57 protein-coding genes, 1 tRNA gene and 3 pseudogenes (1 of these 61 cut by a window edge) are annotated in these 54069 nt (G+C 56.1%); 35 read left to right on the top strand and 26 right to left on the bottom strand.

What is annotated here, in order from left to right:
- From dnaE to AC2FLD_RS09175, 3 genes are all read left to right on the top strand, one after another.
- Positions 1-2569, top strand: partial view of a DNA polymerase III subunit alpha gene (dnaE, locus tag AC2FLD_RS09165; protein WP_496668784.1) — the 3' portion only. The gene continues 932 nt to the left of window position 1, outside the view; the window shows 2569 of its 3501 coding nt (coding positions 933-3501); its start codon lies off the left edge, out of view; the stop codon is at positions 2567-2569.
- 85 nt (positions 2570-2654) lie between these two features.
- Positions 2655-2873: a YMGG-like glycine zipper-containing protein gene (locus AC2FLD_RS09170; RefSeq protein WP_496668786.1), complete on the top strand. Its 219-nt coding sequence runs from the start codon at positions 2655-2657 to the stop codon at positions 2871-2873.
- A gap of 16 nt (positions 2874-2889) precedes the next feature.
- A complete protein-coding gene (locus AC2FLD_RS09175; protein WP_050604180.1) occupies positions 2890-3258 on the top strand; it encodes a hypothetical protein in 369 nt (122 codons plus the stop codon).
- A 4-nt stretch (positions 3259-3262) separates the two neighbouring features.
- Here the strand turns inward: AC2FLD_RS09175 and AC2FLD_RS09180 are convergent, their stop codons facing one another.
- Positions 3263-3457, bottom strand: a complete 195-nt coding sequence (locus AC2FLD_RS09180; RefSeq protein WP_496668788.1) for a SlyX family protein — start codon at positions 3455-3457, stop codon at positions 3263-3265.
- Positions 3458-3586: 129 nt separating this feature from the next.
- Here AC2FLD_RS09180 and hisS point away from each other — a divergent pair, with 129 nt between their 5' ends.
- From hisS to hisG, 3 genes are read left to right on the top strand one after another with little or no spacing between them, the layout of a single operon-like run.
- Positions 3587-5074 carry a histidine--tRNA ligase gene (gene hisS, locus AC2FLD_RS09185; protein WP_496668790.1) on the top strand — a complete coding sequence of 496 codons (1488 nt, stop codon included), beginning with the start codon at positions 3587-3589 and terminating at the stop codon, positions 5072-5074.
- A gap of 3 nt (positions 5075-5077) precedes the next feature.
- Positions 5078-6166: an ATP phosphoribosyltransferase regulatory subunit gene (locus AC2FLD_RS09190; protein WP_496668792.1), complete on the top strand. Its 1089-nt coding sequence runs from the start codon at positions 5078-5080 to the stop codon at positions 6164-6166.
- The gene (gene hisG, locus AC2FLD_RS09195; RefSeq protein ID WP_496668794.1) at positions 6163-6852 is read left to right on the top strand and encodes an ATP phosphoribosyltransferase; all 690 of its coding nucleotides are present in this window, start codon (positions 6163-6165) and stop codon (positions 6850-6852) included. The genes AC2FLD_RS09190 and hisG overlap by 4 nt, the downstream gene beginning before the upstream one ends.
- Here hisG and AC2FLD_RS09200 read toward each other — a convergent pair.
- The gene (locus AC2FLD_RS09200) at positions 6849-7280 is read right to left on the bottom strand and encodes a DUF1489 family protein (RefSeq protein WP_496668796.1); all 432 of its coding nucleotides are present in this window, start codon (positions 7278-7280) and stop codon (positions 6849-6851) included. The two genes, hisG and AC2FLD_RS09200, sit on opposite strands and share 4 nt — an antisense overlap.
- Positions 7281-7409: 129 nt before the next feature.
- Here AC2FLD_RS09200 and AC2FLD_RS09205 point away from each other — a divergent pair, with 129 nt between their 5' ends.
- The 5 genes from AC2FLD_RS09205 to AC2FLD_RS09225 all read left to right on the top strand — a co-directional run bounded on the left by AC2FLD_RS09205 (position 7410) and on the right by AC2FLD_RS09225 (position 15392).
- A complete protein-coding gene (locus tag AC2FLD_RS09205; RefSeq protein ID WP_496668798.1) occupies positions 7410-9692 on the top strand; it encodes an adenosylcobalamin-dependent ribonucleoside-diphosphate reductase in 2283 nt (760 codons plus the stop codon).
- Between the two features lie 316 nt (positions 9693-10008).
- The gene (locus AC2FLD_RS09210; protein WP_496668880.1) at positions 10009-10443 is read left to right on the top strand and encodes an alpha/beta fold hydrolase; all 435 of its coding nucleotides are present in this window, start codon (positions 10009-10011) and stop codon (positions 10441-10443) included.
- Between the two features lie 748 nt (positions 10444-11191).
- Positions 11192-11563 carry a hypothetical protein gene (locus tag AC2FLD_RS09215; RefSeq protein ID WP_496668800.1) on the top strand — a complete coding sequence of 124 codons (372 nt, stop codon included), beginning with the start codon at positions 11192-11194 and terminating at the stop codon, positions 11561-11563.
- Positions 11564-11766: 203 nt separating this feature from the next.
- A complete protein-coding gene (locus tag AC2FLD_RS09220) occupies positions 11767-14991 on the top strand; it encodes an autotransporter domain-containing protein (protein WP_496668802.1) in 3225 nt (1074 codons plus the stop codon).
- Between the two features lie 221 nt (positions 14992-15212).
- Entirely contained in the window at positions 15213-15392 is a 180-nt protein-coding gene (locus tag AC2FLD_RS09225) for a hypothetical protein (protein WP_496668804.1), read from the top strand.
- Positions 15393-15449: 57 nt separating this feature from the next.
- On the opposite strand, the gene AC2FLD_RS09230 is transcribed toward AC2FLD_RS09225, so the two are convergent.
- Positions 15450-16352: a LysR family transcriptional regulator gene (locus AC2FLD_RS09230; RefSeq protein ID WP_496668807.1), complete on the bottom strand. Its 903-nt coding sequence runs from the start codon at positions 16350-16352 to the stop codon at positions 15450-15452.
- Positions 16353-16506: 154 nt separating this feature from the next.
- Between AC2FLD_RS09230 and AC2FLD_RS09235 the strand changes: the two genes are divergently transcribed.
- Positions 16507-18081: an arylsulfatase gene (locus AC2FLD_RS09235; protein ID WP_496668809.1), complete on the top strand. Its 1575-nt coding sequence runs from the start codon at positions 16507-16509 to the stop codon at positions 18079-18081.
- A 524-nt stretch (positions 18082-18605) separates the two neighbouring features.
- Here the strand turns inward: AC2FLD_RS09235 and AC2FLD_RS09240 are convergent.
- From AC2FLD_RS09240 to AC2FLD_RS09250, 3 genes are read right to left on the bottom strand one after another with little or no spacing between them, the layout of a single operon-like run.
- The gene (locus AC2FLD_RS09240) at positions 18606-19934 is read right to left on the bottom strand and encodes an ATP-binding protein (protein WP_496668811.1); all 1329 of its coding nucleotides are present in this window, start codon (positions 19932-19934) and stop codon (positions 18606-18608) included.
- On the bottom strand, positions 19934-20593 hold the full coding sequence (locus AC2FLD_RS09245; RefSeq protein WP_050604192.1) for a response regulator transcription factor: 660 nt from the start codon (positions 20591-20593) through the stop codon (positions 19934-19936). The genes AC2FLD_RS09240 and AC2FLD_RS09245 overlap by 1 nt, the downstream gene beginning before the upstream one ends.
- A gap of 38 nt (positions 20594-20631) precedes the next feature.
- Complete coding sequence (locus AC2FLD_RS09250) at positions 20632-21300, bottom strand: PepSY domain-containing protein (RefSeq protein ID WP_496668813.1); 669 nt, start codon at positions 21298-21300, stop codon at positions 20632-20634.
- Positions 21301-21634: 334 nt separating this feature from the next.
- On the opposite strand from AC2FLD_RS09250, the gene AC2FLD_RS09255 reads away from it, so the two are divergent.
- Positions 21635-21820, top strand: coding sequence for a hypothetical protein (locus tag AC2FLD_RS09255; RefSeq protein ID WP_496668815.1), 186 nt, complete (start codon positions 21635-21637; stop codon positions 21818-21820).
- Positions 21821-22068: 248 nt separating this feature from the next.
- Positions 22069-22638, top strand: a complete 570-nt coding sequence (locus AC2FLD_RS09260) for a hypothetical protein (RefSeq protein ID WP_496668817.1) — start codon at positions 22069-22071, stop codon at positions 22636-22638.
- Positions 22639-22882: 244 nt separating this feature from the next.
- Here the strand turns inward: AC2FLD_RS09260 and AC2FLD_RS09265 are convergent, their stop codons facing one another.
- Positions 22883-23068: a hypothetical protein gene (locus tag AC2FLD_RS09265; RefSeq protein WP_496668819.1), complete on the bottom strand. Its 186-nt coding sequence runs from the start codon at positions 23066-23068 to the stop codon at positions 22883-22885.
- Positions 23069-23915: 847 nt separating this feature from the next.
- Here AC2FLD_RS09265 and AC2FLD_RS09270 point away from each other — a divergent pair.
- Both AC2FLD_RS09270 and AC2FLD_RS09275 read left to right on the top strand, forming a co-directional pair.
- On the top strand, positions 23916-24815 hold the full coding sequence (locus AC2FLD_RS09270; RefSeq protein WP_496668881.1) for a cation diffusion facilitator family transporter: 900 nt from the start codon (positions 23916-23918) through the stop codon (positions 24813-24815).
- Between the two features lie 163 nt (positions 24816-24978).
- The gene (locus AC2FLD_RS09275) at positions 24979-25782 is read left to right on the top strand and encodes a hypothetical protein (protein ID WP_496668821.1); all 804 of its coding nucleotides are present in this window, start codon (positions 24979-24981) and stop codon (positions 25780-25782) included.
- 75 nt (positions 25783-25857) lie between these two features.
- Here the strand turns inward: AC2FLD_RS09275 and AC2FLD_RS09280 are convergent, their stop codons facing one another.
- The 3 genes from AC2FLD_RS09280 to AC2FLD_RS09290 all read right to left on the bottom strand — a co-directional run bounded on the left by AC2FLD_RS09280 (position 25858) and on the right by AC2FLD_RS09290 (position 28416).
- Entirely contained in the window at positions 25858-26505 is a 648-nt protein-coding gene (locus AC2FLD_RS09280) for a response regulator (RefSeq protein WP_050604197.1), read from the bottom strand.
- Positions 26502-27905, bottom strand: a complete 1404-nt coding sequence (locus AC2FLD_RS09285; RefSeq protein WP_496668824.1) for a sensor histidine kinase — start codon at positions 27903-27905, stop codon at positions 26502-26504. Before AC2FLD_RS09285 ends, AC2FLD_RS09280 begins: the two co-directional genes overlap by 4 nt.
- A gap of 103 nt (positions 27906-28008) precedes the next feature.
- Entirely contained in the window at positions 28009-28416 is a 408-nt protein-coding gene (locus AC2FLD_RS09290) for a MerR family transcriptional regulator (protein ID WP_496668826.1), read from the bottom strand.
- A gap of 89 nt (positions 28417-28505) precedes the next feature.
- Here AC2FLD_RS09290 and AC2FLD_RS09295 point away from each other — a divergent pair, with 89 nt between their 5' ends.
- From AC2FLD_RS09295 to AC2FLD_RS09325, 7 genes and pseudogenes are all read left to right on the top strand, one after another.
- A complete protein-coding gene (locus AC2FLD_RS09295) occupies positions 28506-28829 on the top strand; it encodes a hypothetical protein (protein ID WP_496668828.1) in 324 nt (107 codons plus the stop codon).
- Positions 28830-28833: 4 nt separating this feature from the next.
- Positions 28834-29052 (top strand): GDCCVxC domain-containing (seleno)protein, encoded by a 219-nt coding sequence (locus tag AC2FLD_RS09300; RefSeq protein WP_496668830.1) that lies wholly within the window; start codon positions 28834-28836, stop codon positions 29050-29052.
- A 224-nt stretch (positions 29053-29276) separates the two neighbouring features.
- Complete coding sequence (locus tag AC2FLD_RS09305; RefSeq protein WP_496668832.1) at positions 29277-29471, top strand: hypothetical protein; 195 nt, start codon at positions 29277-29279, stop codon at positions 29469-29471.
- A gap of 331 nt (positions 29472-29802) precedes the next feature.
- Positions 29803-29982: pseudogene (locus tag AC2FLD_RS09310) on the top strand (sulfopyruvate decarboxylase subunit beta); the annotation flags it as partial.
- Positions 29982-30137: pseudogene (locus AC2FLD_RS09315) on the top strand (alpha-hydroxy-acid oxidizing protein); the annotation flags it as partial. The pseudogenes AC2FLD_RS09310 and AC2FLD_RS09315, both read left to right, overlap by 1 nt.
- 26 nt (positions 30138-30163) lie before the next feature.
- Positions 30164-30463 carry a P-loop NTPase family protein gene (locus AC2FLD_RS09320; protein ID WP_496668886.1) on the top strand — a complete coding sequence of 100 codons (300 nt, stop codon included), beginning with the start codon at positions 30164-30166 and terminating at the stop codon, positions 30461-30463.
- Positions 30412-30870 (top strand): DNA helicase, encoded by a 459-nt coding sequence (locus AC2FLD_RS09325; RefSeq protein ID WP_496668883.1) that lies wholly within the window; start codon positions 30412-30414, stop codon positions 30868-30870. Before AC2FLD_RS09320 ends, AC2FLD_RS09325 begins: the two co-directional genes overlap by 52 nt.
- 319 nt (positions 30871-31189) lie before the next feature.
- On the opposite strand, the pseudogene AC2FLD_RS09330 reads toward AC2FLD_RS09325, so the two are convergent.
- Positions 31190-31315, bottom strand: a pseudogene (locus AC2FLD_RS09330) (integrase core domain-containing protein); the annotation flags it as partial.
- Between the two features lie 216 nt (positions 31316-31531).
- On the opposite strand from AC2FLD_RS09330, the gene AC2FLD_RS09335 reads away from it, so the two are divergent.
- Genes AC2FLD_RS09335 through AC2FLD_RS09350 form a run of 4 tightly spaced genes read left to right on the top strand, consistent with a single transcriptional unit; the run spans position 31532 to position 36601 of the window.
- Positions 31532-32782, top strand: coding sequence for a sarcosine oxidase subunit beta family protein (locus tag AC2FLD_RS09335; RefSeq protein WP_496668834.1), 1251 nt, complete (start codon positions 31532-31534; stop codon positions 32780-32782).
- Between the two features lie 12 nt (positions 32783-32794).
- On the top strand, positions 32795-33091 hold the full coding sequence (locus AC2FLD_RS09340) for a sarcosine oxidase subunit delta (RefSeq protein ID WP_496668835.1): 297 nt from the start codon (positions 32795-32797) through the stop codon (positions 33089-33091).
- Positions 33088-36045, top strand: a complete 2958-nt coding sequence (locus tag AC2FLD_RS09345; protein ID WP_496668836.1) for a sarcosine oxidase subunit alpha family protein — start codon at positions 33088-33090, stop codon at positions 36043-36045. Before AC2FLD_RS09340 ends, AC2FLD_RS09345 begins: the two co-directional genes overlap by 4 nt.
- Positions 36038-36601, top strand: coding sequence for a sarcosine oxidase subunit gamma (locus tag AC2FLD_RS09350; RefSeq protein ID WP_496668837.1), 564 nt, complete (start codon positions 36038-36040; stop codon positions 36599-36601). The genes AC2FLD_RS09345 and AC2FLD_RS09350 overlap by 8 nt, the downstream gene beginning before the upstream one ends.
- A gap of 3 nt (positions 36602-36604) precedes the next feature.
- Here the strand turns inward: AC2FLD_RS09350 and AC2FLD_RS09355 are convergent, their stop codons facing one another.
- From AC2FLD_RS09355 to AC2FLD_RS09370, 4 genes are all read right to left on the bottom strand, one after another.
- Positions 36605-37609 (bottom strand): GlxA family transcriptional regulator, encoded by a 1005-nt coding sequence (locus tag AC2FLD_RS09355; protein ID WP_496668838.1) that lies wholly within the window; start codon positions 37607-37609, stop codon positions 36605-36607.
- A 77-nt stretch (positions 37610-37686) separates the two neighbouring features.
- A complete protein-coding gene (locus AC2FLD_RS09360; protein ID WP_496668839.1) occupies positions 37687-38370 on the bottom strand; it encodes a GntR family transcriptional regulator in 684 nt (227 codons plus the stop codon).
- Positions 38371-38476: 106 nt separating this feature from the next.
- Complete coding sequence (locus AC2FLD_RS09365) at positions 38477-39199, bottom strand: NAD(P)-binding domain-containing protein (RefSeq protein WP_496668840.1); 723 nt, start codon at positions 39197-39199, stop codon at positions 38477-38479.
- A 74-nt stretch (positions 39200-39273) separates the two neighbouring features.
- A complete protein-coding gene (locus tag AC2FLD_RS09370; RefSeq protein ID WP_496668841.1) occupies positions 39274-39528 on the bottom strand; it encodes a hypothetical protein in 255 nt (84 codons plus the stop codon).
- A 207-nt stretch (positions 39529-39735) separates the two neighbouring features.
- On the opposite strand from AC2FLD_RS09370, the gene AC2FLD_RS09375 reads away from it, so the two are divergent.
- Positions 39736-40065, top strand: a complete 330-nt coding sequence (locus tag AC2FLD_RS09375; RefSeq protein WP_496668843.1) for a hypothetical protein — start codon at positions 39736-39738, stop codon at positions 40063-40065.
- A gap of 56 nt (positions 40066-40121) precedes the next feature.
- The gene (locus AC2FLD_RS09380) at positions 40122-40301 is read left to right on the top strand and encodes a hypothetical protein (RefSeq protein WP_496668844.1); all 180 of its coding nucleotides are present in this window, start codon (positions 40122-40124) and stop codon (positions 40299-40301) included.
- Between the two features lie 106 nt (positions 40302-40407).
- Here the strand turns inward: AC2FLD_RS09380 and AC2FLD_RS09385 are convergent.
- Positions 40408-40483: transfer RNA gene (locus AC2FLD_RS09385), tRNA-Val, on the bottom strand.
- Between the two features lie 307 nt (positions 40484-40790).
- Between AC2FLD_RS09385 and modA the strand changes: the two genes are divergently transcribed.
- The 3 genes from modA to modC are packed head-to-tail and all read left to right on the top strand — an operon-like array spanning position 40791 to position 43365.
- Positions 40791-41570 (top strand): molybdate ABC transporter substrate-binding protein, encoded by a 780-nt coding sequence (gene modA, locus AC2FLD_RS09390; protein WP_496668845.1) that lies wholly within the window; start codon positions 40791-40793, stop codon positions 41568-41570.
- A 5-nt stretch (positions 41571-41575) separates the two neighbouring features.
- On the top strand, positions 41576-42268 hold the full coding sequence (gene modB / locus AC2FLD_RS09395; protein ID WP_496668846.1) for a molybdate ABC transporter permease subunit: 693 nt from the start codon (positions 41576-41578) through the stop codon (positions 42266-42268).
- The gene (gene modC, locus AC2FLD_RS09400) at positions 42265-43365 is read left to right on the top strand and encodes a molybdenum ABC transporter ATP-binding protein (RefSeq protein ID WP_496668848.1); all 1101 of its coding nucleotides are present in this window, start codon (positions 42265-42267) and stop codon (positions 43363-43365) included. The genes modB and modC overlap by 4 nt, the downstream gene beginning before the upstream one ends.
- Positions 43366-43367: 2 nt before the next feature.
- Here modC and AC2FLD_RS09405 read toward each other — a convergent pair whose 3' ends face one another.
- Together AC2FLD_RS09405 and AC2FLD_RS09410 are read right to left on the bottom strand one after the other, a co-directional pair.
- Entirely contained in the window at positions 43368-44294 is a 927-nt protein-coding gene (locus AC2FLD_RS09405; protein ID WP_496668850.1) for a Hint domain-containing protein, read from the bottom strand.
- Positions 44295-44807, bottom strand: coding sequence for a toxin-activating lysine-acyltransferase (locus tag AC2FLD_RS09410; protein WP_496668851.1), 513 nt, complete (start codon positions 44805-44807; stop codon positions 44295-44297).
- A 182-nt stretch (positions 44808-44989) separates the two neighbouring features.
- Here AC2FLD_RS09410 and AC2FLD_RS09415 point away from each other — a divergent pair, with 182 nt between their 5' ends.
- Complete coding sequence (locus AC2FLD_RS09415; RefSeq protein ID WP_496668853.1) at positions 44990-45397, top strand: hypothetical protein; 408 nt, start codon at positions 44990-44992, stop codon at positions 45395-45397.
- Between the two features lie 3 nt (positions 45398-45400).
- Here the strand turns inward: AC2FLD_RS09415 and hemF are convergent, their stop codons facing one another.
- The 4 genes from hemF to clpS are packed head-to-tail and all read right to left on the bottom strand — an operon-like array spanning position 45401 to position 48481.
- Complete coding sequence (gene hemF / locus AC2FLD_RS09420; RefSeq protein ID WP_496668854.1) at positions 45401-46285, bottom strand: oxygen-dependent coproporphyrinogen oxidase; 885 nt, start codon at positions 46283-46285, stop codon at positions 45401-45403.
- Positions 46286-46290: 5 nt separating this feature from the next.
- Positions 46291-47091 (bottom strand): SDR family NAD(P)-dependent oxidoreductase, encoded by an 801-nt coding sequence (locus tag AC2FLD_RS09425; RefSeq protein ID WP_050604214.1) that lies wholly within the window; start codon positions 47089-47091, stop codon positions 46291-46293.
- Positions 47092-47127: 36 nt separating this feature from the next.
- Complete coding sequence (locus AC2FLD_RS09430) at positions 47128-48093, bottom strand: class I SAM-dependent methyltransferase (protein ID WP_496668856.1); 966 nt, start codon at positions 48091-48093, stop codon at positions 47128-47130.
- Between the two features lie 46 nt (positions 48094-48139).
- Positions 48140-48481 (bottom strand): ATP-dependent Clp protease adapter ClpS, encoded by a 342-nt coding sequence (clpS, locus tag AC2FLD_RS09435; protein WP_050604216.1) that lies wholly within the window; start codon positions 48479-48481, stop codon positions 48140-48142.
- A gap of 93 nt (positions 48482-48574) precedes the next feature.
- Between clpS and AC2FLD_RS09440 the strand changes: the two genes are divergently transcribed.
- The gene (locus AC2FLD_RS09440; protein WP_496668857.1) at positions 48575-49276 is read left to right on the top strand and encodes an HAD family hydrolase; all 702 of its coding nucleotides are present in this window, start codon (positions 48575-48577) and stop codon (positions 49274-49276) included.
- A gap of 301 nt (positions 49277-49577) precedes the next feature.
- Positions 49578-50948 (top strand): D-alanyl-D-alanine carboxypeptidase family protein, encoded by a 1371-nt coding sequence (locus AC2FLD_RS09445; protein WP_496668885.1) that lies wholly within the window; start codon positions 49578-49580, stop codon positions 50946-50948.
- 87 nt (positions 50949-51035) lie between these two features.
- On the opposite strand, the gene AC2FLD_RS09450 is transcribed toward AC2FLD_RS09445, so the two are convergent.
- The 4 genes from AC2FLD_RS09450 to AC2FLD_RS09465 all read right to left on the bottom strand — a co-directional run.
- A complete protein-coding gene (locus AC2FLD_RS09450) occupies positions 51036-51797 on the bottom strand; it encodes a LamB/YcsF family protein (RefSeq protein ID WP_496668859.1) in 762 nt (253 codons plus the stop codon).
- 12 nt (positions 51798-51809) lie between these two features.
- Positions 51810-52808, bottom strand: coding sequence for a 5-oxoprolinase subunit C family protein (locus tag AC2FLD_RS09455; protein WP_496668861.1), 999 nt, complete (start codon positions 52806-52808; stop codon positions 51810-51812).
- On the bottom strand, positions 52805-53554 hold the full coding sequence (locus AC2FLD_RS09460) for a 5-oxoprolinase subunit B family protein (protein WP_496668863.1): 750 nt from the start codon (positions 53552-53554) through the stop codon (positions 52805-52807). The genes AC2FLD_RS09455 and AC2FLD_RS09460 overlap by 4 nt, the downstream gene beginning before the upstream one ends.
- Positions 53555-53879: 325 nt before the next feature.
- On the bottom strand, positions 53880-54069 hold a 190-nt coding region (locus tag AC2FLD_RS09465; protein WP_496668865.1), incomplete at its 5' end, for a hypothetical protein.

A 54069-nucleotide genomic window follows, 5' to 3' on the forward strand; every position in this document is an offset into this window, starting at 1 on the left:
GGCTGTGATCCCGCACGCGGTGACGCCTGAAGCGTATCAGGAACGTCTGGATTTTGAGCTGGGCATTATCGAAGGAATGGGCTTTCCTGGTTACTTCCTGATCGTTGCCGACTTTATCCAGTGGGCCAAGGATCACGATATTCCGGTAGGACCGGGGCGGGGCTCGGGTGCGGGGTCTCTTGTGGCTTATGCGCTGACGATCACCGACCTTGACCCTCTGCGCTATTCGCTGCTGTTCGAGCGGTTCCTGAACCCCGAGCGGGTCTCGATGCCCGACTTCGACATCGACTTCTGCATGGATCGCCGCGAAGAGGTGATCCGCTATGTTCAGCAAAAATACGGCCGTGACAAGGTGGGACAGATCATCACCTTTGGTGCGCTGCTGTCGAAGGCCGCCGTGCGCGACATCGGGCGGGTGTTGCAGATGCCCTACGGGCAGGTGGACCGCCTGTCCAAGATGATCCCGGTTGAGGGGGTCAAGCCGGTTTCGATTGAGAAAGCGCTGAAAGATGAACCGCGCCTGCGTGAAGAGGCGCGGAACGAAGAGGTGGTGGATCGTCTTCTTACTTATGGCCAGCAGGTCGAGGGATTGCTGCGCAACGCGTCGACCCACGCAGCGGGGGTGGTGATCGGGGACCGACCGTTGGACGCGCTGGTGCCACTGTATCAGGACCCACGCTCGGACATGCCAGCAACCCAGTTCAACATGAAATGGGTGGAACAGGCCGGGCTGGTGAAGTTCGACTTTTTGGGTTTGAAAACCCTGACTGTGATCCAGAACGCGATGGATTTGATTTTCAAATCCGGGCGGCATCTGCATATCGCGGCAGATGGCACTGAGCTTTATGAACCCGCAGAAGGGGCCGAGAACGAGATCAACGCCATCCCGCTGGATGACGAGGCGACGTATAAGCTCTACTCAGCGGCCAAGACCGTGGCTGTGTTCCAGGTGGAATCCAGCGGCATGATGGACGCGCTCAAGCGGATGAAGCCCACCTGTATCGAAGACATCGTGGCCTTGGTGGCGCTGTATCGTCCGGGCCCGATGGAAAACATCCCGACCTATTGTGAGGTCAAGAACGGGCTGCGCAAGATCGAGTCCGTGCATCCTTTGATTGACCACATCCTTGAGGAAACTCAGGGCATCATCGTTTACCAGGAACAGGTGATGCAAATCGCGCAGGTCATGGCGGGATATTCGTTGGGTGGTGCCGACCTGTTGCGCCGCGCGATGGGTAAGAAGATCAAAGAGGCCATGGATGCCGAGCGTCCTAAATTTGAAAAGGGCGCGGGCGAGAACGGCGTGGATGCCAAGAAAGCCTCTGAGGTTTTCGACCTGCTCGAGAAATTCGCCAACTACGGCTTCAACAAGTCCCACGCGGCCGCCTATGCGGTGGTCAGCTATCAAACTGGTTGGCTGAAGGCGAACCACCCGGTCGAGTTTATGGCGGGTGTCATGAACTGCGATATCCATCTGACGGACAAGCTGGCCGTCTACTTTGAAGAAGTCCGCAAAGGGTTGGAACTGCCCTATGTGCCGCCATGTGTGAACCGCTCGCTATCGACGTTCGACGTTGTGAACGGTGAATTGGTCTATGCGCTGGGTGCATTGAAAAACGTAGGCGTCGAGGCGATGAACCTCGTGGTCGAGGGGCGGGCGGAAAAACCGTTCGTCAACCTGTTCGACTTTGCGCGTCGAGTGGATCTGAAGAAAGTCGGCAAACGCCCGTTGGAAATGCTGGCGCGGGCCGGAGCCTTTGACGAGCTCGACAAAAACCGCCGCCGCGTGTTCGAAAGCCTTGACCGGCTGGTCCAGTATTCGGCGGCGATCCATGAACAGAAAAACTCCAACCAAGTGTCTCTGTTTGGTGAGGCCGGTGACGACCTGCCCGAACCACGCCTGTCGCCGACGCCGGATTGGCTGCCTGCCGAGCGCCTCAGTGAAGAATTCAAGGCCATCGGTTTCTATCTGTCCGGTCACCCGCTGGACGACTATATGCCCGCTTTGAAGCGTAAAAAGGTTCTGACGCTGGATGAGGTGATGGACAAAGCCCGCTCTGGCCCGCTGATCGCCAAAATGGCCGGAGTAGTCGCCGGACGGCAGGAACGGAAATCGGCCAAGGGCAATCGCTTTGCTTTTGCGCAGCTCTCGGACCCAACCGGGGCCTACGAAGTCACGCTGTTTTCTGACACGTTGGAGAAATGCCGTGAGTTTCTGGAAACGGGGGCTCAGGTCGTCCTGACCGCCGAGGCGACGATGGAGGCAGATCAGCTCAAACTGCTGGGTCGGTCAGTCGGACCTGCGGATTCGCTGGTGGCCGAGGCCGGGGCAACCGGGTTGCGCATTTTCGTTGATGAGGCGCAGGCATTACCAACCGTTGCCAAAGTGTTGGAAGACGCCGCGACCGCCGCCAAGGGCGCAGCGCGGGGTCCAATCCAACTGCTGTTGTTGGACCCAAGCCTGCCGGGGGATGTTGAAATGGATCTGGGGCGCGAGTTTCCGATCAACCCGCAAATCAAGGGCGCGATCAAATCGCTAGAAGGCGTGATGACTGTGGAAGAGATCTGACACCGCTTTGTTGCCAGACAGTTAACCCCTCGTTAGGCTGACCAGACAGAGATGTCTTTGGGTCATGCCACGGGAGGGCGTTGATATGACGATAGCAGGTCTCAAGTTCAGAAAATTTGTATTTGGAGCCGCCGCGTCGCTGGCTCTGGTTTCGGCCTCAGCCGGACTGGCGGACGACAAGAAAAAAGAAAACACGATCAAAGGCGCTGTAATTGGCGCGGGTGTCGGAGCCCTGATCGGTGATGGCAAGGGTGCTGCAGCAGGGGCTGTGGCTGGTGCGCTGATTGGTGCGAATTCTAAGTGAGTGAAGGAGCAACAAGATGCGTTTTAGTCCGCTGAAAGTGATTGTCGTCGCCGGAATGCTCACAAGCCCTGGCTTGGCGTTTGCCGACGAAGAAGCCGAACAGATGATGCAAGAGGCACTGCCGCTTATGTATCACACCTGCACCACGGTCATCGAAGAGGCCGATGGGAACGAAGAATACATTCTGGACGTTGTCGGGAAGATGACGGCCCTGTCGTTGTACAACCGTCAGGTCGATATCGAGGCGCATGCCACGTCGGATGAGGATAAGGCCGCTCTGCGCGAGACTTTTCTGGCTGCTTTGAAAGACGGCTGTGCTGGTGACGAAAACGCCTTGTTGGGTGGTGTTGTGGACAATGCGGTGAAGACGACGCTGGGGCTGTAAGGCTTTAGTAGTGCGGCGGCTGTTCGTCACCAAAGACTACGCCGCCCGATCCTTCCTGCGCACGTTCTGCTTCACGCTGCAGCAGCAATTCCACCCGGCGGGTCAGCCGGTCGATGTCCGACTGTTGTTTGGTCACGACCGTGTTCAGCTCGTCCACGGTACGGGTCAGATGTGCGATCTTTTCTTCCAGATGCTGCATTGGAAACTCCTGTCTTGCGCCGGTCATAGCGACCCTGTGCCGCCATGGCCAGAGAAAGCGCGCCTTGCCCCGATGCGGGCCATGGGATAGACCGCGCGCGGAACAAGGACACTCCCAAGGACGCCCCACATGGCCAAGCCCAAGAAACAGCCCCGCCCCAAGGCCGTCACGCCGAAAGGGTTCCGTGACTATTTCGGCGAGGAAGTCACGCAGCGCACCGAGATGCTGCGGACGATTGCGGGCGTGTATCATCGTTACGGGTTCGACGCCTTGGAAAGCAGCGCGGTCGAGACGGTCGAGGCACTGGGCAAGTTTCTGCCCGACGTGGATCGCCCGAACGAAGGCGTCTTTGCGTGGCAGGAGTTTGACGAAGGCGGCAACGGCGACTGGATGGCCCTGCGCTATGACCTGACCGCGCCTTTGGCCCGTGTTTATGCGCAGCACCGCAATGACCTGCCGACGCCTTATCGCCGCTATACGATGGGCCCGGTCTGGCGGAACGAAAAGCCGGGGCCGGGGCGGTATCGTCAGTTCTATCAATGCGATGCGGATACGGTGGGTACAGCCTCGATGGCTGCTGATGCCGAGATTTGCGCGATGCTTTCGGACACATTGGAGACCGTGGGTATTCCACGTGGCGACTATCTGGTGCGGGTCAACAACCGCAAGGTTCTAAATGGTGTGCTCGAGGCGATGGGTCTGGGTGAGGACGCCGCCGCCCGCGACAATGTTCTGCGCACCATCGACAAGTTCGACAAGGTGGGTGAGGCCGGTGTACGGGAGTTGCTGACCAAGGGCCGTCTGGATGCTTCTGGTGCATTTATTGACGGCGTGGGCCTCAGCGACGATCAGGCCGAGCCGGTGATTGCCTTCCTGACCTCCAAGGCCGCTGATACTGCCGGAACGCTGGCCAACCTTCGTGCTGCTGTGGGCAATAGCAAGATCGGTGCCGACGGAATTGCCGAGTTGGAACAGATTGGTGCCTTGCTGGATGCGGGTGGCTATGGTTCGGACCGGATCGAGATTGATCCCTCGGTCGTGCGCGGCCTGGGCTATTACACTGGCCCGGTTTACGAGGCTGAACTGACATTTGAGATTTTCGACGAGAAAGGCCGCAAGCGGCAATTCGGTTCTGTCTCTGGCGGCGGGCGCTATGACGATCTGGTCAAGCGCTTTACCGGGCAGGAAGTGCCTGCGACCGGTATCTCGATAGGCGTTGATCGCCTACTGGCCGCGTTGCGCGAAAAGGGCAGGCTGAGTGCGCAAGCCACCGGCCCCGTTGTTGTCACCGTCATGGATCGCGACCGCATGGCCGACTATCAGGCAATGGTGTCGGAACTGCGCAATGCAGGCATCCGCGCCGAGGTTTATCTGGGCAATCCCAAGAACTTCGGCAATCAGCTGAAATATGCGGACAAGCGGAACTCTCCAATCGCAGTGATCGAAGGCGGCGATGAGAAGGCGAATGGCATCGTGCAGATCAAGGATCTGATCCTGGGTGCCAAAATTGCCGAAAGCGCCACGCTTGAGGAATGGAAGGAACGCCCCAGCCAGTTCGAAGTGCCGCGCGATGAACTGGTCGCCAAAGTGCGCGAAATTCTGGACAGTCAGGACTGAGCGATGCCCAACCGTTCACAGATACAGGCTCGCGCCGCAATGATGCGTGTCCGGTTCGAGGCTGCGGGCGCTCAGGTGGTGGACACGCCCCTGTTGCAACCGGCAGAAACGTTGCTGGATCTCTATGGGGAAGACATCCGTGCCCGCGCCTATGTCACGTCCGATGCGTTGCGGGGCGAACAGATGCTGCGTCCGGATTTCACGTTGCCCGTGGTGCAGATGCATATGAGCGACGGGGCTGAACCCGCGCGCTATACCTATTCCGGCGAGGTTTTCCGGCGGCAGGAACACGACCCGGACCGGGCCAATGAATACATCCAGGTTGGCTATGAGGTGTTTGACCGGAACGATCCTGCCGGAGCCGATGCCGAGGTCTTCTCGCTCTTTGCCTTGCAACTGCGCGGCTTGCCGCTGCGCGCAGCCACTGGGGATATTGGTATCCTGACTGCCGCTGTAGCTGGGTTGCGCACGACCGAGCGTCGCAAGGCCGCACTGATGCGCCACCTTTGGCGGCCGCGCCGGTTCCGGGTGTTGCTGGACCGGTATGCGGGTCGGGCGGCAGAGCCCGAGTTGCGGTCCGATCTGCTGAATGCCACTGACCCGATGGCGTTTGACGCGCCGATGATCGGTAAACGTCGGGCCTCGGAAATCGAGGCCCGGATCGAAGCTTTGCGCGAGGATCGCGACACCCCACCGATTTCTGACAGTGAGCTTGTTGGCTTGGAAACGCTGCTGAACGTGCGCGAAACCATGCCCTTTGCTCTGGAGCAACTGCGCGACGTCGCGGTGGATTTGCCACAGATCACCCCGGCGCTGGATCGGCTGGAGGCGCGCGTAGCCGCGTTACAGGCGCGCGGTGTTGATGTCGCGCGTTTGGATTTCGAGGCCGCTTATGGCCGGACCTCGATGGAATATTACGACGGGTTCGTTTTTGGCTTTTATGCTGCGGGCCGACCCGATCTGCCTCCGATCGCGACCGGCGGGCGCTATGACGCGCTGACCCGGCAATTGGGCAATGGGGCCGAAATCCCGGCTGTTGGGGGCGTACTGCGCCCCGATCTGATGCTGGAGATTGAGGAGGGTGCAGAATGAGCCTGAAACTGGGCGTGCCCTCGAAGGGCCGGTTGATGGAAAAAACGTTCTCGTGGTTCGAAAAACGCGGCATTACTTTGTCCCGCAGCGGATCAGACAGGGAATACGCTGGCAGGGTCGAAGGGATCGAAGGGGTCTCACTGGTTCTGCTTTCTGCCGGTGAAATCCCGCGCGAACTGGCCGCGGGGCGAATTCATCTGGGCGTCACCGGGATTGATCTGGTGCACGAGAAACTGCCGCGTTGGGAACAGCAGTTGGAAGAGATCTCGCAGCTTGGGTTCGGCAAGGCTGATCTGATCATCGCAACTCCGGCCTGTTGGGTTGATGTCGATACGCTTGATGATCTGGATGCGGCGGCTGCGGCGTTTCGTAAGACCCATGGCCATCGTCTGCGGATTGCCACTAAGTATCACAGGCTTGTGCGCGAGTTCCTGACTGATTCAGGCGTGGCCGATTACACGCTGGTCGATAGCCAGGGCGCGACCGAAGGCACGGTGATGAACGAGACTGCCGAAGCGATTGCCGATATCACCTCGACCGGAGAAACCCTGCGGGCCAACCACCTGAAGATTCTTTCAGATGGTCTGATCCTGCAATCGCAGGCCACGCTGTGGCGCAGTCGGGTCCCGAAATATGACGCGGCGAAGAAAGCGGTTCTGTCAGAACTCCTTGATCGGCTGCGTTAAAGCACACCGATTTCCGCAAGCGCGCGGTTAAGGTCATCGGGCAAAGCGTCGTCCTGCGCGCGCCCTTCGGGCAGGTCCGCAGGTGTGTCCTCGGGTTTGAGGTAACGCCAGCCCTGGAACGGGCGTTTCAGGGCCGTCTGCGTGCGATGTACTTCGGGGTCCAGCACGATGGCACAGCGGCGGATGCCGTCCTCTCCGATCACCTCATCCAGCCGCAGGATGCGCTGACGACACTGGATCACGCCTTTGATCACCCAATAGATCGATCCGCCGTTCAGAATCTCGGCCTCGCGTTTGGGCCACATGCGGGTCACATGACGCGGGCAGCCATCCTGATACAGCGGAATGCGGCTGTCTTGCCAGGCCATCAGCGTATCAACACTTTCCGATCCGACGGACAGTTTTATGAGGTTTACGTACTTATCCACAGCTTTCCCACAGAGTCGTCCCAAGGCCCATCTTTATATTGTAGCTTGTAGCGCGCAGTCATCAAGGTGTTGTGGTGTTGGGGTGATTTGGGGTACTCTGGATACCTCTTTCAGAACAGGGAATCACCAATGAGCCGCTTTGCCGCCCCCATCGCCGAGCAGATCTGGGACATGAAATACCGTTTCAAACAGGCGGATGGCACGCCCATCGATCAAACGGTGGAAGACAGCTGGCGACGCATCGCCCGCGACCTTGCGCGGGTCGAAAAAGACCCTGCGCATTGGGAAGAAGAATTCTATCAGGCGCTTGAGGATTTCAAATACCTGCCTGCAGGGCGGATCACGGCAGGTGCAGGAACCGCGCGTCAGGTGACACTGTTCAACTGCTTTGTCATGGGCACTGTCCCCGACAGCATGGGCGGCATCTTCGATATGCTGAAAGAGGCCGCGTTGACCATGCAGCAGGGTGGCGGGATCGGGTACGATTTCTCGACCATCCGACCGCGTGGCGCCGATGTGAAGGGCGTTGCAGCGGATGCCTCTGGCCCACTGAGCTTCATGGACGTGTGGGACGCCATGTGCCGCACGATCATGTCCGCAGGCTCGCGCCGTGGGGCGATGATGGCGACCATGCGCTGTGACCATCCCGATATCGAACAGTTTATCACTGCCAAATCCGATCCGGCCCGTCTGCGCATGTTCAACATGTCGGTGCTGGTGACTGATCCGTTCATGGAAGCCGTCAAAGCCGATGGACCGTGGGAGCTGGTGTTTGGCGACAAGGTTTACCACACCGTTCAGGCACGTGATCTGTGGAACAAGATCATGCAGGCCACCTTTGATTTTGCCGAGCCGGGCGTGATCTTCATCGACCGCATCAATCAGGCCAACAACCTGAGCTACGTTGAAACCATAGCCGCCACCAACCCGTGCGGTGAGCAGCCTCTGCCGCCTTATGGCGCGTGCCTATTGGGCTCGATCAACCTGGCGCGTTTGGTTGCAGACCCGTTTGAGGATGCAGCCCATCTGGACGAGGAGGCATTGCAGAAGCTTGTCGCCAAGGCTGTTCGGATGATGGACAACGTGGTGGATGCCTCGAAATTCCCGCTGGCGGAGCAGGAGGCCGAGGCCCAGGACAAGCGCCGTATCGGTCTTGGCGTAACCGGTCTGGCAGATGCGTTGCTGATGCTGGGTCTGCGCTATGGTTCGGACGAGGCGGCGCGTCAAACCGAACGCTGGTTGCACGCCATCGCCCGCGCCGCGTATCTGGCGTCGGTCGACTTGGCGAAGGAAAAAGGGGCGTTCCCCTTGTTCGACGCCGAGAAATACCTGGCCAGCGGTACGATGCTACAGATGGATGAGGATGTGCGCGACGCAATCCGAGACCATGGCATCCGCAATGCGCTTCTGACTTCGATTGCACCGACCGGGACGATCTCTTTGTACGCGGGCAATGTGTCGTCAGGGATCGAACCGGTTTTTGCCTATGCCTATACGCGCAAGGTTTTGCAGAAAGACGGATCGCGGACCGAAGAAGAGGTCGTGGATTACGCGGTGCAGATGTGGCGTGACAAGTTCGGTGATAAAGCGTTGCCGGACTACTTCGTCAACGCGCAAACTCTGTCTCCGTCCGATCATGTCAAGATGCAGGCCGCGGCGCAGAAATGGATCGACAGCTCGATTTCCAAGACGATCAACTGCCCCGAAGATATCAGCTTTGATGCGTTCAAGGACGTCTACATGCAGGCTTGGGATCAGGGCTGCAAAGGTTGCACGACCTACCGTCCGAATGATGTCACCGGTTCGGTCCTGACCGTTTCGGAAAGCGATGACAAGGTGCCAGGAGAAAGCGCGGATGCACCCCATGAGGTCGATGGCGGAGACGTGATTTACATGTCCGAGCCGCTGGACCGTCCGCAGGCATTGGAAGGGTCCACTTACAAATTGAAATGGCCCGATAGCGAACACGCGATTTACCTGACCATCAACGACATCGTCATCGGAGGCCGTCGTCGCCCCTTCGAGGTGTTCATCAATTCGAAGAATATGGAGCACTATGCCTGGACGCTGGCACTGACCCGGATGATCTCGGCCGTGTTCCGGCGTGGTGGGGATGTGTCCTTTGTGGTCGAAGAGCTGAAGGCCGTGTTCGACCCGCGCGGCGGCGCTTGGGTGCAAGGGAAATACATCCCGTCGATTCTGGCCGCGATTGGCGGTGTGATCGAGCAACACATGATCAATATCGGTTTTCTTGAAGGCGAGGGGATGGGGCTGAAATCTGATCCTCAGGCGCAGGTCGTCAATATGGACGCCCCACGCGGCAAGGCTTGCCCATCCTGCGGTCAGTACGACATGGAGATGATCGAGGGTTGCATGACCTGCCGCAGTTGCGGGCATTCCAAGTGTGGTTAATCCAGCTACTGTATTTGTTGCGCTTCATGAAATGACCCATAGATCTCCCATTTCGTTCTTACTCGTGTACATTCCCTTCACATTGCACGTGCATTATGCCAGGTGTTAGGGCATCCGTAGAATGAAGTCTGGGAGCAGTTGTAGGTCGTCTCCGAGCGCCACCTTTCCTTGATTTTGATGTGCCCTCAAACGAGGGCGCATCGAGCGTTGGATTAAGGTTCTCGGCCCACTGATGCCGTAAAACTAAGCGGACCGGTGTTCGCCGTGTTCAGCGCTCTGTGACCAAATTATTGTGCTTGGGTTTCCACTCATAGTGGTGCATGGCTCGTCGCAATCCGCTCAAATGTTCTCTGCCCAGTTCGAAGCCTTCTGTAAAATTCGTACAGTTATCGCACTGGATTGGCGTGGGAACGTTGAATCACAAAAGACCGAATATGGTTACCGAATATGTCGATTTGCTAAAGATCTATATGATCTTGTCAAAGAATATGGGCTTACTGAGTTTGATATTTTAGGTCACTCTTTGGGAACATCGGCTCTCTGGTCTTATATGTCGATGTTTGGCCATGATCGCCCACCTCGGAAACTTATCTTTGTTGATGAACCCGCTTCACTCCTTGCCAGACCAAATTGGAGTGCCAGGACTCGCATAGATGCTGGAGCCATTATCAGTTCGCTGGAAGCGCTTGCGCAGTTTACTGACAGTGTCATCCATGCAGATTCCGGCACCACGCATGCGGATATTCTGTGACCTATGTTCACGTCAGAATTTCCCGAAGATAAACTCCTTTCGGTAGCTGCTGAAAATCTTAAATTCCCGCGGATGTATGCTGCTAGCCTTCTCGAGGACAACTGTCTTCATGACTGGCGCAGCGTAGTCAGGCAAATACAAAATCCGGTCCTTGTTGTTGCTGCGGAAGGTAGTCCCCATCCACTGGAATCTCAACAATGGATAGTCTCACAAACCTCGGGTGCGAAATTGATCGTCATCCCGAAAGATGAGGGTGGAAGCCACTTCATGTTTGTGGAAAATCCGCATCGATTTAAGGGTTCTGTCTCTGAGTTTTTCGAGACCTCCTAGCCCACCTTCGGGCCGCGCCTTGGGTGCTAAGTTTTAGCAAGTGGCAAGGCGAGCTCCAAAGCCCTTGAAGCGCAGGAGGCAACGAAGTCTCAAGATCTGACAAACTAAAGTGTATGCGGCCTAAACCTAGTGTTTAGAAGGGCTGATTGGTCACATTCTCGCCGTCAATACCCCTTCCAACGGAAAGCCGAGCGTGCAAGCGAATGCGCATTGAGTGGGTGACGCTGGGTAATTCAACCCTCGCGCGCGCATCAAAGAGCTTTAGCCAGATGGGGCAGAACACATGCAGGTCGAGCAACGGGTACGCGCTTTTGCGCATGGGGGACGTCTATCCAAGTGGAAGGGGAAAGTGGCGAGCATCGCGCCCTCGCTATTCCTCTGCTCTGCCTCAGTTTTGACGGTTTCAGCGGGGGCTTCATTGGGGGAGGTCGTCAATGGGGCACGAACCACGCCGCTGATCAGCAGTGTGGATGAAGATCACACCATCACGAGTACCGGGTCGATCAGCAACAACCGCTTGCCGGGGGCAGCCTTGGTTCAAGTGAACGTGGCGGATTATTCCAGCACTGTGACGAATGCCGGACAACTGACAGCCCCCGAGGCGAACGTCAGGACCCGCGCAGCGGTCGACATCAATGGCGATTTGTCTGGCACCGTCCTGAACTCCGGCACGATATCGATGGGTGCCGCGCTTGGCAACTCAGCTATCATTCCGGGATTGATGTGTCGGGCATCACCACAGGTTCGGTGCAAAACAGCGGTTTCATCGATATTGGGAACTTTGCCCTGACTAACGGAAACTCATTTGGAATTCTGACCAATCAAGTCGATGGCACGCTTTCAAACAGCGGGACGATTAACCTTAAGGGCAGCAACAGCAGCAGAGCCATTGCAATTGGGCTAACTGCCGACGTTGTGAACGGAGCTGCAAGTAACAGCGGCAGCATTGGTATTGATGTCTCAAGCTCTAGCGGGTCGGCTCTCGGATTTGGCATGTCCTTCCTAACAATCAACGGGACGGTCGATAGCTCTGGCCCCATTAATGTATCTGCATCCGGAACAAATATTGGCCGCGCAGTCGGTGCTGAAATTGAGGGCCTGATCGGGGAATTGAACAGTACCGGCGCCATCAATGTGTTGGCAACTGGTGGAAACCAGGCAACCGGGGGCGCAGTTGTGGTAAACAACCTCTCTGGGCGTCTGCAAAACAGTGGCGCACTTACTGTCGAGATGAAAGCGGGCAGCACCGGAAGAGCAGACTATGACGTCGTCAAAGTCTCCGGCCTGAGTGGAACACTGACCAACTCGGGGATGGTTTCCGGGCGGGGTTTCGGCGGAAACGCTGTGGCAGACGGGTTCGATTTCGGGGGCGTGGGCGACGGTGCGAATTTCGACAATTCAGGCGCTGTCAATATTCAGGCTCTTGCTACATCTTCGACTGCAAATGCCGGCGGGTTGGATTTCGGCAATGTTTCCGGCAGTGTCTCGAACAGCGGACCCGTCGATGTCGCCGCCGCGGGGGTCACCTCGGCCACTGCCCCGGGGATACAGGCTCGCGACATCTCGGGTACCGTGCTCAACAGCGGTGGGATTTTTGCTGATGCAAGAGCCAGCAACGGTTCGGCCACAGCATATGGGTTTCAAGTTGATGAGGTGCATAACCAGCTAACCAATGATGGTCCCTTGGTGATCGCGGCGAACGGTACGCGCAACGGAGCAGCAACCGGGATATTGACAGATCTCGTGCAGGGAGCTCTGACTAACAACGGCGGCATCACGGTTGCCGGTCAGGGGTCCAGCGGCTCGGCCGCAGGCATCCGCGCTAGTTCCATTGCGGCAAATGGAACTTTGACCAACACGGGTACGATCAAAGCTGTCGCCGAAGGGCAAGGGGCTAGCGCAAGCGTCGAAGGGATCAGGGTTCTGGGCCGTGTGGCAGGTGCGCTGGAAAACAGTGGCCAAATCACGGTCCAGGCGATCGACACTGTCTCGGCCGACTCGACTGGTATCCTGACAATTGCCGTGGACGGTTCGCTGACCAACAGTGGGACCATAACGGTAGCCGCTGGCGGAGGATCCTTTGCGTTTGTGGAAGGGATCGAAGTGCGAGGAAATGTCGACGGTTCCTTTGATAACAGTGGCGCAGTAACGGTTCAGGCCGTCGGTACAAGCTCGGCGTATGTAGACGGGATCAACACAACTAATATTGGCGGCACATTCAGCAACTCTGGCGTCATCTCGGCATTTGCGCAGGCTGATTTTTCTGGTGCAGACGGGATTGCCCTAGACGATGTTCTGGGTTCGGGGGACATCTCGGCGAGAGCGTCGGGAGATACCACTGCGCGCGCCAGCGGTATAGCCCTCGGTTTCGTCAACGGCAGATTTTCAAATTCCGGCAGTATCGTCGCGAGCGCTACGGTGCCCGATTCGAGCGCTCCTGTTCCCTTCCAACGCGCTGTTGCCAACGGGATTAATGTAGACAACATCAACGAAGATCCAACGGGTGGTTTCGGGGTGTTCGAGAACTCGGGCGCGATTGCGGCCTCGGCCTCAGGTTTGAACGCCTCCGCCCTGGGGATGCGATTTTCTCACGTTGGTGGCAAACTGTCCAACAGCGGTAACATCTCTGTCGAAGCTGTCGCGGACCAGGGTTCTACAGCCTTTGCAGCTGGCATTCAGGGCGCAAACGTTCGCGATAGCGGGGACGTATTAAACTCCGGCACCCTGCAGGTTTCAGCAGCGGGCCAAAACGTTGCAACCGTTGCAGCCGTCGGGATGTCTTTTGATCAGATCGACACGGGTGTAACGAATAGCGGAACGGTTACGGTTTCGGCGCAAGGTGACGCTTTTGTCCGGGCGTATGGCATTACCACTGCTGCATTGCCTTCAGGCGGCGTTCTGAGCCATGGCGGCGCGATATCTGTTGCTGCCTACGGGGGTACGGATACGGAAGCTTATGGCATCTTCGTGGGTTGTGCTGAAGGTACGGTCAATGTGACAGGTAACGTCTCTGCCACTTCAACCGGCAAGAGCTACGCGGTGTTTCTGGGCGACGGCGGCGGTACGCTAAATGCCGAAACTACCGCAGATATCAATGGGACCATTCGGGTCAGCGATCACGACGTAAATTTGAACAATGTCGGCGGGCGGGTTGTATACCATTTCCAGGACGATGAAACGACCAACGGTGTGTTCACCACGTCGGTTTCCTCAGCCTCTCAAGGTTGGTTTGTTGATGATGAAGGGGGCTCGGCACCTGTCTATGCCTCGTTCGACGCCGCTGAACTGCAACCGAACACAAACCAGTCGTTCGAAATAGCAGGGCTTTCTTACAATCTTGCGCGTCAGCTGGACAACGGCGATCTCGACAATGTCAGCCGTGACCGGGTGGTGCTCAGCACTCGCGGAAGCGGCCCAATCGAAGGTTTTCGGCCGTACTTCCTGGTCAGTGGCAGCAAAAGTGACGGAACCGCAAGCGGCAGTTCTTCTGCGCTTTCTTCAAACATGTGGAGCGTCAATGCAGGTGTAACCCGTGATCTTGGAACAGGATTGCGATACGGGTTTGGGGCCAGCTACTTCAAGAATGACGGAACCTTTGGCTCTTCGTCCTTCGACACCTCGGGTGTGTTTATCAGCGGGATCGTGGCCCAAAATTTCGGGTTTGCTGATTTGAGCTTTGGTCTTGGTTACGGTGACCTGGACAATCACGAGTCTGGCACCAACGGGAATATTGCGACGGAAGCTGACTATTCCAGCGACATGATAACTGCCTTCGTTGCTGCAGAGCGTGAGTTTGCCTTGAAAAACGGCGCGATCCTGACCCCAAGGGCAAGCTTTATGTACGGCAAAGAAAACCTGGAAGAATTTACTGAGACGGGTAGTTCCGCCAATGCAACAATTGGCGACAGGACTATCACATTCAATGAAACCCGGATTGGCGGTGAATACGCAACCTCTATGCTTGGTGGGCGTCTGTCAGCTTCATTGGCGGCAGTGCATCGGGACGCAGATGCGCCGTCAATTGTGGATGTGTCCATATTCGGGAATACGCTTGCTTTGGCCTCAGGCGGAGGGGGTGCCGACACTTTCGGCGAAGCGGGGCTGAACTTCGAGAAACCCTTCGAACATGGGGGAATCCTGCGCCTTGAAGCAAGATCAACCCTCGGCGCTGACGTATCAACTCAGGCCCTCTGGGCATCCTATGAGTGGAAGTTCTAGGCGAAAAGTGTCCGTCCGGTAAGCGCAACCTAACGCGTTCGATAGAGGGCGTCTAAGTGCCCATCATCGATAGTAGACATCATGGGGCACTCCATGAGCAAGCGAAAGAAGCGGTTTTGGTCAGATGAAGAGAAGCAGATTGCGACAGCGGCGGCGACACAAGCCAGTTCTATCGCTCTGCCGAGGACAGCAAACCTTCCCGGCAACACAGCCGCAAACCGTTGCCCCAACATCTGGATCGGCAGGATCAGGTCCTGTCACCGGGTGAGGAATGCACTCGCTGGGGCGGAACACTGAAGACGCTGGGTGAAGGTGTGACCGAGGAACTGGAATACGTTCCGGGTCGGTTCATCGCGAACCGTATTGTGCTACGATTGGAGTTGAGGCAACAGGCAGGTTAATGAGATGCGTAGCGCAATCTTCTTACCCATGGCAGCATTTTTCCTAGGCGCCACCGATCACGCCCGATATTTGGCAAGCTCGCTCCAGCACAATTCAAGTGCATCCGACGTGTTTTGGGACTTGCGCGCTGCGCAAATGTTCCACGTAAGGCTCTGTTTCATCGGCACTGGTTTGACTTTCTTTGCTCTGATCAACTCCTCGAACGTGTCCGGCATCCCTCCTACGATGTACTCCGGCTCTACCAACAACCCGGTCAGGAAGTTGTAGTCGTCGCACTCAATTCGCGGCTGTGCATTGACCTTTTCGACTGCCTCGGCATCGCCACCAAGTGACTTTGTCAAAGTCGCCTTCCAGTGTTTGTGAAGATGCGGCGAGGCAAAGGGAAAATCAAAGATGCCTGCCATCGTCTGAGGACCGCGTTGGTGAATTTCATGATCTCGATGGGCCACAAATTGAATTTCTTTCTTTTCCATCACCATGATCTCGACATCGTCGGCTTCGGGTGTGTAGGTCAGATCACCGAGGAAAACGTCGAACTCTCCCGCCTGCAATAAGTCGAGCGGGCGCGCATAGGCGCTCACCAGAACTCGAAAGCGCAGGTCGGGCATCACTCGCCGCACTGATCGCAAGACGGGCAGGATCAGAGTTCTCGTAGTCAGAGGTCCACAGCCAATGAGCAAAGTTCCCGGCCCGGTTTCACGCAAACTGGTCACGCGAGTCGTAAAGCGATCCAGGTCTTCGCGCAAAGCCTTAGCAATCGGCAAAAACTCCTGTCCAGCGCGTGTCAGTGTGCTGCTGTTGCGACTTCGGTCAAAGAGCGCCACCCCCGCATGGTTCTCCACTTGCCCGACGTAGCGGGAAAAAGACGCGTTGGAGACACCCATCGCGCGGGCCGCATTTTGGAAACTGCCAGTCTCGGCCAATGAAAGAAAGGCAGTCAGGGCATTTTCATTAATCATGCGTTCAGTTTCTTTCCAGAATTCGGGTTTTAAATTCCACAATGCGAAATCTTAGTAAAGCCTTGTTGCAGCATTAAAGTTTCGACCGCTATCCCGAACGGACCTTTCGATAGTCCCACCACCGATATCGTCTTCTACGTCCACAGAGGTAATAATGTTCATTCTTCGATCTGTTGCGGTTTCCGCCACGCTGGCCACGGCTTCGGTCTGTGCCCTGCCAGTCTTGGCCGAAACCGACCAACCTAATATCCTTGTCATCATGGCTGATGATGTCGGCTGGGCCAGTCTGGGCAGCTACCATCAGGGTGTGAAAAGCATCAAAACCCCCAACCTTGACCAGCTTGCTGCGGATGGCATGCGCCTTACGGATTACTATGCGCAGCCAAGCTGTACCGCCGGGCGGTCTGCCTTTATCACCGGACAATTTCCGGTTCGAACGGGGATGCACACGGTTGGCCTGCCCGGAGACCCGGAAAAAGGTCTGAGCGAAAATGACCCAACTCTGGCCAACATGCTGAAATCTCTGGGCTACACAACTGGTCAATTTGGCAAGAACCATCTGGGCGATATGAACAAGTTCCTGCCGACAGTGAAAGGTTTTGACGAATACTGGGGCTGGCTCTATCACCTGAACGCGATGGAATACACATCCGATCCGGACTGGCCGAAAGATCAGAAATTCAACGACACTTTTGGCCCTCGGAACATCATCCATGCCTACGCAACTGATACCGTAGATGAAACTGTTGATCCGCGCTGGGGTTTGGTCGGAAAACAACGCATTATCGACGATGGTCCCGCTCCGCCCCAGCGGCAGAAGACGCTCGACGATGAAGTAACGGCGCACACGCTGGACTTCATCAACCGAGCGGTTGACAGCGAAACGCCTTTCTTTGTTTGGATGGCCCCGGCGCGCGCGCATGTCTGGACACATCTGAGCCCCGATTACGAAGCCATGTTGGGTGACGGACGCGGTTTGCAAGATGTGGTCATGAAAGAGCTTGACGACAACGTGGGCAAAGTCATGGCTCGGTTGGACGAGCTCGGCGTTTCAGAAAACACAATTGTCGTCTTCACCTCGGATAATGGCCCTGAAACCATGACTTGGCCCGACGGGGGAACAACACCGTTCCATGGCGAAAAAGGCACAACCTGGGAAGGCGGCTTCCGCGTCCCTGCCATCATTCGCTGGCCCGGAAAAGTCCCAGCCGGAACCGTGAGCAATGGTATTTTTGCCGGTCTAGACTGGATGCCCACCCTTGTTGCCGCCGCTGGCGGCCCGGACGATCTGCCTGGATCATTGCTCCAAGGCTACGAGGGCTATCAGGTGCATCTGGATGGGTTCAACCAACTGTCGTTTTTGACTGGTGACAGCGACAGCAACCGGGATGAGATCATCTACTACGAAGGCCCGGACCTGCAAGCGGTGCGGCATGGTGACTGGAAAGCGCACTTCACGATACAAACCGAAGGTTGGGCGGGACCCAAAGAAGAACTGAACGCACCCCTGCTGTTCAACCTGCGCCGCGATCCCTACGAAAAAGCGGCCGAGGAATCGGGGATGTATACACGGTGGATGGGCAACAAAATGTGGGCGTTTGGTCCTGCTGCCAAAATCGTCCAAAACCACCTGTCTACATTCAAGGAATATCCTCCTCGGGGATCGGACATAACCAACCAGGGCCATGTCGAAGAACAAATTTCGACCGAAGGCGGGATGTCGCAGTAGAAGTTAATACTCGGGAGGCATCAATCGCTGCCTCCCGGTCCATGCAAGAATTTGCACGAAAACACCTGCTGATGAGGGTCCGCTTTAACACCTAAACTTGTCATTAGGAATCCGCGCACCATCACTATATTTGGGCTCGCTGCCGACGTTCTCTGCGACGTGCCCCAACTGGTGCGGAGAGCCATAACCTGCCGTTGCCATGCCATCTGGATGCTTCGGATGCAGTCGGTCGGCCGCAGCCCTTTGGCGTCATTGCCGGCCCAGGTGCCCGTCAATTGTGAGGGTGAAATGATCGGATGTCCGCCCCGAGCCCAAATTGCTCATTTGTCAGAATAAAGCGCATGGTAGCTTTGGGGTGCATGCGCTTTGCCGTAGTGGATTTTTCAGCGATGAAGAATATTAACTGATTTCTGCGCACCCTCAGTCAGCGGAAAAATTTCTTGGTTGCGTGAAGCGATGTATCGAGCCTATTTCGCCGACAGCTGAGATTTGCGGCTTCGTCGATCAAACATTTTTGGGTCAAATCAAGTCGAAATCACAATTCTACATTCCAGCCCGCCGAGCAACGCAGATGTTCCCAGATTTAGATGGAAGTTATAAGCGTTCAATAAATCGACCGCTATAGCCAGCCCCAATCCACTGCCGGTGACCGACGTGTCCAGCCGACCTCCTGATCGCAGAGCCTCTCGGTGGGCTTGTTGGGTAATCCCGGGGCCGTCGTCTTCGATACTGATTTCGATGCATCCAGGCTTGCGTGCGGCAGTCATACGCACGCTTTGCCGACACCACTTGACTGCATTGTCCAGCAAGTTTCCCAGTACTTCTTCGATGTCCTGTGCATCCATGCGTACCCAGAGTCCGGGATCACGTGCGATCTGTAGAGATTTTCCCTCGCGATCCACCATTGTCGAAAACAACCGTGCTAACCGGTCGATGGAGTTTGTCAGATCTGTCCGCGAATGGGTTAGATCCGCGGTGTGTAATGCCCGCAATCTGGCCAAAGATCGGTTTAACTGGGCATCTATCCGATCAAGTGCCTCTTGCGCAGTATCCGTTGTGGCACCCGTGCCGGAAAGCGAATTCAATTCGTTCCGCAAAATGGCGGCCGGAGTTTTCAAAGCATGCGCTAAATCCGCGGCCTGACGGCGTGATCCCGACAGAATCTCGCGGTTCCGGCTCAGGAGTTTGTTCAGGTCCTCGACAAGGGGTGAGACTTCTTCGGGGTAATCGGTCGGTCTGAGGTCTTCATCTCGGTCCCAGCGACTCGCGACATCAGTACGCAATCTTCGCAGCGGCCCGAGTATGAAGGTCATCAGCAGCAACGATCCGACCACACCTATCAGACCGACAAGTGCGAACACGGGCAATAGGCTTTGCTGCGCAGCACGGCGCTCGGCGACAAGCTGTGCCCGGCTTTCTGCAACGCTGACGCCCCAAACTGAGCCGTCTTCGAAGGTGATTTTTTGAAAGGCACTACGCAGAACTTCATCTTCCGGGCCGTTTGTGTTCCAGAGCGTTGGAGCATCTGGATTGCCAGCCGGCTCTGCAATAACTTGGTCAAACAGTGAGGCAGACGTAAAAATCTCTCCGTCGTCGCTGCTGACTTGCCAGTACCGCCCAGAGTAAGGCGAACTATAGGCCGGGTCGAACATCAGATCACGAAGTGCATCCGGGCTTTGGGTGGAGACACTCAAACCTACAACAAGCTGTGTATGGCGATCCAATAGGGCTGTGTCGAAGCGGTCTGATACGCGGTCATTGATGTAAGAGAAGACGGCAAGTGTGCCCAGTCCTACAGACACAGCTCCGGATGCAACGCCACCCAACAATGCCCGTTGACGCAGTGATAACATCAGTTTGAGTCAATCATGTATCCGCGCCCTCGTACTGTAGTGATCAAATCGGGGCCTAGTTTCTTACGCAAGCGGGTTACGAAGACTGCAATGGTGTTTGAATCCCGGTCACCATCGTATTCATAGATATGTTCTGAAAGCTCAGTTCTTGAGATCATGCGCCCGGCATTATGGGCCAGATAGGTCAGCACAGCGATTTCCTGAGCGGTCAGGTCAATCGGAACACCATCGACTGTCACCCGCCCATTGCGGGTGTCCAGCATGACATTCCCCATCTCGATCACAGGGTTCAACTGACTACTTTGCCGTCGTAGTATGGCGCGAACACGTGCCGCCAGTTCGGGCATATGGAAGGGCTTGGTCATATAATCATCTGCACCGGCATCCAGACCATCGACCCGCTCACTCCAGCCATCACGGGCGGTCAGGATCAGAACCGGGGTTTTGACACCCGAACTACGCCACTCTCGCAAGACCGAAATACCGTCCCGTTCCGGCAGGCCGATGTCCAGAATGATCATGTCGTACGGTTCGTTCGCGCCCAGATGTAACGCGTCGAGACCGTTTTTTACCACATCCACTACTCGACCTTCAGCATTCAGTAGCTTTTTGATCTGTTCGCAGAGGTGTGGTTCATCTTCTGCAAGCAAAACTCTCATACACCAGCACTATATGCACGTGCCTGAAAGTTTAAACATCATCTTTTTCCTCCGCTATTGCCGCCGCTATTACCGCCACCGTTTCCACCGGAGTTTCCGCCACTGTTTCCACCGGAGTTTCCGCCACCATTGCCATTACCACCACCATTGCCATTGCCGCCGCCATTGCCGCCGCCATTGCCATTGCCATTGCCATTGCCATTGCCATTGCCGTTACCGCCGCCATTGCCGTTGCCGCCACCATTGCCGTTACCGCCGCCATTGCCGTTGCCGCCACCATTACCGCCGCCATTACCGTTACCGCCGCGGTTTCCATTGATGCTATTGTTCGCCGACGTCTGTCGCGACGTACCAACAGCGGAATTGCCTGGCGCTGTCTTAGCAGCGTCAGTCACCTGCCGCCCAACATTTGACCGATTGGGTACAACAACACCGGTTTTTGCGTTGACAATAACGCTAATTATCTTGCCATCAGGTTTTTTGACCAGAATGCGATAGTACACCTGATCCGTCTGGAACGCGCGCGCGTCTACTGGCGTGCCACCAAAGACGCGCTCCACACCCTTGATAACCTTATTGAGCCGAATGGCTTTTCCCGAACTTGTCGCCTTGCGTAATTCAGATTGTTTCAACTCGCGGGCGGCCGCATTGCTGTGTCCAGGTTGGAGAACAGCGAGAAGGCAGGCAATGATCAAGAGCTTTTTCATCTTTGGTACTTTTTACGGCACATACGCCCGTTCATTCTAGCGAAAGCTACATGAACCGGTGATGAACAACCAGTTTCCCATGGGTTCAACGACGATGGGTTTAGATGACAAAAGCCCGGGCACGAATCCAGCAAGCATACTGCGCCGGTACGAACCGGAATCTTGAGATTGCGGACCGCAGAAATCCAAACTCGAAGAAAGAGAATCGCCATGAAGAACACAATGTCTGGATTGTTAAAAACCTCAGCAATTGCAGTCGCTTTGATGGGTTCTGCCGCGATCGTCGGATCGATCGCCTTTCCCGACTTTGCCTACGCGAAAGGGGGCAACGGAAATGGCGGCGGAAACGGCGGCGGCAATGGTGGTGGAAACGGCGGTGGCAATGGTGGTGGAAATGGCGGCGGCAATGGTGGCGGAAACGGCGGCGGCAACGGCGGCGGAAACGGTAACGGCAACGGTGGTGGGAATGGAAATGGCCACGGCGGTGGAAATGACGGAGCTGGAAACGGTAAAGGCTTAGGAAAGGGCGGGTCCAAAAGTGAAGGAAAGTCTGCGGCTGGAAGGTCAGACAAAAAAACAACCGGTGTCACTGGAGCACAGCACCAATCTTCGAAAGGGAAAAAAATCTCTCTAAAGGACATATTTGGTGGCAAAAAATCCAAGGCCAAGAAAACCAAATCCAAGACTACGAAAGTAACGCGAACAACGAAAATTTCGCCTCAGGTCACCAAGTCCGTTCGCCCGAAAAAGCGCCCGACAGGGAATAAAATGGCCACGTTGCTTGGGGTGCACCCATCTGAACTGGGGGCGTTGAATGCAGCAAATGCAAGCGAGACGGCTTTGCTGAATGCAGCACCAAATTCGCGAGTGGGCCGAATTGCTACTTATCGTGATACTGTATTGGCCGGGGATGATCTGCGGGCGGCGCTGGAGGAACAGCAGGATCTTCTGGAGGGGATGACGCCGCCGGATCGACCTGTCTCTGAAATCGAACAGGATCTTGAAGCAGCGCAGACAGACGTTGAAGAAAAGCAAGATCTTGTGAACGACCTTGAAGAGGCGCTGGCTGACGCCGGTGGCACCGATCCCGACATTGAAGCAGCGCTTGAGGAAGCAAACACCGATCTCCAGGACGCTATCGATACGGCTGAGAGTCTGGAATCCGAGAAGAAGGATGCCGTCGATTACGAGCAAGCGGTTGCCGAGGTCGATGAGTTGACAGAAGCCGTTGAAGATCAGGAACTGACTGAACGTGAAGCGCTGGAAAACGCGGCAAACAAGCCTGTCACTGATGAGGTCGAGGATGCGGTGAAATCACTTCTTGGACTAGATAGCTGACAGTATTGGCCTGCTATTTTGCAAGCCGATGGTGGCCGGGTCAGCCATGTCTTTACCACGAGCATGGTTGACCCGACATCATGTTGGCAGCGCTCTGTTTGGATAGTCTGGATCACACTCTCCTGACTTTGAATGCATCAAAGTCACTCAAACAAATAAGCCCGCTCCGATTGCGGAGCGGGCTTTGTCGTTACCTGATTTGGTCGCCGTAGCCCGGAAGCGTGTTTTGCTTCCAATTGTCAGATCAGACGTCCCTGTTTGCCTCATCAAGTCGCTTGTTGCTGATGATATCAGTCAGTGCATTTTCGATAGGAGGGAAGCGATTGTTGCTCGAATTATCGGTATTTGAAAGTTCACCGCGAACGGCAGCACTTGTGGATCGCATCGATGCAGGAACGCAAAGCTCGACCTCAACGGCAGTCTTGATCATTCTTTTCCCCTTCCACTAAGCCGGACACTTTTTTAGCCCTGTGGGGATCAGTATGAGTGATACAGGTTGAACACTCAGAGAATACATTGTTCACGTTCTGTTAATGTTGTCTCTTGTGAGCAAACAAAAGCTCAGGGGATTTTTGCCGCGTAGAAAAAACCTGCCTTCCAAGGTCTTCCTCAAACAACAGCACTAATTGGGCAGAGAAGTTGTAAGTTTTCGATTTGGCGCAGGCGGCAATGACTTTATAGCAGGAGCCAACGTTGGTTTCGACTGGCTCCCTTGGGGAGAAAAATTCGCTGTTCTTTGGATAGAGTTTCTTCATCAAGGATTACATCGATACGCTATGTACAGGAGCGTTTGAATACATGTTGATCGGCACGGGCAGGTTCGCGGCGTCAAGTTACGGTTCTGATCTGAAGGTGCTACCTTTCTACTCACGTAGATCAATCGGTGGGAGCTTACCAAAGACTTTGTGATCTACTGCGGATCCAACGGCTCAGGCAATGCGATCTGATCTCGGCGTCGACGCTTACACTCAACGTCCGTTGTGTCCGCATAGCCGCTGTCCACGGCTCCAAAACACAGAATTTTTGATCTAAAGTCCGCGTCCTCTGCATCGCTGCTGTCGCAGAGGTCCAGTGTTGCTAACGCGGCGAAGGCCCTGTGCCGCAGAGTGAGCTCCCATCAGTGTAACAGGCGTTTGAGGTCGCGATGCAGATATCAAGGACGTTTCCCCCTGTTCGCATGCAGAAAGCCCAGCGGCTCTATTTCTTTTTTGCCAAACACCTGTTTTAGATCTTGTGCACGTAAACTCACCTATCGCCCGGGTTTTCTTTGACGTTTGATTGGGGGTCGCGGCCAAGTGACACAAAAATTCGCCCTTTGGTCCATCCCAATTTCCATTGCCGTACTGGCCCTAAAGCTGCTGGCTTGGTGGTTGACTGGTTCAGTGGCCCTGCTGTCAGACGCGATGGAATCCACGGTGAACGTAGTGGCGGCGCTGCTTGCGTATTTTGCCGTGCGGGTTGCCAGCATACCGCCGGACGAAAACCACCCTTTTGGGCACAAGAAAGCAGAGTACCTTTCCGCGGTCGTGGAGGGCATACTGATTGTGCTCGCTGCCTTTTTGATCATCCGAGAGGCGGTGCTGGCGCTGCCCGACCCACATCTTGACGATGCGCCGCTGCTTGGAATCGCGATCAATATCATTGCGACTGGCGTGAATGGTGCATGGGCTTACTTGTTGCTCAAGATCGGCAGGCGCGAGGGGTCGCCTGCATTGGAGGCGAGCTCCCGGCACATCTTCACTGATGTTATGACATCAGTCGGTGTTGTCGTGGGACTAATACTTGCGCTTGTCACCGGTTGGCTGATCCTCGACCCGATCCTGGCAATTCTTGTCGCGCTCAACATCCTGTGGGAAGGATGGAAAGTTATTCGGGCCTCCGTGGATGGCCTGATGGATGTGAGCCTTTCGGATCATGACTTGCAGACTGTCTCTAAAGCAATCGAAGCAAACCTCGGTACAGCTTTAGAGTACCACGATCTCAAAGGGCGCAGATCCGCAAACATCATCTTCGTCGAGTTTCACCTTGTTGTGGACGGAGCAATGTCTGTCAGCGCCGCACACGACATCTGCAATGAAATCGAACACGCATTGGAACGTATTTACCCGGGTTCTGTCTTTTTCATCCACCTCGAACCCGATGACGAATTGAAAGGTGGCGGAGCAAAAGCACACTAAGTCTGTTCAACCCCTCTGCAGTATGAATTTTGATCGTTTTCGCAATTCTGACTAAGACGTTTGGCCTGCAATTCATCAGACCAAAGCCCGATGTCGGGGAGCAAAGCTTAGCGTAGCCTGCCTCCAACATCGCGAAATGCGTCTGACAGAATTGGAGGCAAAAATGAAAATTCAAAGAAAGTTTGGCCAACTTCTAGGCACAGCTGCACTGGCTTCGTTGATTGCGGCAACGCCTTACGTACCAAAGTTTGACGCAGACGGTCGCCTGCAACTTGAACCAGCCTATGCGTTTGCGAAGAGTGGCAAAGGAAAAGATGGGGATGGTCGCGATGACGACCGGGATGATGATCGTGACGATGATCGGGACGACAACTCGGGGTCAGGCAATAGCGGTCGTGGTGGTGATCGCGACGATGATCGTGACGACGACCGGGACGATGATCGTGACGACAATTCAGGATCAGGTAAAGGCGGTCGCGACGATGATGACGATGACTCGAAGCGTTCAAATCAAGGCAGCGGCAAAAAGGATCAGTCCCGAGCGGAGGACGGGCCATCAAGCTCAGCCGGTATCACAAAGGTTGAGACCAACGCTAACGGCATCGAAGTGCGTTACGCCGATGGAACCAAGGAAGAAATCGAAAACGGTCGGTACGAGAGAAAGAATGCTCAGAATCGAACCGTAGAAGAACGGCCAGCTACGGGTGCTGACGTCTCAAGGCTTCGATCTTTGGCGGATGATATCTCCATCGACAACGTGCGCTCATCCGGGCAAGGGGGCGCCGCTGGAAGTCGCCCAACGAAAATAGAACGCCAGGGCAACAACATCGAAGTAAACTATGCCAACGGTTGGAAAGAAGAGATCGAGTTTGGCCGCTACGAACTGAAGGACCCATTCAACCGGACTGTTGTTGAGAGAAACGCAACTGCCTCTGATCGTCGGAGATTGCAGTCGGTTGCCAACTAGGCATTAACTCGGGTCGATGTTTAATAGGCGGTTTCTCATTGTGAGAGACCGCCTAACCCATAATAGACATTGCAATTAGTCTGCTTTGTTCCAAACGTCGTGCGCTATTAGAGCGGCTTCTACCCGATTTCGAGCGTGAAGCTTGGATAGGATTGCCGTCATGTAGTGCTTCACAGTTTTTTCCTGCAGGTTTAATTGTTCTGCTATTTCCCGATTGCTCATTCCTTTCGCCACACGTCGAAGTATGTCTTCCTCGCGGTGCGTGAGATCATTGAGCACGTCTCTGTCTTTGGAAATCCCCGCCTCGCTGTTGATCTGAAGCAGCACGCGCGAGGCCAGTCCTGGCGATACGAAACCTTCACCTGCGGCGATGCTGTGCAGCGAATCTGTCAATTGGCTGGCTGTCACACCTTTGACAATGTACCCGATAGCTCCTGCTTCCAAAGCATCCGCGACGTCACTGTTGTTCTCAGAGACCGTTAATATTGCGACGAAAGGCGGGTTCGCCATAGCGGCAATTTTGCGTGTCGCGCTTATGCCGCCGCCAGGCATCGAAAGGTCGAGGATGGCTATGTCTGGCTGATGAATGCTGACAAGCGAAACCGCCTCTTCAGCGTTTGAACCAGCGGCGAGAACTTCGAACCCGTCGGCTTCGTCCAATGTACGGTGCAAACCGTCCCTGAAAATCGGATGATCATCCGCAATAATGACAGATGTTGTCATGATGTACTCATTTTTCTGGGAAATAGTGTCATCGCAATTGAAGCGCCTTTGCCGGGGCTTGACGCGACTTCAAACCTGCCACCGATACTCTCGACCCGATCTCGCAAACCCATTAGTCCTTGGCCTCCATCGTCACGCAATACTGTGTCGTCTGAGGGATCAAATCCGGGCCCGTCGTCGCGGACATGTATGACGACACGGTCGCTTTGAGCCTCACAAGTAACAGTGCATTGAGAACCCGGAGCATATCTCGCAGCGTTAGAAAGCGTTTCTTGGAGGAACCGAAAAACACACAATTTGTCGGACAAGGACAACTCGGTTGCCTGGCTTCCTTGAAGCGAAATATCGGGTCGCAATGAACTATGTTCAGAGTGATCTTCTATTGCTCTCTTCACGACATCCATGAGCGCCAGATTGTCGATGTCCGGAGCAGACAGCCCCCGCGACAAAGCACGAATTTCAGCCAAGGACTTCTGCAGTGACTGTTGGATTTCTTCGGCCTCTTTGGGCTTTTCGGAGCCGTCGGAAAATGCGGCGTCTAATCTAAGGGCAGCGAGGGACAGATATTGAGCGGGACCATCATGAAGCTCGGAACCAAGTTTTTTAAGAAACCGATCTGTTTGCGTGGCATATCGTTCTGACGCTTCGACCACGCGCGACCGCAGCTTGGCATTCTGCTCGGCCATTTGTTCACTTTCTGCCAGACGCCTCTCTAGAAGGCGCCCCTGACGTCGAATTGTGTTGTCACCAATTGCCACGATGGAAAACAGAACGATTGTACTTGCCACAAATGCTGATCCGACGACCAACCAACTTGTTCGACGGGCTCTGGCCATATCAATTTCCAGCTGTTCAGCTTTTTCATAAAACTCTGCAACAGCAATGATTTCGCCCGACCAAAGCTCGCGGATGGGACTATATACTTCGAGAAGTGGTATCCCAAGTGCCGCTTCAGCGGCGCTTTCGGCATGATCAAGCTCTTCGAAAGAGCCGGAGATCTCACCGCCCCATGCTCGCTTTAGATCGTCAGTTGGATCGAAACGGCTTCCAATGATGGCTGAATCCGATGCATGTGCAATCACTCCCCCTTGCTTCCAAAACTTGAAGGAGACAATGCGGTCACGCATTGGCTGGGTCATGAAAATCTCGTCCAGTGCTCGACTCGCTTGATCCGAAAGACGGTCGCCGTGTGCAAGTTCCTGGCTAAGAGGGGATACAATGCTCTCCATATACAACGCCGCAGAGTTGGCAGAATTTTGAACAACCGCGTTCTCGATCCGATTTGACACCCAAACACCAACAATTGCAGTGGCTGTTCCCATCACAACAATGCAGGCCGCAAGAAAAACTCGCGACAATGACCAATTGCCAATTGTCAGGTCAGAAATCTCCGGTCTCATTTCGCTTTCGACTATGAACGACAATCCCTTCGCGCACCACCGACCTTGGTCCGAAGCAATCTGAATTTTATCTCGGAAATTGGGTTGTAGCCCAGCCCGAGATTTAGATGTCCTCCACCATCCGCAATCGTGCGAGCATTGGGCAGCTAACATTCCCGGTTTCACAATTGGCAGAAAGTTCGCTCAAAGCTCCTTCCAAACGCTTCAATTCATCGATTTTGCATCGAACGTTGGCCATGTGGGCTTCAGCCATTTCTTTTACGGATCGGCAGTCTTCGTCGCCTCCTTCAGACAGGTCCAACAGCGCCTTCGCATCGGAGAGTGGAAACCCCAGATCACGGCACTTCTTGAGCAAACGAAGTCTGCCGACATCGCTTGCTGAATAGAGGCGGCGATTGTTCAGTGCTCGTGCTGGCTTCGGCACGATACCTTCGCGTTCGTAGTAGCGGATGGTTTCGATTCCGACACCGCTTTGCCGGGAAGCCGCTCCTATCGCAATCACGTGAAACATCTCCTCTTGATCCTGTAGTAACTACAGAAGCTATATATCCAAGGTGTCAACGACTCAACTCAGCGAATTGAGCGCCACCGGAGCGAAAGATGAAGAAATACCTAACCCTCACTTACTTGGGGTCGTTTTCTGCACTTGGCGTCGCGACGTGCTGCGTACTTCCGATGGCCATGATGTTGCTGGGTTTAGGCGGCAGCTGGTTGGCAATATTCGGAAAAATAGCAGCCGCTAGCTACTACGTGCTGGCCATCTCATCCTTATTCGTCGCGACAGCGTGGTTCGTATCCCATCGAAACGGATCGTTGGCGCACCTGAAGTGGTGGCTTGCTGGAAGCGCCGCGGTCACTGCGTTGGCATGGGTTATCGTGTTCAACGAAGCTCAAATCAACGACTACCTAATCATGCAGATGTGAGAAAATGACAAATACATCCGTGGTGCTCGAAAGCACATTGACCTGCCCTGAGTGTGGGCACTTCGAAACTGAAAAAATGCCAACGGACTGTTGCCAGTGGTTTTATGAATGCAAGTCATGCAAGTCAGTATTGAAACCGCAGGAAGGCGATTGCTGTGTTTTCTGCTCCTACGCTACCGTACCATGTCCGCCAATTCAGATTGGGGGCAATTGTTGTGGATAGATTTTTCAAGAACCGCTGACTGTGATGAATGACCAGTCAGAATGATTGCAGCATGTGCAAAATAGGGCTCTCAGTCAGATTTCGCAGCGCGGTTCCTCAACGCCGGCTGTTGATGTGGGAATGTCGGCGCATCTAAGTCGAAAGATTGTGTTGATGGGCATTGTGATGGCCACCTGGCCAGAAATATGCAAGAAAGCCACGTTGGTCACGCTTCGGGGGAACCAATGGATAGCGCTCCGGATGGATCGAACGGAATGGAGCCTGATGAACGCAATCCATTCCTGTGTAATGCTCTCGCGCTGACGTTGCCAGATTCCGAAGTATCATTTGACCAGTCTGAGGCAGCGTTGGCATGGCAGGTAACAAGCTTCTCGACGCTCAATGAACCGGAAGAACCGGACAGACCATCTAACGCTTGAAACAGATATCCGACGCTGTTTACGGCAGTGAACACGTTCCAGTGTGCTGAAAGAAATTTGCGGCTCCACTCTGTTTCACAGGGTAAGACCAGTACATGAACCGAGAATTTCTCCTGATCGGCGCTTGCGCCGTGGCAGCCGCCGCTGCCTACGTCATTCTACGCCCCATCCCGTCAACATGGCACGCACGCCGCACCCGGCTATAAAGGTCCACTGAATACATCTCCCCACCCTCAGCTCGTTCGCCTCAGGTGTCAGACCTCGGAATTTTGTTCCGCGATGGACAGATCAACCAACCGCTCCACCGGCCATTTTGCCTCCGGGATTCACATGCGAGCGTGTGACCGAATGTCAGGCCGAAGATACAGGCCGCGTGCTGCAAGAGGCGCTGGATGCCAGGCAGATGACCATCATTGTCAGCAAATGCGAAAGCGGCAATGCCAAGATGCCGGTCATCACCATGGACCCTGTGGTGATCTGCGACCGCTTTATGAAATCCGTGCAGGCCTGATGGGTGCAGAGGCCATTCACAGTGCAGCAGATGCGCGCCGGTTGGCCCGGCGACGTCTGCCGTGGATGGTGTTTGACTACACAGACGGGGCCGCCGGGGAAGAAACCGGCACCGCCCGCAACCGCGCGGTGCTGGACGCAATGACGTTGCGCCCGAGCGGCTCGAAAGAGGAGGAACGCACATGCATTTATCCGCCCCAATCTATCGGTCGAAACGACAAGCCAGACTCGCGGCACGCAAGGAACGTATCCCTTTGCACGAGGCGCTGGACCAAAAGGCCGTCGAAGAAGGGTTCCAGAACTGGAGCCATCTTGCATCGTCTTCAACAACAAAAGGGCCAGTTGCAACCATCCTGTCGCAGCTTGTACCCGGAGACCTGATCCTTGTTGGCGCAATACCCGATCACGGCAAAACTCTCCTTGGGCTCGAATTGGCGTCAAGGGCGACAGAGCTTGGCCGGAAGGGTTTTTCTTCACGCTAGACTATCATGAGCGAGACGTCGAAGATCGTTTCTCGGCTCTTGGGATTGGTCCAGAGTCCGAACGAAATGCGATGATTGTTGATACGTCGGACGAGGTGTCTGCGGACTACGTTATCAGCCGTCTTGAACACTTTGGTGAACCGGTTGTTGTCGTGATCGGTTACCTCCAACCTCTGGATCAAAAGCGCACCAACCCAAGCCTTGACGATCAGATCTCTACGCAGTACGTGAAGGTTACAGGCGCAATTTGTGTCATGATCTCGCAAATTGATCGCTCGTTCGATCTCAGCGACAAGACTATGCCCGATCTGTCGGATGTTAGGCTACCCAACCCGCTTGATCTGTCTGCTTTCGACAAGGCCTGTTTCTTGCACAACGGTGAAATTCAGATGGACCAAGCTGCATAGTTTGGCGGCACAATTCAATGCCGCGCGCTGACACCGTTTGTATGTCGAGCGATCAGAGCCGGAACCATCATCTCAATAGCACGGCTGCAAATACTGAAACTGTTGACGGGTTTCTGGGGGGCAGAGGGCGGTTTCTCGGTATATCTGGCGACAGCTATGAAAGCCTGGAAGCCGCTGCAATTCAGATGTTGAAGCGGCAACAAAAAACGAGCCGCAAAAACACAGGGTGCGCAACTGGCGCACTTCTATCATCAAACAACTAAGATTGACTATTTCGATAAGAAAGTAACCAGCTAATAAGACACTCCCCGGCCAATGCTTATCCCAAAGCATTATGCGGGCATTTGGTGTTGTAGTGTATCCTCCATCCTTCAATCAAAATCTGCGCCTCTCGAAGGCAGTGGAAGACTTCTCCATCCTGGAACTCAGCCCTGAACCAAGCCTTGGAGTTTTCACCGCAACCTTTCCACCGTCAGGGATTTTGGGACAGGCGGCAGCCTGATTTTTCCGCGTGTATTGCGGTCCTGGGCGGGCGTCTATTGGTCCATTTTCGCCGTGTAACCTGTTTCTGTCGGTTCTGAGATGAATTCTGTCCGAAACAGCATCTGGAAAATATTCCGTAGTGTGCACAAGTCCTAGGTTGCAACGAACAGGAGCTTTCATGCGTTATTCAGCTCTGAGGATCTTCAAAGAAGCCTTGACCGGGCATAAGGGGTGGACCCAGCAATGGCGCGATGCGGCGCCAGCAGAGTCCTATGATTATGTCATCATTGGTGGCGGCGGGCACGGGTTGTCGACAGCCTACTACCTTGCCAAGGAATTCGGCGGCGCGCGTATTGCGGTTCTGGAAAAGGGCTGGATCGGTGGTGGCAATGTCGGGCGGAATACGACGATCATCCGGTCGAACTATCTACTGGACGGAAACGAGCCGTTTTATGAGTTTTCGCTGAAACTGTGGGAGAACCTGGAACAGGATTTCAACTATAATGCGATGGTCAGCCAACGCGGGATCCTGAACCTTATCCACAACGACGCTCAGCGCGATGCGGCGCGGCGCCGGGGCAATGCGATGATCCTGAACGGATCGGATGCCGAGTTGTTGGATGCCGAAGGTGTCCGGGCCATGTATCCGTTCCTGAACTTCAACGACCAGCGGTTCCCGATTCAGGGTGGCCTGTTGCATCGACGCGGCGGTACAGTTCGCCACGATGCGGTCGCCTGGGGGTATGCGCGTGGCGCCGATATGCGCGGTGTGGACATCATTCAGAATTGCGAAGTCACCGGCTTCCGTATCGAAAACGGCAAGGTACTGGGGGTCGATACCACGCGCGGCTACATCGGTGCCAAGAAGGTCGGCGTGACAGTTGCGGGCAGTTCCAGCCGGGTCATGGCAAAAGCAGGCATGCGTCTGCCCATCGAAAGCCACGTGTTGCAGGCCTTTGTTTCCGAAGGGCTGAAGCCGTTCATCCCCGGTGTGATCACCTATGGGGCAGGGCATTTCTATTGCAGCCAGTCCGATAAGGGCGGGCTGGTGTTTGGTGGTGATATCGACATGTACAATACCTATGCGCAACGCGGCAATTTGCCAGTGGTCGAGGACGTGATCGAAAGTGGAATGTCGCTGATCCCGGCGCTTGGTCGTGCGCGTCTGCTGCGCAGCTGGGGCGGGGTCATGGATATGTCCATGGACGGCTCGCCCTTCATCGACAAGACCCATATCGACGGCCTCTATTTCAACGGCGGCTGGTGCTACGGCGGGTTCAAGGCAACACCTGCTTCGGGCTACTGCTTTGCCCATCTGCTGAAAACCGATCGCCCGCACGAGGTTGCCACGGCCTATCGGCTGGACCGTTTCATGTCCGGCAACATGATCGACGAAAAAGGGCAGGGCGCCCAACCGAACCTGCACTGAGAGGCGAACCAGATGATTATCAACCATCCTTTGCTTGGCCCGCGTGACGCGCAGGAATTTACCTATCTGGGGGATGCCGCGCTCATCAACCGGCCTGATTGGCAGTCGGAGAACGCGCTAAACGCATTTCATGACTATCTGTATCTGCGCGACAACCCGGCAGGCGAACATCGCGAGCTTTGGTATCACGAACAGGGCGACCGTTCCTGGCTGGTGGTCACGCGGAACACGATGACCCACGAAATTCTGAATGTCGAATTGGCCCACGACGTTGCAAAAGCGGCTGCGGCAGAAAGGTCTGCACAATGACGAACGGCAATCGTTTGAATGGCGGTCTGATCGACCGCAGCACCAGCCTGAACTTCCAGTTCGACGGCAAAAGCTTCAGCGGATTTCTGGGCGACACGTTGGCCTCGGCCTTGCTGGCCAATGGCGTGCGGCTGATGGGGCGGTCGTTCAAGTATCACCGCCCGCGGGGCGTGTTGACCGCAGGCAGCGAAGAACCCAACGCACTGGTCGAGCTGCGCTCGGGTGGGCGGCAGGAACCTAATACCCGCGCCACGGTTGCTGAACTGTATGACGGTCTGAGCGCGAATTCGCAGAACCGCTGGCCGTCGCTGGAACGCGATTTTATGGCGATCAATGATCGGTTCTCGAATTTTCTGACGGCCGGGTTCTATTACAAGACCTTCATGTGGCCCAAAGCGTTCTGGGAAAAACTGTACGAACCTGTCATCCGCAAGGCCGCAGGGCTTGGTAGCCTGACTGGGGAAGATGACCCGGATGCATACGAAAAGGGTTTCCTGCATTGCGATCTTCTGATTGTCGGCGCAGGCCCTGCCGGTCTGGCCGCAGCGCTAACCGCCGGACGCGCGGGCGCACAGGTCATTCTGGCCGAGGAAGATTTTCATCTGGGCGGACGTCTGATCGCTGAAACCGGTGCCTTGGCTGATGTGTCGGGTGCGGACTGGGTTGCGCAAACTCAGGCCGAACTGGCAGGCATGGGCAATGTGCGCCTGATGCCCCGGACCACCGTGTTCGGAGCTTATGATCACGGGATCTATGGCGCAGTTGAACGCAACGCCGATCATCTGGCGATGCCGGCCGAGGGCAAACCGCGTCAGACCTTGTGGCGCATCTACTCGAAACGCGCGCTGATCGCGACGGGTGCGATTGAACGGCCCATTGCGTTTGAAAACAACGACCGTCCCGGCATCATGCTAGCCGGTGCCGTGCGCGCCTATGTCAATCGCTGGGCCACGACACCTGCGCAATCCGTTGTGGTTTTCGCCAATAATGACGATGCGCATCAGACCGCACGCGACCTGATTGCGCAGGGCGTCAAGGTGCCCGCCATCGTTGATACGCGCCCCGATGCGCCGGATGTCGAAGGTACTGAGGTTCTGAAAGGTGCCGAGATCATCAACACATCCGGTCGCCTTGGCCTGACCTCGGTTCAGGTGCTCACGGACAAGGGTTTTACCCGCGATCTGCATTGCGAGGCTCTGGCGATGTCGGGCGGCTGGAATCCGAACCTCGGCCTGACCTGCCATCAGCGGGGCCGTCCGGTCTGGAACGCGGATATCCATGCGTTTGTTCCGGGTGAAGAGGGCCTGCCAGTCGGTCAGATCGTGGCGGGTGCCGCAAAGGGTGACCTGACCACCGATGCTGCCCTCCAAGGCGGGGCAAATGCCGCCGTTACCGCGCTTTCCGATCTTGGGATCACTGCGACCCCGGCAGACCTGCCCGCGGCTCAGGACGCACCCGTATCTCTGTCGCCGTTCTGGCATGTCAAAGGTGCGAAACGTGCGTGGCTGGATTATCAGAACGACGTGACCGTCAAGGACGTCAAGCTGGCGCACCAGGAAAACTTTACCTCGGTCGAGCATCTCAAGCGCTATACCACGCTGGGCATGGCGACGGATCAGGGCAAGACCTCGAATGTGGGCGCGCTGGCGGTGATGGCCGAGCTGACGGGCAAGTCGATCCCCGAGACAGGCACAACCATCTTCCGCCCGCCCTATACGCCCGTTGCGATGGGTGCGTTGGCGGGCCGCGCGGTCGGCAAGGAATTCCATCCGACCCGCCTGACCCCCAGCCACAAATGGGCCGAGGAACAGGGCGCGGTATTCCTGGAAGTTGGTAACTGGCTGCGGGCGCAATGGTTCCCGCGCAAGGGTGAAACCCATTGGCGTCAGTCGGTGAGCCGTGAGGTCCTGCAGACCCGCAACTCGGTCGGTGTCTGCGACGTGACCACACTGGGCAAGATCGACGTGCAGGGCGCGGATGCTGCCGCTTTCCTGAACATGATCTATGCAAACGGCTTTGCAAAACTGCCGGTTGGCAAGGTTCGCTATGGTCTGATGCTGCGCGAAGATGGCGTGGCCTATGACGACGGTACCGCCGCGCGTCTGGCCGAGGATCATTTTGTGGTAACCACCACAACCGCCAACGCGGTTCTGGTTTATCGCAACATGGAATTCGTCCGTCAGTGCCTGTGCCCCAATATGGACGTACAGCTGATCTCGACCACCGAAGCCTGGGCGCAATATGCGGTCGCCGGTCCAAACAGCCGCAAGTTGCTGCAAAAGATCGTCGATCCCGAATTCGACATCTCGAACGAGGCATTCCCCTTCATGGCCTGCGGTGAGATCACCGTGTGTGGTGGCTTGCGTGCGCGCCTGTTCCGTATCTCGTTTTCGGGCGAACTGGCTTACGAAATCGCCGTGCCCACGCGCTATGGCGACGGCCTGATGCGGGCGCTGATGGAAGCGGGTGAAGAGTTCGACGTGGTTCCCTACGGCACCGAGGCGCTGGGCGTCATGCGGATCGAAAAGGGCCACGCGACGGGCAACGAGCTGAACGGGACGACAACGGCCCTGAACCTTGGCCTTGGCCGCATGGTCAGCACCAAGAAGGACTGTATCGGCAACGTACTCAGCCGTCGTGAGGGCATGAACACCCCGGATGCGCTTGCTCTGGTCGGGCTGAAACCGGTGGATGCCAAGGACACCCTTCCGGCAGGCGGGCACCTGATGAACATAACCGGGCCGGTCGATGCAGCCCATGATCAGGGATATGTCACCTCGACGGCTTTTTCGCCGATCCTGAACAGCTCGATCGCCCTAGGCTATGTCAAAGGTGGTTTCGATCGCAAGGGCGAGCAATTGCGTCTGGTCAACCCGCTGGAAGGTCAGGAAGTTCTGGTCGAAATCGTCAGCGCTCATTTCGTGGACCCGGAAGGGGAGAAGCTTCGTGCATAAATTGAAACCAATCACCCCGCTGGGCAGCGACACACCGCGTCAGGACGTGATCGGCACGATCACCATCACCGAGGTTGTGGATCAGGCGCTGGCCTCGGTCGCGGCACGCACAGATCAGGGCGCAACTGTCAGGGATGCCGTGTCCGACAAGACCGGACTGGCGCTGCCGGATGTCGGCAAAAGTGCCGAGGCTGGACCTTATAGCGCGTTCTGGATGGGCCCTGACCAATGGATGATAACCGCTGCGCATGACAGCCACGAGCTGCTGGCGGCAGAGCTGAAAAGCAGCTTGGGGGACAAAGCTTCGGTCGTCGAACAAACCGACGGCTGGTGCAGGTTTGACGTGGCAGGCGCAGCATTGTGTGATCTGTTTGAGCGTCTGTGCAACGTCCCGGTGCGCACCATGAAACCGGGCGCAGCAATACGCACGACGGCTGAGCATCTGGGCGTGTTCCTGCAGCGATTGGCAGACGACCGGATGGCCGTATATGGTCCCCGCTCTTCGGCGGGATCCTTGCATCACGGGCTGGTGGCCGCAGCGCGATCAGTCGCTTAACTGTCAGCTTGATGGCAGTACATCATCGCTGCCGACACGTAGTGAATTTTTGGCACGCCGGTCACTGATCGGCGTCACGCCAAAAGTCTCGCGATAATGCCGCATGAATGCGCCGGGCGTGGCGTACCCGACCATATAGGCAATCTCGGCAACCGGGTCGTTTGTGTACAGAACCAGTTGCCGTGCCTGTTTCATCCGCATCTTTCGATAGTAGCTAAGAGGGCTTTGGCCGGTCGCCTTCTTAAAACCGCGCTCCAGCGAGCGCGCGGATAGGCCAACGGCCTCAGCCACCTCGCTGATCTGTATCGGGTTTTCGATATGTTCGGCAAAATGCTGAATGGCGCGCGCAACCTGTTTCGGCATCAGGTCCTGACTTTTGGCTGTCGAAATCGCCGGAATTTTCTGCGTCACCGCCGCGCTACGAATGAAAGGGTGCTGAAACCAACAGGCGACTTCAGCCATTGTTTCACCATCCAGACGCTGTTCGATCAGTGTCAGCATATAGTCAAACACGGCTGACGCACCGGAGATGGTTGTAAATGCCCCTTCGGTGCAGATTACGGTGTCTTGTATCGGAATCTCTGGAAACTCTGCCTGAAATGCGGCCTCATAGCACCAATGAACCGAGAGGGGGTTTTCTCCGGTTAACCGGCTTCTGGCCAATGGAAACACACCGCCGCTGATCGCTCCAAGCCGTGTCTTACCTCGAAAGAGCCTTTGCAGAACCGCATTTGCCTTTGATGGGTTTTCAAACACGCTGTTTGGGCTTGCAGCAAACAGCAAATGATCCAGAGATTTGACTTCAGCCAGCGCACAATCGGGAGAGAAGTTCACCCCTGCAGAGGATTGCACGGCTTCGTCTTTTTCAGCAACCACCGCCCAGCGAAATGCATCTTGACCTGAAATCTCGTTGGCAGCGCGCAGAGGTTCGATACATGAGGTCAGGCAAGCCATGGGAAAGCCCGGAAAGATCAGGATGCCAATAGACGTCGTTTGTTGTTCTTCCATTTTTTCACATCATGCTTTCACTGGGCTGGGTCCGTTTGACCGGACCGCCAGATTGATTGAACCCATACGCTTTGGCGTTATTTTGGGTGGGTCAACAGGAGTTCCTCAATCGACTGGAATCCATAACCGATATGGGTTCTCTGCAAATACCCAACCGCCGCGATGTCTTTGCGCTCCACCGCCATCAACAAATCAAATGCCTCTCTGACCAGTGCATCATAGGCCTCTGACCCAATCAGTTGTTCCATGCGGTGCCAGACACTGGTCGCTTGGAAATATGCCTGATTCCAGAAGTCCCGCAGAGACATGTTGCCGATCAAGGAAGTAATCAAAGCTTGCAGCCGCTGGTTCAGTTTCACGTAGTCCTGAGAATCCATGCTTTCCCTCAGTGTCGGAGCGCTTTGATGGACCGAGCAGATTTCTTCCTGATGATGTGTTTCTATTGCGGCAGGTGACAGCTCTCCGATCAGTCTGGCCAGCTCCATCCGCATTTCATAGAGGTGCCGTATGCGTTCATCGGAAGGCTCGATGACGATCGTCCCGACACCGTTGCGCGTTTCAACCAACCCCAGATGTCCAATACGCTGGATCGCATCCTGAAGCGGCGTTCTGCTAACGTCGAATTCGTTGGCCAACGCGGTTTCTTTCAACTGATACGCGGGTCGATAATACGCAAAGCAGATACGTTCCAGGATTTGCTCCTGAATGTGATCTACCGTGCCTTTGGTTGGAGCATCGATTTGTTGTTCAACGATGGTCAACTCATCAAGCCTTCCTTGTTTGCTGATTTTGATTTTGACCGCTGATCAGATTTCTTTCAACAACATCCATGACGGAATACTGGGACGACGCACTGAACCTTCCGGGTCAGAGATCTGACAAGCCATCATTCAGTTGCTCAAGGATGCCCTGGGATTCCATATGTTTGCGAAGCCGCTGATTGTAGCCACCAGGCGTATCCAGAGATTGAAGAAGGTGCCGGCAATCCGGTGCTGATGTCAGGCTGGATCCGACCAAGGCGCGTAGGAAGGCTTCGCCTCGCTCTGCGTCCTGCACCTGCTGTCCAAGCCAGTCGCCGGCACCCCGAACCATCAGCACCGTTGGTGACAATACAGCCTGAGCAGCCAGATAGGCAGACAGTTCAGCCGCAGAATTCAGATGGAAAACAGGGTTCCGCGCGCCAAAAAGGTCGGTCACGATGGACGCATCTCCCAGAACCAGTATCGGAGATCCACCGACTGCAATTCCCGGAAATGGTATCATATTCGCTACTGCGCTGGCAGGGGCGACCATATCCTCCAGCTCACTCAGGGACGGGCCTGACATGAGCGAGACGACCTTCTGGTCTTGGCGGAACTTTAGCTTTTCAAGGGCAGAAGCTGCTTGTTCCGCTATCAAGCCCAAAAACACAACGTCGCTTGCGTCAACAACCTCCTGATTGTCCGCGACGGTTACGTTTGAAAACTTGCGGGCCAGCGCCGCTGATTTTGTATCGCTCCGGCGCGACACGGTGATTGGGTGGCCGTCCACTGCCATGCCTTCGACAACGGCTGCCGCAATGGTTCCCGTACCGATTATTCCAATTCGCATCGTACTATCACCTTCATTGCGGGCTCTTTGATTTTTTGGCCCGGCGCCCCGATGGTTTCTGTTCTTCCGTGGTTTCAAACAGATGTCTGCGGATCATACGGTACCTGTGTGGTTTCCCGGATCCAATCTCGCACACCGAGAAGTGTCGCTTGCATCTCTTCAATAGGCGCTGGGCGTGACAGAGCCGTCGGTAGGCGTCCTGCCGCGTTAGCGGCGGTCTCTTGTGCGTTGGCTGATGCGATGGTTTCGGCGCGCAGGCGTTCCGCTTCCCGCGCCGTCCGGTTCAGTTCGCTGGCTAGGTCGGAATATCCGGCGCGGGCTTCGCGCACATCCAGCCCGGATGTCGCGTTAGTCAGGCCCGTTCGCAGGCGCTTAAACCTGTTTACCGGTGGAGCTCAGTGGTAACCAGAACACCATAGGCGCACAATACTCGGCTCACCTAAAGGGCGATCTTTAAATCAAAATGTTGCCCCATTGGTTGCGCATTCGCGCCACACACGCCTTGCAATTCCTGACTTGAAGAAGAGGTATCATTTATGAAGAAACTAATTTTGATCTTAGTGTTAGCCACGTCAATCGCTGTCCCTGCAAACGCATTTATCAACCCAAGAACCACGGCGTACGTTGTGCCGGATGCACAAAATCCGGGGTACGGAATTTTGCGCATCACGGTACATGGAAACGCTTGGATTTGTGTTGGTCGTGTAAAGATGCCGGATGGGAAAATGGTCGCTCAGAACTTCAATATGCAGTGCAAAGGCTGGGTGAAGTCGGCAGTGGGGACAGTGGTTCCGGATGGAGAATTCTTCACAAGGGTGAACTACAGGCTCAGCAACGGAATTAAGGGACACGTCGAATTGTCCTGAGAATCGGTCCGCTAACGCGGGCTATCGTCCACCCTCCATCCCTGCACGAGTATACCATGGCAAATACCAACTATGACGAAGAGCTGTACGACATTCTACAAGAGGCGATTGACGGCAACCTTTTGGACGAAGAAGAAGACCGTGCCGCTAGCCACTTTCAACCGAATCCCAACGCTAATGAAATACGGCGCGAATCTCTCGGTAACAACGGTTTCACATCGAGCTTTAGCAGGTAACGTCCTTAATGGTTGCCAATCAGCGCTACCATACATTTTGAGCGAAGTTACCATACAGAAGGGCAGTGCTTCTGGCGTAAATCATTGATTTTATTGATTTTGGAAATGGTGGGTGATGAGAGACTCGAACTCCCGACATCTTCGGTGTAAACGAAGCGCTCTACCAACTGAGCTAATCACCCGTGACGCTGCATTTAGCCAAGCCTGCGATCGGGCGCAAGAGGGTCTGAGAGATTTTCTTGAATTCCATTGTGTGGCCAATCCGCGTTGCACCGATTGGCGCGCAACCTGAATGCAGCACAGTCCATTGGTGGTCCAAATTAGGGCACGTCATCTTTGACGCGGTGTGATTCTGATCACCGCAGTGATCCTTTTGGTCTTTCTGCAACGCAGCGGCATCGATCCCGGTAAATTCTCAAAGGCGCTTGCGTGAGGGCTGTGCCCTCCGATATTCCCGAAGGGACTGCAACGTTCCGGTCGGGAGTGTACATGACCCAAACCTTCACCCGCCGTTTCTGGATGGTGGCACTGGTCCTAGGTGCATTTGCGTTGGCACCGGTCCGGGCCGGGGCCGAGGGTGTTTTGGTTTTTGCAGCGGCGAGCCTGAAAACAGCTTTGGATGAGATTGCTGAAGGCTATGAGAAGGAAACAGGGCACAGCGTTACGGTTTCTTATGCGGCATCGTCGGTTCTGGCACGACAAATTCAGCAGGGCGCGCCTGCGGACGTGTTCATCTCGGCAAACCCCGATTGGATGGATGTTTTGGAACAGGAAGGTCTGATCCGGGCGAATTCGCGGGTGGATTTGCTGGGCAACGCTCTGGTTCTTATTGGTGCTCTTGGCCGAACGAGTTGGGGTGAGATCCAACCGGATCATGATCTCGAGGCCGAATTGGATGGCGGCTTTCTGGCCATGGCTCTGGTTGATGCGGTGCCCGCAGGTATATATGGAAAAGCCGCGCTGCAAAGCCTGAACCAGTGGAATGAATTGCAAGATCACGTTGCACAGACTGATAATGTACGCGCAGCTCTGGCATTGGTGGCGGCAGGGGCTGCGCCATTGGGTATCGTGTATCGTTCGGATGCTGAGGTTGAAAAGCGGGTCAGTGTTGTGGCGACAATTCCCGCCGACCTGCATCCTGCGATCATTTATCCTGCTGCCATCACGACACATGCAAAGGATAGCGCGCAAGCATTTCTGGACCATTTGCGTGGCGATGCGGCCTTATCCGTTTTTCAGGGGCAGGGGTTTTCTCTGCCGGGCGGGTGATGCTCGTGGACTGGTTGGGCCCTGCCGAAATTGAAGCATTAAAGTTGTCTCTGCGTGTGTCGTTCTGGGCGACGCTGGCGACATTGCCGTTTGGGATATTCGTAGCCTATGCGCTGGCACGCTGGCGGTTTCCCGGGCGGCAAGTGTTGAATGGTCTGGTGCATTTGCCCCTGATCCTTCCGCCTGTTGTGACGGGTTATTTGTTGTTGCTGACGTTTGGAATTCACGGGCCGTTGGGACGCGTTCTTGCCGAGTTCGGGGTTGTCGTCGCATTTCGCTGGACGGGGGCTGCCCTGGCCGCCGGGATCATGGCGTTTCCCTTGATGGTGCGGGCCATTCGTTTGTCGATCGAGGCTGTGGATCCAAAACTTGAACAGGCCGGGGCCACGCTGGGGGCGTCGCACCCGATGGTGTTTCTGACCGTGACCTTGCCGATGATCCTGCCGGGCGTCATTGCCGGTGCCATTCTGGCATTTGCCAAAGCTATGGGCGAGTTCGGAGCAACCATCACATTTGTGTCCAACATTCCGGGCCAGACCCAAACGCTTCCGTCCGCGGTCTACGCATTCCTGCAGGTACCGGGCGGTGAGGCGGCTGCAACGCGGCTGGTACTCATCTCAATCGTTATCGCGATGAGCGCGCTTCTTTTGTCGGAACACGTAGGGCGGCGCGCCGCCGCGCGGGTGGCCGGGTCATGAGCCTTTCTGTTCGGGTGCAACATCATCTGTCGGATCTGGATCTGGATGTCAGCTTTGAGGCGCCGCCTGGTGTGACTGTTCTATTCGGGCGGTCCGGGTCGGGCAAGACGACTATTGTCAACGCGGTGGCCGGGCTGCTGCGGCCCGAGGCGGGTCGCGTGGCGGTCGAGGATTGGGTCCTGTTCGATACAGATCGTGGGCAATGGCTTCCGCCACACCGGCGGCGGTTGGGGTATGTCTTTCAGGAAGGACGGTTATTTCCTCATCTGACCGTGCGCCAAAATCTTGCTTATGGTCGCTGGTTCGCCCCGAAAGGGGGGCGGCGGGAAGAACCAGAAAAGGTCATTGATATGCTGGGCATTGGCCGACTTCTGGATCGCCGTCCAGCTGGGCTGTCAGGGGGCGAGAAACAACGCGTGGCCATCGGGCGGGCGTTGCTGGCAAGTCCGCGTCTGATCCTTGCGGATGAACCTCTGGCGGCGCTGGACGAAGCGCGAAAAGCAGAAATCCTGCCGTATTTTGAACGTCTAAGGGACGAAGTGTCGGTCCCTATTCTCTATGTGACCCATTCGGCGGCCGAGGTTGCGCGTCTGGCAACCTCGGTGGTTGCCCTGCAGGACGGCAAAGCCGTGCGTCATGGGCCTGCGTCTGAGGTTCTGGCCGATCCCGCGGTGGCGCCTGCCGGCGTTCGCGCGGTTGGGGCCGTTTTGGAAGTTCAGGTGGCACAGCACCATGCAGACGGATTGACCGAGCTGGATGCAAATGGCGCGCGACTGTTCTTACCGCGCATCGCGCATGAAGTCGGGGCGCGCTTGCGTATCCGCATCCCGGCGCAAGAGGTGATCCTGTCCAACCAAAAACCCGAGGGTTTGTCTGCATTGAACGTGCTCAGTGGTACGGTGGATTCGATCCGGTCGGGCGATGGGCCCGGTGCGATCGTGTCCGTTAAGACCCCGGCGGGTAATGTTCTTGCGCGCGTCACACGCCGGTCGGTTGCGGCGCTGAACTTGCAGGCGGGCAGCCCATGTCACGCGGTGATCAAGACGGTTGCCTTGGCCCCGCAGGATGTCGGGGGGCGCATCGCGACCGGATTGTAATCTCAGGCAAGGGCTCGAGCTTCGTGTTCGCGCAAAATCAAACGTGCCGCGCGCCCGAACCCGGTGTGAGCAGAGGTTGGCCGATCTGGAAAGATCGCCGCCAGTTCGCTCAGGGCGTCGGAGGACAGTGTATAAAGCGCCTCTTCCCCAAGAAATAGGCTTTCGGCCTGCGCCCCGTCAGCATTCAGAATCTCATGCTGATCCAAAAGGATGTGCAGATATTCGACCGTCTCTATCGAGGTGTCGATGTGTATCCCCGGCCAACTGCACAGATGCTTGGCTGCCACCAGCGCCTCGGCGGCACCGAACAGCAGTTCCACTTTCGGGCCCTTCACCAGAATGCGGTGCTGTTGCGAAACCAGAAGATCCCGGCAGGGTGTGTTCGGTCCCAGACTTCCTGCTGAGATGCAGACCGGCTGCAACGCGGGCTCATCACGCAATCGCTCGGGCGGAATTACACTGCTTTCGATCCAGCGAATAGGTTGCAGCCCGTGATCCGCGGTTGCCACTTTGTGACTTACGTCCAGCGTTTCTATGACCCTCGGGCCGTCGTCGGTCTCGATCAATGTCCCGGCTGCAAAACAGACGCCTTCGATCCTGATAGTGACTGCAACCGGGTCCGGGTTGTTGGAAAACGGCAGGGTAAACGGCCCCACCTGCGTTGTGCCCGTGACGCTGATAAAGAAGGTATCGAAAACGATCTCGCCGTTGTCCAGGCTGTCAAAAAAGGTCGGGTCGACCGTATAGGTCCACTCGCCGGTGTTTGGATCAATCGAGGCGGTGCCGTTGGCGGGGGGCGTTGCGATCGTCCATGTCTGGGTCATTGGTGTGAACGTGCCATTGTCCAGCGTCGGCTGACCCATCGCCACATTGGGCGGGGACCCGGTCACGTCTCCGGTCAATTCGCCTGTGATTGTAACCGAAACCACTTATCCTTCGCCCTGTTGCAGCACCTGTTCAAACTCTCTTTTTCGATACAGGCGCATATGGACTTCACCCGCCTGATCCCGCGTCCATTCCACGATCCGATTGCGTGTCATGTCGCTGTCCATTCGGTTGGTACGAACACGCGGATGCGGTATTTCCTTTTTGAGGATATCAACAATCTGGTTCGTTTGTCCAAATGGGGCCACAAGATCGACGATCCAGAAGGAAGGCCCACTGGTGAAATCCTTTTCCTTCAGTGGCTTTTCCTGCACCGCATAGCGGTATTCGACCTCATGGCTGAGCCCGGCAAAGGTGACAAAGCCACGGGGAAACCCGTCTTGCCGAAAGATATGGTACTGGCCGAGACGGAACGGCGTCTCGAACGCGTAAAGAACCTGTGCCAGGTTGCGTTTCTGATGGGTCTTCGTCAACCCGGCCAGGTAGAACATCGCGCCCAGATCGGCATATTTCTCGGGCGGAAAATCGAACCAGTCTTTGGGGAAGCTCTTGCTCAAAGGATCGCCAATATCTGATGTGAACCAAAACCTTAGAATTAGTGTACCCTTTTCCTGCCATATGGGTAGAAGAAATTCCCAGCGCCGTCAGAGCGTCAGCGTTACCGGTCTGTTCCACTTTACTCAGGGGCTGTCCCGGCTATGCTTAAATCTGCGACCCCTCAATTCGGAAAGATTGGATCATGCGTTTTATTAGGGCTTTTGCCGCCGCGGCACTGGTACTGATGCCTTCTCTGACCGAAGCGGTTGGGTTTGGCCTGAACATTCGGCCGCAATTTCGCACAGAGATTACGTCGCTGCCGGATGGGGTTTATGAGGTCAAGGCCATAGGCTCGTCAGCGCCCGTGAACTACTGGTGCGGTATCGGGGATTATGCGATCCGAACTTTGGGCGTGCCGAACAATCAGCGGATATATATTTTTCGTGCTTACGAACCCGGCGTCCGAACAGTTCAGTTTTCTCTGACACCGCCACCCGGCGCAGATACCAAACCGGGGTATTCAATCACCGTTCGGAAGGTCGGTGCCAACATGTCCGCGTCGTCGGCACAGAACTACTGCTACGACAACTTCATCATGGACACATTCTGAACGTCAGACCCATTTCGCCATTGGCGGCAGGCTCATCAGAACCGCATCCGGGTCGTGCCCGGTTTCCAGTCCGAATTTAGTACCCCGGTCGTAGACCAGGTTGTATTCAGCATACAAACCACGGTGCACGAGTTGGGTGTTTTTGTCCGCATCTAAAAAGCCCTGCACGCGCCGCTTTTCGACCAATGGCAGGAAAGCAGGCAGGAAAGCCCGACCAATATCCTGCGTCAGGACGAAATCAGCCTGCCAGTCGCCGGTGCAGTAGTCATCCATGAAAATTCCCCCCACACCCCGCGCACGCTTACGGTGAGGAATATAGAAATACTCGTCTGCCCAGTCTTTTAAGCGCGGGTAATGCGCAACGCCATGTGGGTCCAGATGGGCTTTTTGAGTGGCGTGAAAATGGCGTGTGTCTTCGTCATACTCGATGCAAGGGTTCAGGTCCGATCCGCCACCAAACCACCAGGCGTGTGAGGTCCAGAACATGCGCGTGTTCATGTGCACCGCAGGGACATGAGGGTTCTGCATATGCGCCACCAGACTGATCCCCGAGGCCCAGAACCGGGGATCCTCGGTCATGCCGGGGATACCTTTGCGTGCCGCCATCGCTTGCTGTGCACGTTCGCCCAACGTGCCATAGACGGTCGAGACGTTGACGCCAACTTTCTCGAACACACGCCCGCCACGCATCACGGACATCAGCCCGCCACCTGCGTCCGATCCATCCTCGGATTGGCGTTTGGTCTCTTTGACTTCGAACCGACCGGGTTTTGCGTCAGAAAATGGGCCAGTGTCGTGGCTGTCTTCGAGGGCTTCAAACGCAGAAACAATGTCGTCGCGCAATTGGCGAAACCAGGCGGAAGCAGTGGATTTTTCTGTATCGAACATGTGTCTTAGTGGGCCGGGGCAGCGACGGGGTCAAGTAGGGTGCGACCGCCATCGATTGTCAGGATCTGGCCGGTTATGAAGCCGGCCGCATCGGACGCCAGAAACTGCGCGGTTTCGGTCAGCTCCGTAGCGGAAGCGATACGGGCCAGCGGCGTGTGCTTTTCGATGTCGTCCCGGAAATCCCGGTTTTCCTTGAGGGTCGATTGCAGGGACGCGCTCATCACTGAACCAAGTGCGATGGAGTTGACCCGAATACGGTTCGGCGCAAGCGCAACCGCAAGAGACCGTGTCATCTGATCCAACGCCGCAGTTGAGACCGAATAGGCCATCAGGTCGGGATGTGTTCGGCGAGCCGCAATAGAAGACAGGTTGATAATCGACCCCGCAGGGTTTTCCTCGTCCCCATCGGCCTGCTTGATCATGCGTTTTGCAACCAGCTGGCTTAACCGCAGGGCGGGCATCAGATTCTGGTTCAGCAGAGTGCGGACCGAGTCATCTTCGGGATCCAGCGGATCAGATGGGATCACCTGCCGCGCGCCATTGATCAGGATGTCCACCTGATCAAACGCATCCAGTGTCGCCGATAGTAGGTTCGCTATGGTCAGCTTTTCCCGCAGATCGCCAGCAAAATAGCGGATATTTCCGTCTTCGGCCTGTTCGCCCAATTCATCGACCAGGCGCTTTTCGTCCATGTCGGCGAACATTACATTTGCACCTGCATCAGCGAATTGGCGTCCGATAGCCAGCCCGATGCCATTGGCTCCGCCCGTTACAATTGCTGTCTTGCCAGCGATGGAAAAGGACATCCGAATCCTCCTGAATTGGGGGCAGGTTAACGAGCCTTAGCGCCGAGGGCGAGAGGCCTGAAAAACCTTGAACCGGTTGTCTCCGGCAATTTCAGTGACCTGAGCGAAGTGTTCGTTCAGCGTTGTTTCATAGGGAAGATGGCGATTGGCCACCATCCACAGAGTTCCGTTGCGGGTCAGATTGCGCGCTGCTGCGATGATAAATCCTTGACCAAGCGCCGGGTCCGCGCTGCGCGAGGTGTGAAACGGGGGATTCATCACCACCGTGTCGATAGGTTCCGGCGCGGCCCAGGTGACGGCATCCGACCAGTAAAACTTTGCTTTCGGGTCCTCGGCGTTCATGCGCGCGCAGGTCAGAGCGGCGTGATCTGCCTCGACCAGATGCAGTGCTTTAACGTCATCGCGCTTCAGGATGTCTGCCGACAAATATCCCCAACCCGCACCAAGATCCGCTATCCGAGCTCCCGGTTTGGCGGGCAATGCTTTTAACAACATGGCCGAGGCCGGATCGACTCCATCTGCCGAAAACACCCCCGGCGCCGTATAATAACCACCGACTTTCTGTGCGGTGGGCGCGGCCCAATCTGCAAAAACAGAGGCGTCGGCCTGAAACCAGAATATTTTGCCGTGCGCTTTGGACAGGGGACCTTCGACGTCAGCCCGCTTGCGCACATCTTTCAATATGCTGTCCACCCCATTGGTCTTTGCGCCATCAATCACGACAACCCCCGCGGCCCGCGAACAAGCCCGCTGGATCATTGCGCGCGCCAGCGCCTTGGCACGTGGCAAAAACACGATCGCGTCCTGACACGGGTCTTCCGCTTCGGGCACCGAGTTAAAGCCTTGCGCGGCAAAATGGTCGTGAAAGGGTTTGAACGGTTGTACCACCTGCGCGTCAGTGTGAAGCGCCGAAAGATCATGCTCTGGCACCGGGCAGATCACCGTCACAGGCTGCGACAGCGACAGGCCGTTTTGCAGTGCAAGTTCCAAGCGAGGGGACATGGGCAGTTCCGTCAGAGAAAAGAGAGGGTGCGTCAGGCGAGATGCCTTATTCTTCACGTTCCATAGTGCATTGCAGCGGGTGCTGGTGCCTGCGGGCAAAATCCATCACTTGGCCAACTTTGGTCTCGGCAATCTCGTGGCTGAAGACGCCGACAACGGCCACGCCTTTTTTGTGAACCGTCAGCATGATTTCGAACGCCTGCGCGTGGGTCATTCCGAAGAATCGCTCCAGCACATGCACGACAAACTCCATCGGCGTGTAATCGTCGTTCAGCAACAGCACCTTATACAAGGGCGGACGTTTGGTTTTTGGGCGCGTCTGCAGCAGGATAGACGCGTCACTGTCGTCGTCCGGGGTGTCAGACATCATCCAGGTCTTGTCCAGCATCGTGTGCAACTGTCCGATTCAGGCTTGGGGTTTATCTTGGCGCTTATATAACGTGGGCATGGCCGGTGAAAAGAGCAAGCGGACTTAAATTGGATGACGGAAGAACTGACAACAATCGGGTTTGATGCGGATGACACCCTTTGGCACAATGAACGGTTTTTTCAGCTGACACAGGCCCATTTCGCCGAATTGCTGGCCGATCACGCCAACCGCGATCATCTGATGGAGCGTCTTTTGGCCGCCGAAAAACGCAACATCAGGCATTATGGCTATGGGATAAAAGGGTTCGTTCTGTCGATGATCGAAACCGCCATCGAGGTCACGGAAGACCGTGTTCCGGCCTCGGTCATTCGGCAATTGATCGAAGCCGGGCAAGAGATGCTGGCACATCCGATTGAATTGTTGCCCCATGCGCGCGATGCGATTGAGAATGTGACCGGTATGTACCGAGTCATTCTCATTACCAAGGGTGACTTGATCGATCAAGAGCGTAAACTGGCACAGTCCGGGCTGGGCGATTTGTTCGACGGGGTCGAGATTGTCTCGGAAAAGACTTCGGATACATATCGGGCGATCTTTGAATCCCATGGGGATGGTCCGGCTGCTGCAATGATGGTTGGCAATTCCATGCGCTCGGATGTGGTGGCCCCGATTCAGGCCGGATGCTGGGGCGTTTACGTGCCCCACGGTCTGGTGTGGGAAGTCGAGCACGCAGAAGCCCCGGTTGAAAGCCCCCGATTCCGCGAGCTGCGCGATTTGGGGGATCTGGCCGATCTGGTACACAGTCTGAAGTGATGTTGCTTTATGGTCGCAGTTTCAAAAAAACCCTGTTGCGCAACTGCAAAGCGCTGCCACAATCGCGCATCTGGTGGGTCAGGGCCGGAGTTTTATCAACATGTAGCCCAATGTGGCGCACATGACGAAATCGCAAAAAGCGCAGCTTTCAGTTTATTTCACCCCCCCCCTGTGTTAGCCTTGGTGGTAATAAAATAAAACTTGCCGACCGGGAAAACCCGGCGGCGCGAGGCAGACAGAGGCAAAGATCGTGCAGATTCGGCGGACAGTTCCGGCCCGAACGGGCTTATTCCTTATAGCGATGCTATGTGTGCTGGCGTTTGCGCCGCTCAAATCCATAGCGGCACCTTACGCGGCAATGGTGATTGACGCCCGTACCGGAGAGGTTCTGCATTCGCGCAATGCAGACACGCGGTTGCATCCAGCGTCGCTGACCAAGATGATGACGCTTTATATCGCGTTCGAGGCGGTGCGAAACGGTGAGATTACGCTTGATACGCCTGTACGGATTACTAAGAAAGCTTCGGCCGAGCCGCCGTCCAAGCTGGGTCTGCGGACGGGACAGACGATTGCCTTCCGTTACCTGATCCGCGCGGCTGCTGTAAAATCAGCCAATGACGCAGCGACCGCCATCGGTATCGCCATCAGCGGGTCCGAAGCGGCCTTTGCCCGCCGCATGACTCGCACCGCCAAAGCGATGGGGATGAGCCGTACCACCTTTAAGAACGCGCATGGCCTGACCGAATCAGGGCATTTGTCCACGGCGCGCGATATGACCACGCTGGGACGGCATCTGCTGTATGACTATCCGCAGTATTATAACCTGTTCTCGCGTCAATCGACACATGCCGGGATCAAGACCGTGCCGAACACCAACCGTCGCCTTCTGGCTGCGTACAAAGGGGCGGACGGCATCAAAACCGGATACACCCGTGCAGCGGGCTTCAATCTGGTGGCGTCGGCCAAGCGTAAGAATGAACGGATCATCGCAACCGTCTTTGGCGGAAAATCTGGCGCGTCGCGCAATGCCAAAGTGGCCGAGCTTTTGGATCTGGGTTTCCGTCGCGCCCCATCGCGTGCACCTATTCGCAAACCGGCACGCCCGGCTTATGCGGGCAATGTTGGGCTGGGCACGCAGGTCGCGCGCCTGAGCGGGCCTCCAAAGACCAGCCTGCGTCCCGTCGTGCGCCCAAGCGCATCGACACAGGTTGCACGTGCAGTGGCGGCTACTGCGGATCAGAACAGCGCCCGGATCACCAATGGCATCGCGGCGGCCATCGCCCAGGCAGACGTCGCGCCGACCGCCTCGTCCAAGCAGGAACCGGGCACCCGTCCAGCACAACGCCCCGCTGATCTGGTTCTGGCGTCGACCGAAACGGTAAAGCAGCAACCCGAGCCCGAGCAGGAGGTTGTCACCCGACTGTCTTCGTCCGGCGGGCATCTGTGGGGCGTCAATGTGGGGCGCTACACCACGCGGTATGAGGCCGAGAAGGTTCTGCTGAAAACCGCGTTGTCGGAAATGACTACGCTGGAGGGCACGCTGCGCAAGGTGAACCAAAGCTCGCGCGGGTTTGACGCAACTTTTCAGGGGATGACCCGGGAACAGGCCGATTTGGCGTGTCGCCGGTTGCAGGCCCGCAATGTGACCTGTTTCATGATCGGACCATCATAAGGTTCGGCAAATACTCTCCCGTTGGATCTGGGCTGTGGTTCTCCGCAGCCCTTTTTTCATGACAGGGCGCGGCCACCATGGACGAGACTACCGGGTGAACTTCGTCACATCGACCCCACCACCGATCAGGCTTTCCCGAACCGAGCGGGCGATCTGAACCGCCGTGGGCCCGTCCCCATGCAGGCAAATCGTGTCGATAGATGTCTCCAATCTCTTGCCGCTTTCAGTGATGATTGCGCCTTCGCGAACCATGTTCAGAATGCGCGGTCCCGCCACATCAGCGTCGTGAATCACGGCATCAGGCAGGCTGCGGTCCACCAAGGTGCCGTCGTCATTATAAGCGCGGTCGGCAAAAATCTCGCCCACCCATTTGCATCCGAGCTCGCGTACGGCATCTTCCTGCTTTGTCACCGCAAGGACCATGACAATAATGTCTGGGTCGACATCCAAAGCGCCCTGATAGCAGGCCCGCGCCATATCAATATCGACTGAGCACATATTGGCCAGCGCCCCGTGCAGCTTGAGGTGTCGCACTTTGGTGCCAATCGCCTTGGCCATGCCCTGTGCGGCACCCAGTTGATACCGGACCAGATTGCGCAGAGCATCATGGGGCAATTTCATGTTCCGGCGGCCAAAGCCCTGCAGATCGGGAAGACCGGGATGCGCGCCAATACCAACATTGTTCTCGGCAGCCAGTTGCATCGTCGCTGCCATCACATCCGGGTCGCCTGCATGAAAACCACAGGCTATGTTAGCAGAGGTGATGATCTTCAGCAGACTTTCGTCATCGCCCATCTTCCAGGGGCCAAAGCTTTCCCCCATATCGGCATTCAGATCGACGCTGGGCATCGGCATATCTCCTTAGTCGGTGGCAGAGATCACTCCGCCAATCAATTGGTAGGACAACAGGTCCGGAATGTCGTGCGGGTCGCGGACCAGAGGTTCGACCCTTGAGGGCAGGCGCGCAAGATCTGACAGGAAACCTGTGTGCAACGCACTGGCTTCATCCATGCTGACAAATTTGAAGCGGATGGAACCGCCCGCAGGTGTCTGAGCTGCGCGCGGCATATCGCAGGGCAAAACGGTTGCGATACGAGGATAGCCCCCTGTGGTCTGGCACTCCGGCAGCAGGATGAAGGGGTCTCCTGTGCCAGTCATCTGAATATCGCCGGGGGTGATCACTTCGGACAATATGTTCAATTGGCCCGACGCAGCAAACCCGCCGCCGTCACTGTCCACCTGCATCCCCATCCGGTTGGCGCGCGTGCCGCGTCTGAAGGCGGTCGCGGCAAACCGATCCAGCGTCGCCTGATCGAACAACGTGGTCTGAAAGCTGGCCACCACGCGCAACTCTCCGCCCGCAAACCGATCAGCCGGCATCAGTTTCAGCCCAGTCTTACCTGTATGAAGTCCGCAGGTCAGCGTGTCGCCTTGTTGTACTGCACGACCGATCCGTGCCGTCAGATGTGCCGAGCGCGATCCCAGAAAAACCTTGGCCTCAATGCCGCCCCCCAGATGAAGATAGCCGTAGTTGCCTTGCACGGCTGCTCCGATGACCAGCCTTTGCCCGGCGGCCAGTTGGTGCGAAGCATTCCACGACACTGGGCCACCATCGATGCTGGCCTGCATCCGCGCACCGGTTAAGGCGATGTGCATGTTTTGCGTGGCTTCGAATTCGCCCCCCATTCCGGCCATTTCCAGCGCCGCGAGGTCCGGGCTTTGCCCCAGTAATGCAGCCCCTTCATGCAAGGCCAATATGTCGGCAGCGCCGGAGCGGGACAAACCCTGATCCAGATACCCAACGCGGCCCTGATCCTGGATTGTGCATGAGGGGCCGATCCGATGGACGATCAGGCTCATGGCGCAATCTCCTCACAGGTGGCACCGCCGGTATTGTCTGTATTGTTGGCGCGGATATGCTGCAACTCTTCCCGAGATACAGGTGTGAACACCAATTCGTCTCCGGGCCGAAGCGGGAACGTGTCGGCCCTCTCCGGGCGAAAGCATCGAAATGCGGTTTGCCCGACATGCCGCCATCCGGTTGGTGTCGGCCCGGAAAACAGGACGAATTGCGAGATGGCCAAAACCAACGCACCCTCTGGCACCATCGGGGTCAGACTTGGCAGTCGGGGAATGTTGAACTCGGGGCCCAATGGCCCAAGGTAGGGCTGTCCGGGCGCAAACCCGATAGTCAGAACCCGCACCCGCGACTGGCCAAGGCGTCGTATTGCCTCTTCCGGCGTCAATCCGGCGGCGGCCGCTGCATCGTCCAGTTGTGGCGCCAGATCGGTTCCGTATACCGTTGGTACACGCCACAGCTTGCGGCCTGAGGGAAGAGGTGTGTTGTACCAGTCCTTTTGGCCTATGAGATGCTGAAGCTTTTCCAGCATCTGCTGATGAGAGACGCGCTGCGTGTCGAACCGCACCAAGGTGGACCCCAAAGACGCCGATGACTCGGTGACCTCATCCCATTGCAGATGATCCAGTTCGGATCGAAATGCCAGAGCCGCACGGTTTGCGTTCTCGGACATGCGATCCGCAAATGTTACGAGCGCTCCGTCAAAACCAACGGTTCTGACCAAAGGAAACTGAAGGTCACGGGCCATACCTATCCTGCGTGTGTGCCGACAACAAAGTACTGGAACCAGACCTTATCCGAATAGGATGTGCAAGACGGGTCTTGGAGGGGTGACGGCGAACGAATGAGATTTACGTGAGGCGTAAGGATCCGAGTTGGCCTGGCTGATTTTCGACTCTCATGGGTTGATAGAGTCCAGATTTGTCTAAAATCGCGAGTCGTTTCACAGGTTTGAGTCGCGCCCACTTGTGCCCGAACTCTGCTTGCGCTCAATATGTTGTGGTAGGCTCATTTGTGCGAGCCAGTCCAAGTAGGGTGCAGTGAAAGGAAAGTGCTCACCAGCTCGGTTTTTGCTATGTATGATGTTCTGTAACGCATTGAATTTCTTCATGTTTAGCGAAGGCATCAAAAAACTTTTGATTTTTTGTTTTTTCTGCTTGCGGGTTTTGTGGGTAAACCTTAGAACCCCCTTCACCGGCGCTGCTGAGGCGGTGCTGACGGGTCGGAGAGACGGCCTGACGGACTGGAAAGACGGTTAGACGC

The sequence above is a fragment of the Ruegeria sp. CDSA021 genome (genome assembly GCF_059612325.1).

Coding starts and splice junctions, on each gene's coding strand:
- AC2FLD_RS09170 (WP_496668786.1), top strand. CDS start 2,655: ATGACGATAGCAGGTCTCAAGTTCAGAAAATTTGTATTTGGAGCCGCC.
- AC2FLD_RS09175 (WP_050604180.1), top strand. CDS start 2,890: ATGCGTTTTAGTCCGCTGAAAGTGATTGTCGTCGCCGGAATGCTCACA.
- AC2FLD_RS09180 (WP_496668788.1), bottom strand. CDS start 3,457: ATGCAGCATCTGGAAGAAAAGATCGCACATCTGACCCGTACCGTGGAC.
- hisS (WP_496668790.1), top strand. CDS start 3,587: ATGGCCAAGCCCAAGAAACAGCCCCGCCCCAAGGCCGTCACGCCGAAA.
- AC2FLD_RS09190 (WP_496668792.1), top strand. CDS start 5,078: ATGCCCAACCGTTCACAGATACAGGCTCGCGCCGCAATGATGCGTGTC.
- hisG (WP_496668794.1), top strand. CDS start 6,163: ATGAGCCTGAAACTGGGCGTGCCCTCGAAGGGCCGGTTGATGGAAAAA.
- AC2FLD_RS09205 (WP_496668798.1), top strand. CDS start 7,410: ATGAGCCGCTTTGCCGCCCCCATCGCCGAGCAGATCTGGGACATGAAA.
- AC2FLD_RS09220 (WP_496668802.1), top strand. CDS start 11,767: ATGTCCTTCCTAACAATCAACGGGACGGTCGATAGCTCTGGCCCCATT.
- AC2FLD_RS09230 (WP_496668807.1), bottom strand. CDS start 16,352: ATGATTAATGAAAATGCCCTGACTGCCTTTCTTTCATTGGCCGAGACT.
- AC2FLD_RS09235 (WP_496668809.1), top strand. CDS start 16,507: ATGTTCATTCTTCGATCTGTTGCGGTTTCCGCCACGCTGGCCACGGCT.
- AC2FLD_RS09240 (WP_496668811.1), bottom strand. CDS start 19,934: ATGTTATCACTGCGTCAACGGGCATTGTTGGGTGGCGTTGCATCCGGA.
- AC2FLD_RS09245 (WP_050604192.1), bottom strand. CDS start 20,593: ATGAGAGTTTTGCTTGCAGAAGATGAACCACACCTCTGCGAACAGATC.
- AC2FLD_RS09250 (WP_496668813.1), bottom strand. CDS start 21,300: ATGAAAAAGCTCTTGATCATTGCCTGCCTTCTCGCTGTTCTCCAACCT.
- AC2FLD_RS09255 (WP_496668815.1), top strand. CDS start 21,635: ATGGCGGCGGAAACGGCGGCGGCAATGGTGGTGGAAACGGCGGTGGCA.
- AC2FLD_RS09260 (WP_496668817.1), top strand. CDS start 22,069: ATGGCCACGTTGCTTGGGGTGCACCCATCTGAACTGGGGGCGTTGAAT.
- AC2FLD_RS09265 (WP_496668819.1), bottom strand. CDS start 23,068: ATGATCAAGACTGCCGTTGAGGTCGAGCTTTGCGTTCCTGCATCGATG.
- AC2FLD_RS09275 (WP_496668821.1), top strand. CDS start 24,979: ATGAAAATTCAAAGAAAGTTTGGCCAACTTCTAGGCACAGCTGCACTG.
- AC2FLD_RS09280 (WP_050604197.1), bottom strand. CDS start 26,505: ATGACAACATCTGTCATTATTGCGGATGATCATCCGATTTTCAGGGAC.
- AC2FLD_RS09285 (WP_496668824.1), bottom strand. CDS start 27,905: ATGAGACCGGAGATTTCTGACCTGACAATTGGCAATTGGTCATTGTCG.
- AC2FLD_RS09290 (WP_496668826.1), bottom strand. CDS start 28,416: ATGTTTCACGTGATTGCGATAGGAGCGGCTTCCCGGCAAAGCGGTGTC.
- AC2FLD_RS09295 (WP_496668828.1), top strand. CDS start 28,506: ATGAAGAAATACCTAACCCTCACTTACTTGGGGTCGTTTTCTGCACTT.
- AC2FLD_RS09300 (WP_496668830.1), top strand. CDS start 28,834: ATGACAAATACATCCGTGGTGCTCGAAAGCACATTGACCTGCCCTGAG.
- AC2FLD_RS09305 (WP_496668832.1), top strand. CDS start 29,277: ATGGATAGCGCTCCGGATGGATCGAACGGAATGGAGCCTGATGAACGC.
- AC2FLD_RS09320 (WP_496668886.1), top strand. CDS start 30,164: ATGCATTTATCCGCCCCAATCTATCGGTCGAAACGACAAGCCAGACTC.
- AC2FLD_RS09335 (WP_496668834.1), top strand. CDS start 31,532: ATGCGTTATTCAGCTCTGAGGATCTTCAAAGAAGCCTTGACCGGGCAT.
- AC2FLD_RS09340 (WP_496668835.1), top strand. CDS start 32,795: ATGATTATCAACCATCCTTTGCTTGGCCCGCGTGACGCGCAGGAATTT.
- AC2FLD_RS09345 (WP_496668836.1), top strand. CDS start 33,088: ATGACGAACGGCAATCGTTTGAATGGCGGTCTGATCGACCGCAGCACC.
- AC2FLD_RS09355 (WP_496668838.1), bottom strand. CDS start 37,609: ATGGAAGAACAACAAACGACGTCTATTGGCATCCTGATCTTTCCGGGC.
- AC2FLD_RS09365 (WP_496668840.1), bottom strand. CDS start 39,199: ATGCGAATTGGAATAATCGGTACGGGAACCATTGCGGCAGCCGTTGTC.
- AC2FLD_RS09375 (WP_496668843.1), top strand. CDS start 39,736: ATGAAGAAACTAATTTTGATCTTAGTGTTAGCCACGTCAATCGCTGTC.
- AC2FLD_RS09380 (WP_496668844.1), top strand. CDS start 40,122: ATGGCAAATACCAACTATGACGAAGAGCTGTACGACATTCTACAAGAG.
- modA (WP_496668845.1), top strand. CDS start 40,791: ATGACCCAAACCTTCACCCGCCGTTTCTGGATGGTGGCACTGGTCCTA.
- modC (WP_496668848.1), top strand. CDS start 42,265: ATGAGCCTTTCTGTTCGGGTGCAACATCATCTGTCGGATCTGGATCTG.
- AC2FLD_RS09415 (WP_496668853.1), top strand. CDS start 44,990: ATGCGTTTTATTAGGGCTTTTGCCGCCGCGGCACTGGTACTGATGCCT.
- hemF (WP_496668854.1), bottom strand. CDS start 46,285: ATGTTCGATACAGAAAAATCCACTGCTTCCGCCTGGTTTCGCCAATTG.
- AC2FLD_RS09425 (WP_050604214.1), bottom strand. CDS start 47,091: ATGTCCTTTTCCATCGCTGGCAAGACAGCAATTGTAACGGGCGGAGCC.
- AC2FLD_RS09430 (WP_496668856.1), bottom strand. CDS start 48,093: ATGTCCCCTCGCTTGGAACTTGCACTGCAAAACGGCCTGTCGCTGTCG.
- clpS (WP_050604216.1), bottom strand. CDS start 48,481: ATGCTGGACAAGACCTGGATGATGTCTGACACCCCGGACGACGACAGT.
- AC2FLD_RS09440 (WP_496668857.1), top strand. CDS start 48,575: ATGACGGAAGAACTGACAACAATCGGGTTTGATGCGGATGACACCCTT.
- AC2FLD_RS09445 (WP_496668885.1), top strand. CDS start 49,578: ATGCTATGTGTGCTGGCGTTTGCGCCGCTCAAATCCATAGCGGCACCT.
- AC2FLD_RS09450 (WP_496668859.1), bottom strand. CDS start 51,797: ATGCCCAGCGTCGATCTGAATGCCGATATGGGGGAAAGCTTTGGCCCC.
- AC2FLD_RS09455 (WP_496668861.1), bottom strand. CDS start 52,808: ATGAGCCTGATCGTCCATCGGATCGGCCCCTCATGCACAATCCAGGAT.
- AC2FLD_RS09460 (WP_496668863.1), bottom strand. CDS start 53,554: ATGGCCCGTGACCTTCAGTTTCCTTTGGTCAGAACCGTTGGTTTTGAC.